37 protein-coding genes and 2 pseudogenes are annotated in these 45,893 nt (G+C 68.1%); 24 read left to right on the top strand and 15 right to left on the bottom strand.

The window, feature by feature from the left end; translation table 11 throughout:
• Positions 1 to 348: aspartyl protease family protein (locus HUV06_RS01535; RefSeq protein ID WP_254600820.1), on the bottom strand; the 348-nt coding region annotated here is incomplete at its 3' end.
• Positions 349 to 479: 131 nt separating this feature from the next.
• On the opposite strand from HUV06_RS01535, the gene HUV06_RS01530 reads away from it, so the two are divergent.
• The 3 genes and pseudogenes from HUV06_RS01530 to HUV06_RS16165 form a co-directional block, all read left to right on the top strand.
• On the top strand, positions 480 to 2,279 hold the full coding sequence (locus HUV06_RS01530) for an ABC transporter ATP-binding protein (RefSeq protein WP_174299506.1): 1,800 nt from the start codon (positions 480 to 482) through the stop codon (positions 2,277 to 2,279).
• Positions 2,280 to 2,393: 114 nt separating this feature from the next.
• Entirely contained in the window at positions 2,394 to 3,272 is an 879-nt protein-coding gene (locus tag HUV06_RS01525; protein ID WP_174299505.1) for a 3-hydroxybutyryl-CoA dehydrogenase, read from the top strand.
• 185 nt (positions 3,273 to 3,457) lie between these two features.
• Positions 3,458 to 3,648, top strand: a pseudogene (locus tag HUV06_RS16165) (transposase); the annotation flags it as partial.
• Here HUV06_RS16165 and HUV06_RS01515 read toward each other — a convergent pair.
• A complete protein-coding gene (locus tag HUV06_RS01515) occupies positions 3,642 to 3,827 on the bottom strand; it encodes a phage integrase N-terminal SAM-like domain-containing protein (protein ID WP_174299503.1) in 186 nt (61 codons plus the stop codon). The pseudogene HUV06_RS16165 and the gene HUV06_RS01515 overlap by 7 nt on opposite strands.
• Positions 3,828 to 4,419: 592 nt before the next feature.
• Here HUV06_RS01515 and HUV06_RS16410 point away from each other — a divergent pair.
• Positions 4,420 to 4,554 carry a hypothetical protein gene (locus tag HUV06_RS16410; RefSeq protein WP_256429985.1) on the top strand — a complete coding sequence of 45 codons (135 nt, stop codon included), beginning with the start codon at positions 4,420 to 4,422 and terminating at the stop codon, positions 4,552 to 4,554.
• Between the two features lie 136 nt (positions 4,555 to 4,690).
• Here the strand turns inward: HUV06_RS16410 and HUV06_RS15935 are convergent, their stop codons facing one another.
• On the bottom strand, positions 4,691 to 4,891 hold the full coding sequence (locus HUV06_RS15935) for a VOC family protein (RefSeq protein WP_217433585.1): 201 nt from the start codon (positions 4,889 to 4,891) through the stop codon (positions 4,691 to 4,693).
• Between the two features lie 435 nt (positions 4,892 to 5,326).
• Here HUV06_RS15935 and HUV06_RS01505 point away from each other — a divergent pair, with 435 nt between their 5' ends.
• The 3 genes from HUV06_RS01505 to HUV06_RS01495 all read left to right on the top strand — a co-directional run bounded on the left by HUV06_RS01505 (position 5,327) and on the right by HUV06_RS01495 (position 7,907).
• Positions 5,327 to 6,430 carry a sensor histidine kinase gene (locus HUV06_RS01505; RefSeq protein WP_254600819.1) on the top strand — a complete coding sequence of 368 codons (1,104 nt, stop codon included), beginning with the start codon at positions 5,327 to 5,329 and terminating at the stop codon, positions 6,428 to 6,430.
• Positions 6,427 to 7,032: a response regulator transcription factor gene (locus tag HUV06_RS01500; protein WP_174299501.1), complete on the top strand. Its 606-nt coding sequence runs from the start codon at positions 6,427 to 6,429 to the stop codon at positions 7,030 to 7,032. The genes HUV06_RS01505 and HUV06_RS01500 overlap by 4 nt, the downstream gene beginning before the upstream one ends.
• A 119-nt stretch (positions 7,033 to 7,151) precedes the next feature.
• Positions 7,152 to 7,907: a VC0807 family protein gene (locus HUV06_RS01495; RefSeq protein WP_174299500.1), complete on the top strand. Its 756-nt coding sequence runs from the start codon at positions 7,152 to 7,154 to the stop codon at positions 7,905 to 7,907.
• A gap of 271 nt (positions 7,908 to 8,178) precedes the next feature.
• Here HUV06_RS01495 and HUV06_RS01490 read toward each other — a convergent pair whose 3' ends face one another.
• From HUV06_RS01490 to HUV06_RS01475, 4 genes are all read right to left on the bottom strand, one after another.
• Entirely contained in the window at positions 8,179 to 10,296 is a 2,118-nt protein-coding gene (locus tag HUV06_RS01490; RefSeq protein WP_174299499.1) for a TonB-dependent receptor, read from the bottom strand.
• 96 nt (positions 10,297 to 10,392) lie between these two features.
• Complete coding sequence (locus HUV06_RS01485; RefSeq protein WP_174299498.1) at positions 10,393 to 13,638, bottom strand: sialidase family protein; 3,246 nt, start codon at positions 13,636 to 13,638, stop codon at positions 10,393 to 10,395.
• Positions 13,635 to 16,661: a hypothetical protein gene (locus tag HUV06_RS01480; protein WP_174299497.1), complete on the bottom strand. Its 3,027-nt coding sequence runs from the start codon at positions 16,659 to 16,661 to the stop codon at positions 13,635 to 13,637. The genes HUV06_RS01485 and HUV06_RS01480 overlap by 4 nt, the downstream gene beginning before the upstream one ends.
• A 565-nt stretch (positions 16,662 to 17,226) precedes the next feature.
• Complete coding sequence (locus tag HUV06_RS01475; RefSeq protein ID WP_174299496.1) at positions 17,227 to 19,428, bottom strand: lytic transglycosylase domain-containing protein; 2,202 nt, start codon at positions 19,426 to 19,428, stop codon at positions 17,227 to 17,229.
• 167 nt (positions 19,429 to 19,595) lie between these two features.
• On the opposite strand from HUV06_RS01475, the gene dapA reads away from it, so the two are divergent.
• Positions 19,596 to 20,483 carry a 4-hydroxy-tetrahydrodipicolinate synthase gene (gene dapA, locus HUV06_RS01470; RefSeq protein WP_174299495.1) on the top strand — a complete coding sequence of 296 codons (888 nt, stop codon included), beginning with the start codon at positions 19,596 to 19,598 and terminating at the stop codon, positions 20,481 to 20,483.
• The gene (gene smpB, locus HUV06_RS01465) at positions 20,480 to 20,953 is read left to right on the top strand and encodes an SsrA-binding protein SmpB (RefSeq protein ID WP_174299494.1); all 474 of its coding nucleotides are present in this window, start codon (positions 20,480 to 20,482) and stop codon (positions 20,951 to 20,953) included. Before dapA ends, smpB begins: the two co-directional genes overlap by 4 nt.
• Before the next feature lie 144 nt (positions 20,954 to 21,097).
• Here smpB and HUV06_RS01460 read toward each other — a convergent pair whose 3' ends face one another.
• The gene (locus HUV06_RS01460; protein ID WP_174299493.1) at positions 21,098 to 22,987 is read right to left on the bottom strand and encodes an ABC-F family ATP-binding cassette domain-containing protein; all 1,890 of its coding nucleotides are present in this window, start codon (positions 22,985 to 22,987) and stop codon (positions 21,098 to 21,100) included.
• 225 nt (positions 22,988 to 23,212) lie between these two features.
• On the opposite strand from HUV06_RS01460, the gene ndk reads away from it, so the two are divergent.
• The gene (gene ndk, locus HUV06_RS01455) at positions 23,213 to 23,632 is read left to right on the top strand and encodes a nucleoside-diphosphate kinase (protein WP_174299492.1); all 420 of its coding nucleotides are present in this window, start codon (positions 23,213 to 23,215) and stop codon (positions 23,630 to 23,632) included.
• Positions 23,633 to 23,673: 41 nt separating this feature from the next.
• On the opposite strand, the gene HUV06_RS01450 is transcribed toward ndk, so the two are convergent.
• Complete coding sequence (locus tag HUV06_RS01450) at positions 23,674 to 24,183, bottom strand: GcrA family cell cycle regulator (RefSeq protein ID WP_174299491.1); 510 nt, start codon at positions 24,181 to 24,183, stop codon at positions 23,674 to 23,676.
• A gap of 246 nt (positions 24,184 to 24,429) precedes the next feature.
• On the opposite strand from HUV06_RS01450, the gene HUV06_RS01445 reads away from it, so the two are divergent.
• Positions 24,430 to 25,245 carry an ABC transporter permease gene (locus HUV06_RS01445; protein ID WP_371810943.1) on the top strand — a complete coding sequence of 272 codons (816 nt, stop codon included), beginning with the start codon at positions 24,430 to 24,432 and terminating at the stop codon, positions 25,243 to 25,245.
• 34 nt (positions 25,246 to 25,279) lie between these two features.
• Here HUV06_RS01445 and aroC read toward each other — a convergent pair whose 3' ends face one another.
• Positions 25,280 to 26,371 carry a chorismate synthase gene (aroC, locus tag HUV06_RS01440; protein WP_174299489.1) on the bottom strand — a complete coding sequence of 364 codons (1,092 nt, stop codon included), beginning with the start codon at positions 26,369 to 26,371 and terminating at the stop codon, positions 25,280 to 25,282.
• A gap of 59 nt (positions 26,372 to 26,430) precedes the next feature.
• Here aroC and pdxH point away from each other — a divergent pair, with 59 nt between their 5' ends.
• Both pdxH and HUV06_RS01430 read left to right on the top strand, forming a co-directional pair.
• Complete coding sequence (gene pdxH / locus HUV06_RS01435; RefSeq protein WP_174299488.1) at positions 26,431 to 27,051, top strand: pyridoxamine 5'-phosphate oxidase; 621 nt, start codon at positions 26,431 to 26,433, stop codon at positions 27,049 to 27,051.
• Positions 27,052 to 27,116: 65 nt separating this feature from the next.
• Complete coding sequence (locus HUV06_RS01430; protein ID WP_254600818.1) at positions 27,117 to 28,550, top strand: bifunctional aminoglycoside phosphotransferase/ATP-binding protein; 1,434 nt, start codon at positions 27,117 to 27,119, stop codon at positions 28,548 to 28,550.
• On the opposite strand, the gene HUV06_RS01425 is transcribed toward HUV06_RS01430, so the two are convergent.
• From HUV06_RS01425 to HUV06_RS16155, 4 genes and pseudogenes are all read right to left on the bottom strand, one after another.
• Positions 28,543 to 29,439 carry an MBL fold metallo-hydrolase gene (locus HUV06_RS01425; RefSeq protein ID WP_174299486.1) on the bottom strand — a complete coding sequence of 299 codons (897 nt, stop codon included), beginning with the start codon at positions 29,437 to 29,439 and terminating at the stop codon, positions 28,543 to 28,545. The two genes, HUV06_RS01430 and HUV06_RS01425, sit on opposite strands and share 8 nt — an antisense overlap.
• A gap of 171 nt (positions 29,440 to 29,610) precedes the next feature.
• Positions 29,611 to 30,492 carry an SDR family oxidoreductase gene (locus tag HUV06_RS01420; RefSeq protein ID WP_174299485.1) on the bottom strand — a complete coding sequence of 294 codons (882 nt, stop codon included), beginning with the start codon at positions 30,490 to 30,492 and terminating at the stop codon, positions 29,611 to 29,613.
• 72 nt (positions 30,493 to 30,564) lie between these two features.
• Positions 30,565 to 31,494, bottom strand: coding sequence for a penicillin acylase family protein (locus HUV06_RS16160; RefSeq protein ID WP_254600822.1), 930 nt, complete (start codon positions 31,492 to 31,494; stop codon positions 30,565 to 30,567).
• Positions 31,495 to 31,520: 26 nt separating this feature from the next.
• Positions 31,521 to 32,783, bottom strand: a pseudogene (locus HUV06_RS16155) (penicillin acylase family protein).
• A 173-nt stretch (positions 32,784 to 32,956) separates the two neighbouring features.
• On the opposite strand from HUV06_RS16155, the gene HUV06_RS01410 reads away from it, so the two are divergent.
• From HUV06_RS01410 to lpdA, 10 genes are all read left to right on the top strand, one after another.
• Positions 32,957 to 34,225: an amidohydrolase family protein gene (locus HUV06_RS01410; protein WP_174299484.1), complete on the top strand. Its 1,269-nt coding sequence runs from the start codon at positions 32,957 to 32,959 to the stop codon at positions 34,223 to 34,225.
• A gap of 132 nt (positions 34,226 to 34,357) precedes the next feature.
• A complete protein-coding gene (gene sucD / locus HUV06_RS01405) occupies positions 34,358 to 35,233 on the top strand; it encodes a succinate--CoA ligase subunit alpha (protein WP_174299483.1) in 876 nt (291 codons plus the stop codon).
• A 118-nt stretch (positions 35,234 to 35,351) separates the two neighbouring features.
• A complete protein-coding gene (locus HUV06_RS01400; RefSeq protein ID WP_174299482.1) occupies positions 35,352 to 38,321 on the top strand; it encodes a 2-oxoglutarate dehydrogenase E1 component in 2,970 nt (989 codons plus the stop codon).
• A gap of 176 nt (positions 38,322 to 38,497) precedes the next feature.
• On the top strand, positions 38,498 to 40,171 hold the full coding sequence (gene odhB / locus HUV06_RS01395; protein WP_174299481.1) for a 2-oxoglutarate dehydrogenase complex dihydrolipoyllysine-residue succinyltransferase: 1,674 nt from the start codon (positions 38,498 to 38,500) through the stop codon (positions 40,169 to 40,171).
• Positions 40,172 to 40,199: 28 nt separating this feature from the next.
• Entirely contained in the window at positions 40,200 to 40,640 is a 441-nt protein-coding gene (locus HUV06_RS01390; protein WP_174299480.1) for a protein tyrosine phosphatase family protein, read from the top strand.
• A 25-nt stretch (positions 40,641 to 40,665) separates the two neighbouring features.
• Complete coding sequence (locus HUV06_RS01385) at positions 40,666 to 40,884, top strand: hypothetical protein (protein WP_174299479.1); 219 nt, start codon at positions 40,666 to 40,668, stop codon at positions 40,882 to 40,884.
• 122 nt (positions 40,885 to 41,006) lie between these two features.
• Positions 41,007 to 41,345 carry a hypothetical protein gene (locus HUV06_RS01380; RefSeq protein WP_174299478.1) on the top strand — a complete coding sequence of 113 codons (339 nt, stop codon included), beginning with the start codon at positions 41,007 to 41,009 and terminating at the stop codon, positions 41,343 to 41,345.
• Between the two features lie 87 nt (positions 41,346 to 41,432).
• Positions 41,433 to 41,696 carry an AbrB/MazE/SpoVT family DNA-binding domain-containing protein gene (locus tag HUV06_RS01375; RefSeq protein WP_217433584.1) on the top strand — a complete coding sequence of 88 codons (264 nt, stop codon included), beginning with the start codon at positions 41,433 to 41,435 and terminating at the stop codon, positions 41,694 to 41,696.
• Positions 41,696 to 42,172 (top strand): type II toxin-antitoxin system VapC family toxin, encoded by a 477-nt coding sequence (locus HUV06_RS01370; protein ID WP_174299476.1) that lies wholly within the window; start codon positions 41,696 to 41,698, stop codon positions 42,170 to 42,172. The genes HUV06_RS01375 and HUV06_RS01370 overlap by 1 nt, the downstream gene beginning before the upstream one ends.
• On the top strand, positions 42,169 to 43,566 hold the full coding sequence (gene lpdA, locus HUV06_RS01365; protein ID WP_174299475.1) for a dihydrolipoyl dehydrogenase: 1,398 nt from the start codon (positions 42,169 to 42,171) through the stop codon (positions 43,564 to 43,566). The genes HUV06_RS01370 and lpdA overlap by 4 nt, the downstream gene beginning before the upstream one ends.
• Positions 43,567 to 43,597: 31 nt before the next feature.
• Here the strand turns inward: lpdA and HUV06_RS01360 are convergent, their stop codons facing one another.
• Positions 43,598 to 44,248: a TetR/AcrR family transcriptional regulator gene (locus HUV06_RS01360; protein WP_174299474.1), complete on the bottom strand. Its 651-nt coding sequence runs from the start codon at positions 44,246 to 44,248 to the stop codon at positions 43,598 to 43,600.
• Positions 44,249 to 44,362: 114 nt separating this feature from the next.
• On the opposite strand from HUV06_RS01360, the gene HUV06_RS01355 reads away from it, so the two are divergent.
• A complete protein-coding gene (locus tag HUV06_RS01355; RefSeq protein WP_174299473.1) occupies positions 44,363 to 45,865 on the top strand; it encodes an efflux transporter outer membrane subunit in 1,503 nt (500 codons plus the stop codon).
• Positions 45,866 to 45,893: the final 28 nt, after the last annotated feature.

Raw genomic sequence — 45,893 nt, 5'->3', positions numbered from 1 at the left:
GCTGCGAGTGAGGGCGACGAAACTGGCGCCGGTGTCGATCAGGAACCGGATTGGGCGACCGTTCACCTGCGCGTCGGCCCAGTAGTGCCCATCGGGCGCCTTCGTGACCTGGGCGTCGTTGGGGGCGCGGCTCGCATCCGCGCTGCTGATGTCGGGCGCCGCCTTCCCCGTGATCGCCGGCGCGGCAGCTGAGGCGGGGGCCGCAGCTGCAACCGGCTGAGACGCGTCGGGTGCAGGCTCGGAGACCACGCGCGCTGTCGCCGACGCATCAGCCATCTTCAGCAGCTGCTGGGCCATGCCGAGGGCGACGGCCACGGCGACGACCAGGACGAGCGCGTGCCTGAACATCGGGTACTCTGCCTGCGAGCCGCTTCTCGGCCCTTGTCGTCGATAGTCTATCGCGCTTTGCAACCGGTGAATCGCCGCGAAAAAACCTCTACGCCTCGCGAGAGCTCTCCTGCCGGCCTATCTGGCGGCGGATGGACGAGGTGGACGACGAGACCGGAGTGCACGGGCGGACCGCGCGTCCCCTGCCAACCGGCAAGGTGCTCGGCTTCGTCTTCGACCAGTGGATGCGCCGACCCGGCCGCTTCGCCGCCATAACCGCGCTCATGCTCGCCGGCACCCTGTGCGACCTCGCCATCCCCTGGGCGGCGGGCGCCCTGGTGGAGGCGGCCTCCCGCCCAAGTCATGTGGCGGCCGACGCCTGGCGGCAGTGGATCCTGCTGTCGGGGCTCTATTTCAGCTATTACATCCTGCGCAACCAGGCCTTCGGCCTGACCAACAGCTTTTCGGCCCGCGCCATGGAGGCGCTCACCAACACGGCCTTCGCCCGGGTGCAGGCATTTTCCTCCGACTGGCATGCCGACACCTTCTCCGGCGCCACGGTACGGCGGGTGAGCCGGGCCATGTGGGGCTATGACGTGGTCACCGACAGCATCTTCTTTGTGCTGGGTCCAGGCTTCGTGGTGCTGTTCGGCCTGGCGGTGAGCATGGCGCTTCGCTGGCCACTGGCGGGGCTGTTCTGCGGCGTGCTGTTCGTGGTCTTCATCGGCTACAACCTGGGGGTCACCTCTCGCGTCATCCGCCCCGTGAACCTCGTCTCCAACGCGCTCGACACCCGCATCGGGGCACATCTCGCCGATGCCATCGGCGGCAATCCGGTGGTCAAGGCCTTCGGGGCGGAGGCGCGGGAGACCGCCCACTTCTCGCGGGTGACCGCGGAGTGGCGGGCGGCCACCATCCGCACCTGGAACGCCTTCAACTGGGCGGGGCTCGGCCAGAACCTGCTGATGTGGGTGCTGCAGGGCGGGCTCACCGGCATGATCGTCTGGGCCTGGGCGCATCACCGGGCCAGCGCCGGGGACGTGGCCTTCGCCCTGACCTCCTTCACGCTGATGAGCGGCTATCTGCGCAACTTTTCCGAGACGCTGCGCAACCTGCAGAAAGGTCTGGACGACGTGCTCGACGTCGCCGCCTACATGCAGACCGAGCCGCAAGTGGCCGACGTCGCCGGCGCGCCCGAGTACAGGGCGCCGGTGCGCGGCGCGCGCGGCGGGATCGTCTTCGACCGCGTGACCTTCCGCTACAAGGGCCAGACCCGCTCCATCTTCGACCGCTTCTCACTCGACATCGCACCGGGCGAACGAGTCGCCTTGGTGGGTCCGACCGGGTCCGGCAAGTCGACCTTCGTCAAGCTGATCCAGCGCCTCTACGACCTGGACGGCGGCCGCATCCTGATCGACGGGACCGACATCGCCGCGGTCACCCAGGGCTCGGTCCGCCGCGCCGTCGCGCTCGTTCCCCAGGATCCGGCCCTGTTCCATCGCAGCCTGTCTGAGAACATCTCCTATGGACGTCCCGACGCCACCCAGGACGAGATCGTGGCGGCCGCGAGGCGCGCCCGTGCCCACGACTTCATCGCCCGTCTGCCCAGAGGTTACGACACGCTGGTCGGCGAGCGCGGGGTGAAGCTTTCCGGCGGCGAGCGCCAGCGGGTGGCGATCGCCCGCGCCTTCCTGGCCGACGCGCCCATCCTGGTGCTGGACGAGGCGACCTCCTCGCTTGACGTAGAGACGGAACGCCAGGTGCAGGCGGCGAGCGAGGCGCTGATGGCCGGACGCACAACCATCGTCATCGCCCACCGGCTCTCCACCATCCGCGAGGCCGACCGCATCCTGGTGTTCGAGGATGGCCGGATCGTGGAGGAGGGCGGTCATGGAGAGCTTGTGGCGCAAGGCGGCGCCTACGCCCGGCTGCATCAATTGACCCAAGCGTAAACGTGGCGCCCCTACGGTGCTTGTGTGCATCGCAGCAACATCTTATCCATTGACGGTGACCGATATTCTCAGCGCCGGCCGAACTCGGCTTCCTGCCGCGCGCAAGGCGAATCGATGAGCGAGATCAAGACGGTCGGCGTGGTTGGCGCGGGCCAGATGGGCACAGGCATCAGCCACGTCTGCGCTTTGGCGGGCTACGATGTCCGGCTGCACGACCTGGACGCCGCCCGCAGCCAGACCGCCCTGGAGCTCGTGCACGCCAAGCTGGACCGTCAGGCGGCGAAGGGTGCGGTTGATCCCGGCGCCGTCGCCTCCACCCTCTCGCGCATCCAAAGCAACGCCACCCTTGAGGAGGTCGGCGCTGTCGACCTTCTGATCGAGGCCACCACAGAGAACGAGGAGGTGAAGAAGGCGGCCTTCCGCAGCCTCACTCCGCACCTCGCGCCCCAGACCATCCTGGCCTCGAACACATCCTCTATCTCGATCACCCGGCTGGCCTCGGTCACCGACCGGCCCGAGCGGTTCATCGGGCTGCACTTCATGTATCCCGCCCCGCTGATGAAGCTGGTGGAGATCATCCGCGGTATCGCCACCGATGCGCCGACCTACGAAGCCGCTGTCGCCTTCGCCCGCAGCCTCGGCAAGACCACCGCCAACGCCGAGGACTTTCCGGCCTTCATCGTCAACCGCGTCCTGGCCCCGATGATCAACGAAGCGGTCTACACCCTCTACGAGGGCGTGGGCACCGTGGACGCCATCGATACAGCCATGCGCCTGGGCGCCAACCATCCCATGGGCCCGCTTGAGCTGGGCGACTTCATCGGATTGGACACGGTGCTTGCCATCATGAACGTGCTGTACGACGGCCTAGCCGACAGCAAGTACCGGCCCTGTCCCCTGCTGGTGAAATATGTCGAGGCCGGCTGGCTCGGCAAGAAGACTGGGCGAGGCTTCTATGACTACAGAGGGGAGACCCCGGTCCCCACGCGTTGAGGGCGTCGAACTGGCAAGCGCGTCTTCCCACAGGCCATCCGGACAAAGTCGATACAGCCAACGTGACGGCGTTCAACCCTCGGGAGGTCGGGCGGCCTTTATCAACCGCCTATGAGCCGATCCGGAAGAAGTTGGATGGTCAGAATCGGTTGCGATTGCTTGGCCGCCTGAGCCGAAGAGCGCCCATTTGGAAGCCTGAGCACCGTCGTGCAGCGGATCGTCGAGGCTTCCGATATCCCAGCGACCTGACCGATGTGGCATGGGCGCTGGTGGAGGCGCTGATCCCCCCGGCGAGGCTGAGTGGTCGCCCGCGGAAGGTGAATGTTCGAGAGGTCTTGAACGCGATCTTCTACGTCCCTCTATGGGATGTCAGTGGGCTAAGAAGAACCGAAGGCCCACCATGGCGCCGTTGACGCTGCCCGGCGCCAGACCGCTTTCCACCAGGTGCAGGCGAAAGGTCCGCACATCCTCGACCGTCAACTCCGAGGGCGTCTTGTTGCAGTACCGGCAGCAGGTGCGGACCGATCGGATGTAGACCTGCTGCTTCCCCCTCACTGAGGTTGCGCACGGTTATATCTTCAAGCATTCTGCGGCGTAGCGGGTGCATAACCTCTTCCGTTATCGCTCGTCTCCTGTTTTGGAGAGGACGTGGCCCATCCACGTTCTTCTTCAGAGAGGAGGCTCCCGCTCCCCATCTAAACTGGCGCAATACTAACGGTTTAGTACATGGGTGCACCACGTCTGCTTCCCAACGCAAATCCTGGGGCCGAGAGGATGGGCTCCCGGCAGGAGATGCCTGATCGCCGGCAACCCCGCCGGGGCTGTCGATCGCGATCGTCCGGCGGTTCGAGCGCGAGCGTCACTCCGAGACTGAGGGGGTTTCTGCGCCGGTCGCGCCTGCAGACGCTGCGCCAGGCGAGCGGCCCGAGCGTCGGCTGGAAGCGGCAGGAAGAGGTCCTCAGAGCGGGCCGTTCGGATCAGATCCACCAACACACCTGCAAGCCGATCCTGTTCCGGGAGCGCGGGCGCCAGCATGCTGATCCGTACGATGTGGACGATCAACTCCCTGAGCAGCGGCGCAACCTCCAGCACGGCGGGCTCCTCGGAGACGAGGGCGCTTCTTGGTGGAGCGACGTAGATCGTGCGCATGGCGACCTCGCCTTGCATTTCAATGCTGTGCTCCACGCCGGCCGGAAGCCAGATCGCCTTCGTCGCAGGCGCCAGCCAGACCATGGCGCGGGTCGCCACATGCATGACCCCTGAACAGGCGAAGACCGGCTGACGCCGAGGCTGGCGGTGTCGAGCTATGACGGCGCCGCCTTTCAAGGTGATGGCTAGGGAACGGATGTCGACGCCGTCACCGATTTACGTCAATCGAAGACGCCCGGCCCGTACTGCATGGCCCCGACTAGATAACCTTACGGGTCCTCAAAATAGATGAGCTCCCCCACGCCTTCGATCTGATAGGGCTGCATGACGATCTTTCCGCCGCCGGCTTCCGCGGCCGCGATGGTCGCCTTCAGGTCGTCCACGCCAATGCTAGCCTCGTACCCTGCCATCCGCACGCCTGGGACAAGTTCCCGCCGCTCCTGCAGCACCGAGCAGTCCGGACCCGGCATTTTTCATCTGGTAGAAGTTTGGCGGCCCCCAGGGATTGAAGCGCCAGCCGAACACGCCCTCGTAGAAGCGTTTCGCGTGCTGCACGTCGTCTGCGTTGATGGCGAAGTGTTGGAACGTGGCGGCCATGTCGTATTCCCTGGCGCTGACAGGCCGTACCGAAGCTGCTTCTGACGCGCTTACGCGACAACGCCGAAATGTTTCCATCACGCGCCAATGATCGCAAGAATGACGAAGCCGGCTGGGGCCGCCGCAGCAGAGGGACAAGTGCACCTGGAGCGCGCTGCCCATCCTGAGCAGAGTGTGGCGGCCCATGAGCAGCGGCAGGTGACGTCTGTCACTTGTCGGATCAGCTGGAACAGCCATCCTTGCGCAGCAGCGGAGGAGGCCGGTGTGCGGCACGCGTATTGAAGCTGGTGGGGAGAGACCCTGCGAACTTGAGGAAGGTCGCTCCCCCGGAGCGACGTCCGTCGCCGCCCAAGCTGGCCGGTCGGCTGGTCTGGCTGGCTTACCTCGCCCTCTATTTCACGCCATGGCTGTTCCGGCCGCCCCGCCCACCAGAGCTAGCCGCCGGGCTCGTCGGCACGACGATATTTCTAGCCATCTACGCCGACGGGCTACGGACGCGACGCTCGCCGATGCTTCACGCCCTGGCGTCAGCAGGCGTTGGCTTTGCGCTCAGTCCCTTCGGCGGCGCCTGGAGCGTTTTCAACGTCTACGGCGCCTCGTTCGCCGCCAGGATGAGGCCCAGGCGTCGCGCGACCGTGATGCTGGTCGGCCTGCAACTGGCGCTCGCGGCGTTCGGGCTGGCGACCCATCAGCCCTGGCCGGCCTGGGTATCGGGCATCTTCTTCGGTGCTCTGATCGGCTTCGGCGTGCTCTGGCAGAGCGAGCTGGAGGAGAAGAACCGCCAGCTCGAGCAGGCGCAGGGCGAGGTGCGCGCCCTGGCCACTGCGGCCGAGCGGGAACGGATCGCCCGGGATTTACACGATCTGCTCGGCCATACCCTGACCTTGGTCGCCGTCAAGGCCGACCTCGCCCAGCGGCTTTGCGACCGTGACCTGGACGCGGCGCGACGCGAGATGCAGGAGCTCGCCGCCATCGCCCGAGACGCCTTGGTCGAGGTGCGTACCGCCGTGGTCGGCATGAAGGGCGCGAGCCTCGCCGCCGAGGTCGAGCGGGCGCAGCGCGCCCTGTCTGCCGCGGGCGTGCAGGTGCAGGTGCAGGTGCGCAACCAGGTCGTGGACGGCGATCCGCAGCGGGAGGCCGTCATCACCATGGCCTTGCGGGAGGCCGTGACCAATGTGATCCGCCATGCCCATGCCAGGGTCTGCACGATCGGCGTGGAGTCCACGCCGGACGGAGAGATGAAGCTGAGTGTCACCGATGATGGACGCGGCGGCGCGGTGGCGGAGGGATTCGGGCTGTCTGGCATGAGGATCCGCCTGGAGGCCGCAGGCGGCAGTCTCAGGGTGGAGAGCGGCCGCGAGGGCCTCCAGCTGACCGCGAGCCTGCCGGCAGGCGCAGGCCGGCGGGCATGATCCGCGTCGTCATTGCCGAAGACCAAGCCCTGGTGCTCGGTGCGCTTGCCGCGCTGCTGGACCTGGAGGACGATCTGGACGTGGTCGGCCGCGCGCCAGATGGCCAGCGGGCGCTGGAGCTCGTCCTGGCCCTGCAGCCCGACATCCTGGTCTCGGACGTCGAGATGCCTGAGCTGAGCGGCATTGAGGTCGCAGCGCGGCTGCAGGCGCAGCGCTCACCCACACGAGTCCTGATCGTCACCACTTTCGGACGGGCGGGCTATCTTCGCCGCGCGCTGGACGCAGGCGTGCGCGGATATCTACTGAAGGATGCGCCCAGCGCCGAGCTGGCCGCTGCCGTGCGCACGGTCGTCGCCGGCGGCAAGGCCATCTCGCCCCACCTGGCGGAAGCTGTCTGGGACACCCCGGCCGACCCGCTGAGCGAGCGCGAGCGGGCGATCCTGAGGCTGGCGGAGGAGGGCCGCTCCAACCGCGCAATCGCCTTAGCGCTCGGCCTGTCGGTGGGCACCGTCCGCAACTACCTCTCCGAAGCCGCCCAGAAGCTGGGGGCGGCCAACAGGATCGAGGCAGGCCGCATTGCCCGCTCCAACGGCTGGCTCTGATCGCTCCACACGAGCCCAACGAGGCCGGTGACTTTCGTCACCTTTTGGAGATGACGGCGGACACTGACGGCCAGCTCTGATCGCGCTCAAGCTCCTGTCATCGAGAGAAGGAGACGATCATGACGGACTTGGTGGTGGAGCAGGGCGCGCGCCTGAACGAACAGAGCGAGGCTGCCGCCCTCGGCAAACCGCTGGATCAGGTCCTTGGCTATATGCGCAAGAACGGGGTCAAGCTTGGGACCGAAGTCCTGGTCAACTTCGTCCTGCCCTATGTCATCTATGACCAGGCCAAGCCCACACTGGGCGACGTCAATGCGCTGATCGCCTCCTCGGGACCGCCGGTCGTCTGGAGCCTTGTGGAGTTCGCCCGTCGCCGCAGGGTCGACGCCCTGTCAATGCTGGTTCTCGGCGGCATCGTGCTGTCGGTGCTGGCCGTCTTCGGCGGCGGTTCGGTGCATCTGCTGCAACTGCGCGAGAAGCTCGTCACGGTGCTGATCGGCATGGTCTTCCTCGGCTCGGCGGCCATCGGACGACCGCTGGTCTATCAGCTCGCCCGCGCTCGCATGATGCGGAGCAGGTCATCGGAACTGGCCGCTTTCGAGGGGCTCCGCGACAACGCGTTCTTCCGCCGATCCATGACGCTGATGACCCTGGTGTGGGGCTTCGGCCTGGTGGGCGAGGCGGCGCTCTCCTGCACCTTGGTCTATACGATCAGCGTTCGCGAGTACCTGGTCGTTGGGCCGATCATGGGCAACGCCACCATGGGCGCGCTCGGGCTCTGGACCTTCTGGTACAGCCGACGCCAGCGGCGGCTGGGGCAGGCCCGACGCGAAGCGCTTGCAGCCACGACTTCGCACCCAAGCCTTCGACTGTAGATCGCAGGAACAACGTTCATCCCGATCTCCGAATTCGGCTCAGAACGGAAGAAGGCCGCTCGACGATGGCACGCGCTACGAGCGCGACGACGTCGCGGGGTTGGTGTGGATCGATTTCTGGCGACCGACCAACATGGCGGGACCGCTCGAACACATGCCGCTCGCGCTGTGCGATCCGACCAGCGTCAACGCGGACGACCGCAACGGAATGACGGGCACCGCGCCGCACGGGGGGGAGTCCTATGATCTTTCGCACCGGTTTAACCCCCGGTTAGAGCTTGCAGATGACGCGGACCCAAGCCGTTCGCGCGTTTAACAGGTAGAACGACTCGCTGCCGAATTCGCTCGATGTCACCGGCGGACGCCGGTTGGTCAGGTTCTCGCCTTCCAGGGCGATGCCGTAGCGGCCGAAGCGATAGCCCAGCGTCGCCGCCACGGTCGCATAGCCGCCGACGGGGGCTGTGTTCTCCTCGTCGAGGTAGCGCCGGCCGATGTAGTTGACCACCACCGCGCCGTTCAGCCCCCGGGGGGGCGTGTAGAGCAGCCCGCCGGAGGCGAGGATGTGCGGCGAGAGGGGAAGCTGGTTACCGCCGACATCGACCGACAGGCCCGAGTCCGGATCGGCGAACAGGTACTGGGTGAACTTGGCGTCGTGGTAGGCGAAGTTGCCCGCCAGCGAGAGGTCCCGGACCACCTCCCAGCGCGTCTCAAGCTCCACGCCGCGCAGGCGCTCGCCGGCGGCGTTGGCCAGGTCGCCGGAGGGCGTCGCCACCACCAGGTTGCTGAAATCGAGCTGGAATAGTTCGGCTTGGTAGGTCAGCCGGCCGGCATCCACCGCGCCCTTCAGCCCGGCCTCGTAGCTCTTCGCGGTTTCCGGCATCAGGATGGTCGGGGTGTAGTCCGGCCCGAAGTCGAGCGCCGACGGCTTGAAGGCGTTACGGAAGTCGGCATAGGCGACCAGCTCGTCCGGGCCGTCGCGCCAGGCGCGATAGCTGGCGCCGACGGTTTCGGTCGGCCGCACGACCGTGCGGCTCGCGGTCTGGCTGTCGAGTTCAGGCGGCGGGGTGTTGAAGTCGCTGGAGATCTTGTGCTCGTAGGTCTCGTTGAGACGCAGGCCCGCGGTGACGTCCCACCGGACGCCCGGCTTCCAGTCGAGCTGGGCGTACTGCCCGGCGAACACCCGGTCATCGTTGAGGTTGCCGATCTCGTTGACGGCGATCTGCGAGGTGACGGGCGGCAGGACCGAGCCGTCTAGGGGCACGGTGTAGCCGCTGTTGCCGTTGCGCGTCGTCTGCTGGCCATGGCCGTAGAGCAGGTCGGCGCCCACAGTCAGGACGCTCGGACCGAAGGTATTGGTTAGGTGGGTGTCCACGTAGTCGTCGTCGATATGGCGGTCCTGGTCCTGGCTGTCCGCGGCGCCGCTAAGTTCGGGGTGCAGGAAGGCGCGGACGTCCTTGATGTCGGAATGAGCGATCGACACGAGCGTGCTCCAGTCGCCGAGCGCCGTGGGCCGCTCGTAGCCGACCTGACCGTGGTACTCGTTCTGGTTGATGCGCGCGTCGGCGGGGTTGAAGTTGGCGTTGATCGGCGTCAGGCCGGTCAGGCCCGCGCCGGAGCGGATGACCGGGCTCGGGGGCGTGTCGCGCACGAAGGTGAGGTCGGCGTCGAGGGTCAGCTTGCCGCCGCCAAGGTCAAGCGCGCCGCGGTAGAACGCCTTGCCGTTGGCGACGGCCTCCCGCTTGTCGGCGAAACCCAGGCTCTGGCCGTCGATCGCCAGGGACTGCTTGAGATCGCCGATCTGGGGCAGGACCAGCGACGCCGACCCCCGCGCCGAGTCGTATTCGCCGTAGTCGAGGTCGATCTCGTCGGCCGCCTCGCCGGCGGGATAGTGAATCTGCTGTACCACGCCGACGAAGGAGGTGGCGCCGAACATCACCGGCGCCGAGCCCTTCAGCACCTCGACGCGCTGGACATCGTTCATGTCGAGCGTGGTGATCATCGGGTTGAAGGCGCCGCCCCAGGGCACGCCGTCGACCACCAGCAGGAAGGCGTCGAACTCGTGCAGGCCCCAGAACGACGGCACCGCGCTGGAGGGGCCGGAGTCGCCGCCTGCGGGCGCCTCCACGCCCGGAACGAGGCTGAGCGCGGAGGCCAGGGTCCGGGCGTCGCGGAACCTCAGCTCCGATCCATCGACGACGGAAATGTCAGCGGGGATCTGATCGACAGGTTCGGGGGTGCGGGTAGCGGTGACCACCACGGTGGAGAGCCGCGTCGCCGGAGCCTGGGACGCCTCGCCCGACCCGTCGGATGACTGGGCCATGGCGACGCCGTGGGCCAGCAGGCAAGACACCAGAAATCCACTCGACACGTGGACCTTGCGAACAGTCATTCAGGTCTTCCCCTCTCAGCCTTATTTCGTCGATCCAGATGGGCGAGGCCGTCGCCCGCCTGCCGTCGCGCTTCCCTCGGCGGCACGTTGAAGTTGCTACGGCAGGTCCTGCCCCGGATCAGGCGCCTCGACGTTGAGCTTATCTGCGGGCGGCACGCTCACGGGCGTTCGGCCCTGGCGGACGAGAGAGACGTTCAGCGCGGCCAGCGGACCGGACTTGAAGGCGCTCCAGCGGCTCCAGGCGGCGTCGAGCTGGCCCAGGGCGTCGTCCACCACCTGGGTCTGGCCGGAGGTGGGCGCAGCGTCGGCGGCTTCCAAGTCGGACTCCACGCTGGCGAGCCGGCCGTCTATGTCGTCGAAGGCCGGTTCATTTGGTGCGGGCGGCTGGCGCAGGCCGCTGGCGATGGCGCGGACCTGGTCCGGCAGCAGGGCGGCGCGGTCGTCGCGGGCGGTGCGCCCGGAGGTCGGCTCGGACGTAGCCGCAGCCACAGCCGCAGCCGGGAACAACACATCCAGCCGCGCCTTCACCGCCCTGGTCTCGCCATAGCCCTTGCGCGCCCGCGCCAGACCGGCGCCGATGCGCTGAGACAGCGCCAGCGACGCCTGCAGGTCGGCGGCGGAGACGCTCACCCGCGGGTCCGCCCGTACGGTGAGCGTGGCGGAGAAAGTCTGGCCGTCGGCGCGCAGCACGACCTGGTACGGGCCGGGCGTCACGTAGGGGCCGAGCGGCGCCACGGGCGTGTCGCGGCCCCAGACCGCAGCGATGGAATACTCCTGTTTGATCGCCTCAGGCCTTGGATAGCGCAGGTTCCAGACGAAGCGGTGCAGGCCGGGAGTGGCCGGGAGCGGCTCGGGCGGTCGGGTCCAGCCCATGGCGAAGTAACGCTCTGCGGCCGGCGGTTTGGGCCGGTCGTCGCTGGCGAAGCGGGCGACCCTGTGGCCTTCGGCGTCGCGGACCTCGAGCACCACTGGCATCTTGGGCGCGGAGCCCAGCCAGTAGTCGATCACCGCGCCTGCCGGCGGGTTCTCACCGAGCGGGGTCTCCGGGGGCGGCGGGGTGTCCTTGTTCTCGTCGGCGCGCACGCGTAGCGCCGGCGCGGGGCTGAACAGGTGCGCAGGCGCCGCCTCGATCGCGGGCGTGAGCTGGCGCAGGACGCTGAGGTCGTCCAGCGTCCAGAGGGCTCGGCCCTGGGTGGCGGCGATCAGGTCGCCGTCGTGGACCAGCAGGTCTCGCACCCAGGCGGTCGGCAGGTTCTGCTGCAGCGGGCCCCAGTGGTCGCCGTCGTCGAACGAGACGTACACGCCCGCATCCGTCCCGCCGTAGAGCAGGCCGGGGCGTATCGGGTCGGCGCGCACCACGCTGGCGACGTGGTCCGCCGGCAGGCCGGTGGTGATCGGCGTCCAAGTGTGGCCGTAATCGCGGGTGCGCAGCACGTGGGGTTGGAAGTCATCCAGCCGCTGGTCGTCCACCACCGCGTAGGCGACGCCGTCCTGGAGAGCGGAGACGTCGAGCGTGGCGACCTTGGCCCAGAGTGGCATCAAGGGCGGGGTGACGTCGCGCCACGTCGCGCCACCGTCGCGCGTCAGCTGGATCAGGCCGTCATCGGCCCCGACCCAGATTTCGCCTTCGTGCCGAGGGGAGGGCTCGACTGCCGAGATGGCGCCGTAGCCGCAGGACTTGGCGGCCTGGAGCGACACGTCGCCGTCGCAGCCGGCGGCGCCCGCCATCTTGCCGGTGAGATCGAGGCTGATCGTGGCCCAGCTCCGCCCCTGGTCGGTGGAGCGGAACAGCACCTGCGCGCCGAGATAGATCGAAGGCGTTCCCGTCCGCGAGGCGACCAGGGGCGTGACCCACAGGTAGTGGTAGCGGCTGAGCGTCGGCCGCTTGCCGTAGCTCGAGACCGGCCAGGGGGAGATGTTCTGCACCTGTCCCGTGCGGCCGTCCCACTTGCTGACCCGCCCGCCCAGGCCTGAGCCGTAGACGATCAGCGGGTCGGCGGGGTCGGGGATGTCGTAGTCCCGCTCGTCGCCGCCGACCGGATGCCAGTCCCTGAAGCTCAAGGCGCCGTAGTCGCTCCGGCTGGCGATACCCACGGTGCCGCTGTCCTGCTGTCCGGAATAGATCCAATAGGGAAAGCGGTCGTCGGCCGCCAGGTGGTAGAACTGGCCCGTCGGCTGGTTGTACCAACTGCTCCAGCTCCGGCCGCCGTTCACGCTGACCACAGCACCCTGGTCGCTGCCGGTGATGAGGTGGTCCGGGTGGCGCGGGTTGATCCAGATGTGGTGGTAGTCGTCGCCGCCTGGCGCGCCCTTGATGATCTCGCAGCGCGCGCCGCCCTGGTCGCAGCGGCGGATCGACTGGCCCACGGTGTAGACGGTGTCCGGATCGTCCGGCGCCACGGCCAGGCGGCTGGCGTACCAGCTGGTGAAGGCGGCCTCGTCGTTGACGCGGCTCCAACGCGCCCCGCCGTCGTCTGAGCGGTACAGGCCGCCGGACTTGGGGGAGTCCACCGCCGCATAGACCCGCGGTCCCGCCGCCGTGCGGGTGACGGCCAGGCCGATGCGCCCGAGCGTCCCGCCGGGCCAGCCGCCGCCCTGCAGCCGGGTCCAGCTCGCGCCCCCGTCCAGCGACTTGTAGATCGCGCTGCCCGGACCGGACACGGGCGTGAAATAGCTCTGCCAGGGATACTGGCGCGCTTCCCAGGCGGAGGCGAACAGCACCCGCGGGTCAGCCGGATCGGCGGCGATGTCCACCACGCCGGTCCAGTCGTCGAGCTTCAGCACGTGCGCCCAGGTCCGGCCCCCGTCGGTGGAGCGGTAGACGCCGCGGTCCTGACTGGGGCCGAAGAAGTGGCCCTGGGCGCCGACCAGCAGCGTGTTTGGATCGTGCGGATCGACCCAGATCTTGCCGATGTAGCGGGTGTCGTGCAGCCCGAGGTCGCTCCAGGTGGCGCCCCCGTCGCCGGATCGATAGACGCCGAGGCCTGCGGCCACGTCGTAGCGGGGCTCCGGCTGGCCGGTGCCGATGTAGATCACCCGCGGGTCCGAGGGCGCGACCGCCACCGCGCCCACCGAGGCTGCGGGACCGTGCTCGAACAGCGCGCCCCAGGTCCGCCCGGCGTCCGTGGTGCGCCAAAGGCCACCGCCCGCGGCGGCGAGATAGAAGGTGTCCGGCTGGTCGGCCACACCCTCCACCATGGTGGCCCAGCCGCCGCGGAAGGGGCCGAGCTGGCGCCAGTGCAGGTCGCCGTAGGGCGCAGCATCGGGCGTTGCGTGGACGGTGGCTGCGCCGAGCAGCAGGCCGATGACGGCGGCCGGTGCGGCGCGCTTGAAGGCGCTCATGGCGCGCCCAGCGCGTGGAGCTGCTGCTGGGCGAGCTTAAACGCCGCCTGGGCCTGGTCGAAGCCGCTGACGTCGTCGGGGGTGGGCGCGCCGTCCGCTCCGTCCACGGCGATCTCCAGCTTCACGAGGCGTGCAGAGATGTCGCTGAGCCCCGTAAGCGACGCGGGAGGGTGGCCCATCGAGTTGGCTGGATCCTGCACCGGCAGGTCGGCCACGGCATCCACCCGCGCCACCGCCTGCTCCAGGGCGGCTTTGCGAGCGGCGTCGGCGGTCTGGGCCTGCGCCGTCAAGCTCTTCTTGAGGGCCGCCGCCTTGGCGAGGGTGGCTTGGACCTGCGCCTGCGCTTGCTCGATGCGGCGGGCGAGGGCGAACTCGGCCTGGAAGGCCGCCGGATCGAGCTTCAATCTCGGATCGGGGCGGACCTCCAGCGGCTGGCGCAGGCTGCGGCCGCCCACCGTCAGCTCCACGGTATAGAGGCCTGGAGGCGCCCACACGCCAGAGGCGCTTTCCGCCTCCGCGTCGTCCCCGGCTGGCGCCGGGGGCGCGGCGTAGTGCAGGTCCCAGACGAAGCGGTGCTGGCCGGGGGCGGCGGACGGCGGGGCCGCCCTGGTCAGCCATTCAGGCGCGGCATCGATCTTGGAAAGGTCGAGAGGGGGCGCCGGATCGCTGCTGCTGAAGCGGTTCACCACCGCGCCTTGCGCGTCTTGGATGGTGATCTGGACCGGCGTGGAGGCCGGCTGGTCCAGCGTGTAGTCGATGTAGGCGCCCGGAGGCGGGTTCGGCGCCATGGGCTCGTCCTTGGGCATGGGCGTGCCGGTGAACGGCGGCTCGTGCAGGCGGACGGCGGGGGCGGGGGCGAACAGGCGCATCCCGGCGGGCGCGCCAGCGCCGGCGGCCAGAGCGCGCAAGGGCGTCATGTCGTCCATGATGTAGAAGCCGCGCCCGTGGGTGGCGATCACCAGGTCGTCACCGTGGACGGTGATGTCGCGGACCGACGTGCGCGGCAGGTCCCGCTGCAGCGGCTGCCAGTCTGCGCCATCGTCGAAGGAAACGAAGGCGCCCCGCTCCGTCCCCGCATAGAGCAGCCCGCGCCGGGCAGTGTCCTCCCGGATGACGTTCACCGAGTTCGGTGAGCCGTCGTTCGGGAGCCCGACGGTGATCGGCGTCCAGCTCCGGCCGCCGTCGCGGGTGCAGTAGAGGTAGGGCGCCGGGTCGTCCAGCCGATGCCGGTCCACCGCGATGTAGGCGACCTGGGGATCGAAGTGCGACGGCTCCACGGTCCCGACCTTGGACCAGGGGGCAAGGGCGGCCGGGGTAACGTCGTCCCAATGGCCGCCGCCGTCGCGGGCGCGCCAGACCAGGCCGTCGTCTGTGCCGGCCCAGATCAGGCCATCCTTCAGGGGCGATGTGGCGATGTCGTAGACCACGCCCCGCCGGGGACCGGTTTCGGAGGTGTCGGCGGCGGTGGGTGCGTCCAGGGTGGCGGGGACGGCGAGGGTCTTGCGGGTCAGGTCGGGGCTGATGGGCGTCCAGTGCTGGCCGCCGTCGGCGGTGCGGAAGATGCGCTGGTTGCCGAAGTAGAGGCTGTGGTCGCGGCGGCCGAACACCAGCGGCAGGGTCCAGGTGCCGCGGTAGTTGTCCGGGAAGGCCAGCGTCGGGTCGATGCTGCGGCTCTGGCCCGAGCGCAGGTCGAGCTTGTCCACCCGCCCGCCGTAGACGGTGTCCGGATCGTCCGGGTCGGGGGCGATCTCGTCGCTCTCGCCCCCGGCCGTGATCTCGCGGAAGTGGGTCATGTTGACGCCGTCGTCCTGGCCGTCGGTGCGGCTCGGAACGCCCGCGGCGCCGGAGTCCTGCTGGGCGCCATAGACGCGGTAGGGGAAGCGGTTGTCGGTGGCGACGTGGTAGAACTGGCCGGTGGGCTGGTTGAACCAGGAGCTCCAGGTGACGCCGCCGTTCAGCGTCACCAGCGTCCCCTGATCGACGCCCAGGATACGGCGGTCGGGGTTCGCGGGATCGATCCACAGGCTGTGGAAGTCGTCGCCCGTGGGGTCGCCCTTGATGGGCAGGAAGTGGGCGCCGCCGTCGTCGGAGCGCAGGATGATGGTGTCGCAGACCCAGACCCGATCGGCGTTCTTCGGGTCCGCGGTGATCCCGCCGAAGTACCAGCCGCGCTGCCAGATGCGCTTGTCGCCGCTGAGCTTGGTCCAGTTCGCCCCCGCATCGTCGGAGCGGTAGAGCCCGCCGTCCTCCACCGCGTCGACCAGGGCGAAGACGCGGTTCGGCCGCGCCGGCGTGGTGGCGAGGCCGATGTGGCCAGGCTTGTCCGGCAGACCGCGTCCGGCCAGCGAAGTCCAGCTCCGCCCCCCGTCGACGGACTTGTAGACGCCGCCGCCTGGGCCGCTCGATGGCGGATAGACGTTCCAGGGCGGCCGCCGCGTCCGCCAGAGCGAGGCGTAGACCACGTCTGGGTCGCCGGGCTGATAGGCCATGTCGATGGCCCCGGTGTCGGCGTCCTTGAACAGGGTCCGGGTCCAGGTGCGGCCGCCGTCGGCGGAGCGGAACACGCCGCGCTCGGCGTTGGGGCCGTAGGGGTGGCCGAGCGCCGCGACCAGCAGCACGTCGGGATTGTGGGAATCCACCAGAATCTTGCCGATCTGCTGGGTGTCCTTCAGCCCGATGGAGGCCCACGTGGCGCCGCCGTCAATGGACTTGAACATCCCTGAGCCCTGGGCGATGTCGGAGCGCATGTCGGCCTCGCCCGTGCCGACGTAGATCACCTGCGGCGCGGAGGGCGCGACGGCCAGGGCGCCGATGGAGCCCACCGGCTCGGCGTCGAAGATGGGGCGCCAGGTGCGGCCGGCGTCGTCGGTGCGCCAGACCCCGCCGTTCACCGCGCCGAAGTAGAAGCGCTTGGCGTCATCCGGCGCGCCCGCGACCGCCAGCACCCGCCCGCCTCGGAACGGCCCGATGGAGCGCCAGTGCAGATCCTGGAACATCAAAGGATTGACGGCGGCTCGGCCCACGCCGGCTCCTCCCGCCGAGGCGAGTAGGAGGGCGGCGAGCCTTACGAGAGATGGCCGTCCTGACATCGCAAACTCCGACCTTCGCAGGTTTAGGTTGGCCTCATAGTTGAGTCGACATGCAACAGGAGGCTGCGCCGTCCCGTCGGTAACGCCCACCGTCAGCCCCGGCGTCATGATCCGCCCTCAATGCACACTGGGATTTGACCATGTCCAGGATCACGCGAAGACCCGGCTGCGGCTTCTAAGCGCGGCGGCGTTGGCGCTGTGCCTCGTGCCGAAGCGCAATTCACCTCCGGTGCGGTCGGCGGTGACCCGTCCCGGGTGCCGGAGGCGTCAACTCCTGAGAGGACGAAGCTATCACAAGCAGGACGACGAACGAGTTTCCGTCTCAGGTGCGCGAGCGCGCGGTGCGGCTTGCGGCCGTCGAAGGAGGCCGGCATCAAACTTGACGTCCGCCTAAAGTGGCGTCGCGCGCAGCAGCAGTGCGGCTTCGGCGCTCAACGGCTTCGACATGCCGCCGGTCTTGCCGTCGGGCCAGACCACGCGGCGTTGCGCGAAAGCGATCCTACCGCGCCACCGTCGCCCTGCTGACGGCTTGGCCGTACTGGGCTGGGGCGGCGTAGGCGCCGGGCGCGGTGACGGAGGGAACCCAGCCGCCGCGCTTCAAGTCCGTCGCGATGGTGAGCGGCGCCGTGCCGCCGGCCAGACGTGCGCGGTAGACCTGCACGTTCTCCATGACCCGCATGACGTAGTCGCGGGTCTCCGAGAACGGGATGCACTCGATGAAATCTGCGGGGTCGGAATGGCCGCCCCGAGGATCGCCGCACGAGGCGATCCACTGCGGCGGCCGGCCCGGCCCGGCGTTGTAGGCCGCTGTCGCCAGTACGTAGGATCCATCGAAATCCGTGGTGAGCTGGCCCAGGAAGGCGGCGCCCAGCCTCATGTTGTAATCGGGATCGTCCAGACGGGATGCTGAATACTCGACGCCCTGACGACGGGCGACAGCGGCGGCGGTAGCGGGCATTAGCTGCATCATGCCTCGCGCGCCGACATAGGAGCGGGCCAACGGATCAAAACTCGATTCCTGGCGGGTGATGGCGAAGACGAAGGCGGGCTCCGCCAAGCCGTAACCCAGCGGCGCGGTGCGGATCGGATAGCCGCGCTGGGGCAGATACAGCCCCCGCATGGCCCCCGAGCGCACCACGCGCATGGACAGCGACTGGTCGGCATACATGCGGGTCAGGTCGACCAGCAGGGCCAGCTCCGCCGGGCTGGTGATGTCCTCCTCCGCCGCCATGGCGAAGCTGGTCAGCAACTGGTGGTCGCCGGCGTCCCCAAGCATCCGCGCTGCCTGGACGACGCTTCGGCTCTCGAAGCGGGTCTGGTCGGCGGCGGTGGGGACGGGGTCGCTCCCGAGCTCGAAACGGGCTTGGCCAATCTTGGCGGCGGAGAGCTGGCCGTAGAAGGCGGTGTAGTACTTGGCCCCTTCGCCCCAGAACAGGTTGGCGTCCATGGCGTCGCCCTTGATGAAGGCGGTGCGCCCTCGCCAGTAGTAGGCGCGGCTCATGGTGATCGGCGTGGTGGCGCCGGACTGCAGCCGGGCAAAATGCTTGTCGGCCAAGTCGGCGTTGTTCAGCTTGGTGAGCGCGATCCAGCCGGCGAAGAACTGCGCCTCGTTGGCGTCCTGGCCGGGCTGCAGGCCGTTGTCATTCGCCGCTGTGTAGGCGCCGCGGTAGTCCAGGCTCTGCAGGGCGGAAAACATCAGGGCGCGGCGTTCCGCCCAGATCGCCTTGGTGGCTTCGGGCTGCTCAGGCGTGGAAGTGGGGAAGTTCCGCACCAGGCCGGCGGCGATGGATTCCAGGTTGTGCTTGCGGTAGTAGCGCGCCCGGTCGAAGGCCAGCCCGGGGTTGTTCTGCAGACTGGCGGGGACCAAGCCCAGCAGCATGGGCGCGTCCGACCGCTCCGAGTGAAAGGCGATCCGGGCCTGGGCCAGCGCACGCTGATCCAGCGCGACCATCTCCATCAGCTGGCGAGCGGCGGAGCTGTCGCCGCTGTAGAGCAACATCTCCAACCGGGCGGCATGGTCGTCCTGGGTCAGGTAGATGCCGAAGCGAGCCAGCATCCGGCCCTGAAGCTCGGCGTCGAAGGCGCGGTTGCGCCAGAAGTGCTTCACCAGGGCGGAGGCGTCGGCCGTGCGGCCCTGCGCTTGGTAGGCTGCTACAAGTGCGATGGCGCCCTGCGCCGTCTCGGGATCGCGACCCTGGAAGATGGAGATGACCTGAGCGGGCGGGATCGAGGCCGTCTCCAGCGCCTTCTCCAGCGCCGCGCGCAGGCGCGCCGGGCGGGGCCAGCCCTCCAGATCGTGCATGGCGTTCACTAGAGTGAAGTAGTCGAGTTCCGGTCCGTCCGAATCGACCATGGCCCAGGTCACCAGCCGCTTGGCGGTGGCGTTGGTCATCTGGGCCTGCAGTCCCTGAGCGGTGGTCACGTCACCCCGTCGCGCCGCCAGCAGGGCCTGGCGCAGCAGGGCGGCGTCTGACGGCTGCAGCGAGCTGGACAGGGTCGTATAAGGGACCGCCGCAACGATGGGGGCAGGGGGCTGGACGGGTTGGGTGGCCGGCGCGTCCATGGACTGGCCGAAGGCGCCGCCGCAGGCCGCAGTCAGCAGCGTGCCGAGCAGAGCCTTTCGGCCGAGCCTCGCCGCCAGGGGGCTGGCGGCGAGCGGGGTCGTGGCCACAGGGTTGAGATCGCGGGGGGACGCCGACATGCGCTCTCCTGGTACTGAGCCGCTAGACCAGTCCTGCGCGAGACCGCTGTTGCGGGCAAGCGCTTAGGACCGATATTCTGGGCGTGGTGTTGTCACACCATTAATCATGTGCGCCAGCGTCGGCCTTGGCGACCGGTTGACGTCGCAAGTGCAGGAATCCGGCACCTATGCCCCAGCCATTGTTCAAGGGCGTCGTCACCGCCCTGGTCACCCCGTTCCGGGACGGGGCGGTGGACGAGGACGCCTTCGTGCGCCTGGTGGAGCGCCAGGTCGCCGCCGGCGTGCATGGCGTCGCCCCGGTCGGCACCACGGGGGAAAAGTCGACCCTGACCCATGACGAACACCGCCGCGTGGTGGAGCTGTGCGTGGCCACCGCCGCCGGACGCACGCCCGTGATCGTCGGCTGCGGCTCCAACGCGACGGCCGAGGCGATCGAGCTGGTGCGTCATGCCAAGACGGTGGGCGCGGACGCCGCCTTGGTGGTCACGCCCTACTACAACCGGCCGAGCCAGGAGGGCCTCTACGCCCACTACGCCGCCCTGAACGAGGCTGTGCAGCTGCCTCTGATCGTCTACAACGTGCCGAGCCGCACGGCCGGAGACATCTCCAACGACACCCTGGCCCGGCTGGCCAGGCTGCCCAACATCGTGGGGGTGAAGGACGCTACCGGCGATCTGGCGCGCGCGAGCCTGATGCGGCTGATGTGCGGGGAGGACTTCGTCATGTTCTCCGGCGACGATCCCAGCGCGCTCGGCTACATGGCCCATGGCGGACACGGCTGCATCTCGGTCACTTCCAACGTGGCGCCTGAGGCGTGCGTCGCCTTCATGGAGGCGGCCATGGCGGGCGACTTCGCCGCGGCCCTGCGGTGGCAGGACCGCCTGGTGAAGCTGCACAAGGCGCTGTTTGCCGACGCCTCGCCGTCGCCGACCAAGTTCGCGCTGTCTGAACTCGGGTTCTGCACACCGGATGTACGTCTGCCGATCACGCCCTGCGCTGAAGCGGCGCGCCCACTGGTCCGCGACGCCATGCGGCAGGCGGGGGTCGGCTCATGACCAAGCCGCCGCCCTCCACCCAAAAGCTGATCGCGGAAAACCGCCGCGCGCGCTACGACTACTTCATTGAGGAGACGCTGGAGGCGGGTCTGTCGCTCACAGGCTCCGAGGTGAAGTCGCTCCGTCTGGGCCGCGCCAACGTGGCGGAGTCCTACGCCGCGGTCGAGGGGCGCGAGCTGATCCTGGTCAACGCCTACATCCCTGAATACGCCGCCGCCTCGCGATTCAACCACGAGCCGCGCCGGCCGCGGAAACTGCTGATGCACAGGCGCCAGATCGACCGCCTGCTGGGTTCGGTGAACCGGGAGGGGCGGACCCTGATCCCCATGCGGCTGTACTGGAACGACAAGGGGTTGGCCAAGCTGGAGCTGGCGGTCGCCAAGGGGAAGAAGAACCACGACAAGCGTGAGGCGGAGGCCGACCGCGACTGGCAGCGCGACAAGGCGCGGCTGATGCGGGAGAGAGGCTGAGGCCGCAGCGGGACCAAAATCCTGGCCCTTCGACAAGCTCAGGAGGATTCCTAATGGAGATTTTCGCGGCGGCAGGGGTCGAGGGACGCGGCGCTCAGTAGCCCTCATCCTGAGCTTGTCGAAGGACGAGGGCAGTCCCGCGACCTAAACCGCCGCTTCCGCCTTCGCCGCTTCGTAGGCCTCCGCCGCCTCCATCCACGCCATCTCAGCCACCGCGAGCTGGTCGGCCGTCTCCACCCGGGCCTTGCCGAGCGCCACCGCGCGCCCTGGATCGCGCGCGAACAGCGCGGGATCCGATAGCGCCACGTCCAGCTTGGCGATCATGCCCGTCAGCGTGTCCATCCGCTTCTCCGCCGCCTCCATGGTCCGCTTCAGCGGCGCGACCTGCGCGCGGGCGCTGGCCGAGGCCTTGCGGGCGTCCTTCGCCGAGTCGGCGGGTGGGGCGGAGCCGGCCTGCTCTCGCGACACCGTCTTCGCCCGGTCAAGCACCAGCTTGACGTAGGCCTCCATGTCGCCTTCGAACGGGGTGATCGTCCCGTCCGCCGCCAGCCATAGCCGGTCCGCCACCAGCTCCATCAGGGAGCGGTCGTGGGTGATCAGCAGCACCGCGCCTTCGTAGCCGTTCAGCGCCTCCATCAGGGCGCGCCGGCTGTCGATGTCCAGGTGGTTGGTGGGTTCGTCCAGGATCAGCAGGTGCGGCGCCTGCATGGCTACGAGGTGCAGCAGCAGTCGTGCGCGCTCGCCGCCGGAGAGGTTTTCCGCGGTGGTCTCCATCTTTTCCGAGGTGATGCCGAACTGGGCGAGCTTCGAGCGCCGGCGAGGCTCGGTGTCTTCAGGGAGCGCGCGCCGGATCATGTCCAGCGGCGTGTCGGCCGGATCCATGGCCTCGATCTGGTGCTGGTTGAACCAGCCGACGCGCATCCTCGGTTGGTGCGCCAGCTCGCCGGCCATGGGTGTCAGGGCCTCGGCCAGCAGCTTGGCGAAAGTCGACTTGCCCGCGCCGTTCACGCCAAGCAGACCGATGCGATCGTCGACGTCGAGACGCAGCGTCAGGTTCCGCAGGATCGCCCGGCCGTCATAGCCGACGGCGGCTTTCTCCAGCCGCACCAGCGGCGGACTCAGCGGGCGTTCGGGGGAGGGCAGGGTAAAAGCGGCCGCCTCGCTCTCCACCGAGACGGTGATGGCCTGCATCTTGGCCAGCCGCTTCATGCGCGACTGGGCCTGCGCCGCCTTGGTGGCCTTGGCGCGGAAGCGGTCGACGAAGGCCTGAAGCTTGGCGCGCTCGGCGTCCTGCTTGGCGGCCTGGGCGCCGGCAAGGCGCTGCTTCTCCGCCCGCATCCGCTCGAAGTCGTCATAGCCGCCGGCGTAGAGGTCGAGCTTGCCCTCGCGGATGTGCAAGATGTGGTCGACGGAGTTGTTCAGCAGCTCGCGGTCGTGGCTGATCACCACGGCTGTGCGCGGGTAACGCTTCAGCCGCTGCTCCAGCCACAGCGCGCCTTCCAGATCGAGATAGTTGGTAGGCTCGTCGAGCAGCAGCAGGTCGGGCTCGGCGAACAGCGCGCTGGCCAGCGCCACGCGCATGCGCCAGCCGCCGGAGAACTCCGCCATCTGGCGGGCGAGGTCGGCATGGGAGAAGCCGAGCCCGCTCAGGATTTCCGCTGCGCGGGAGGGCGCGGCCTCGGCGCCGATGTCGATCAGGCGGCCGTGGATCTCGCCGAGCCGCTCGGGCGCGGCGGTGTCGAGCTCGGCCAACAGGGTGGCGCGCTCAACGTCTGCGGCGAGCACCGTGTCGAGCAGGCGAACGGCGGTGGCGGCGTGCTCCTGGGCGACGGTGGCGATGCGCCCGGATCGAGGGCCGGCGATCTCGCCGGTGAGCGGCGGCAGCTCGCCCAGGATCAGCTTGAACAGCGTGGACTTGCCCACGCCGTTGCGGCCGACCAGCCCCACCTTGGCGCCATCCGGCACCCGCACGCTGGCGTCGGTGAAGAAGCGGCGGCCCCAGGCGTTGAAGGAGAGGTCGGTGATCTGCAGCATGGGGCCGGGGTGCGCCTCGTCCTTCGACCAGCTCAGGAATGAGGCGACAGCGAGGGGGAGGGCTGGGCAGGGAGGCTCGGGCAGGGCTTGAGGTCCGACCGAGCCGCTCCTCCTAGCGCCTCATCCCGAGCTTGTCGAAGGATCAACGCCTAGTGCGGTTGGCGTATTGGGATCGCATCGCTATAAGCCCGCGACCTCCTCCTTCCCAAAAGAAACTACACAGCCATGACCGAACGCACCTTCTCGATCCTCAAGCCCGACGCCACTGAGCGCAACCTGACCGGCGCCATCAACGCGGTGATCGAGAAGGCTGGCCTGCGCATCGTCGCCCAGAAGCGCATCAAGATGAGCCGCGCCGACGCCGAACAATTCTACGGCGTCCACAAGGAGCGACCCTTTTTCGGCGAGCTGGTGGAGACCATGACCTCCGCCCCCGTGGTGGTGCAGGTGCTGGAAGGCGACGGCGCCATAGCCAAGTACCGCGAGATCATGGGGGCCACCAATCCAGCACAGGCCGCCGATGGCACCATCCGCAAGCTCTACGCCAAGTCGATCGGTGAGAACTCCGTCCACGGTTCTGACGCTCCGGAAACCGCCAAGGCCGAGATAGCCCAGTTCTTCCCCGACGCCGAGATCGTCGGCTGAAGGCAGCCTAGCTCCTCCCCTCCTGGGGAGGAGCCATCCAGTCACATGTATCGCCGCAGTGAGCGCACCAGCTCCGATGACTCGCTGCGCTTGCCCGAGACCTTGCGCGGAGCGGCCTGATACGCCACCCGGGCGTGCTGGACGCAGTAAGGTCCTTCGTTCGAAGCGCGGCCGCAGAAGCTGAAACTATCGCTCGACGGATCTCCGATCGGCCACTTGCACATGTGCGAGCCGAGCGTCAGCACGGTTGCGGAGCCGGTTTCCTCGCACGCGGATACGGCCGGCGGCGGTGGAATTGTAATCGTGGGCTCTGGCCGCCGGACCGCCGCCGGCTGGACGGCAGCAGCAGGCCGCGCAGGCCGGCTAGCTTTGAAGGCAGGACGTTGAGGCTGTGAAGGCGCCGCGCGTCCTGACAGCCCAAGACGGTGCACCTTGCCAATGACCGCGTTGCGGGTCAGGCCATCGCCAAGCTGTTTGGCGATCTGGCTGGCGCTGAACCCGTCCAGCCAGAGCTTCTTGAGAACCTCGACCCGCTCCTCGGTCCAGCCCATGTCCCACCTCCGCGATCCGGGTCGCGGCGCGACCCCACATCTTGCGTCCGTTGGTGAGCTTGACGCCCGCCAACACAAGATATCGTACCTGGCTACTCCGTGCCCACAATAGCTTGATTTTCACCTTTCCACAGAAACTAAATGTTGATTCACGCGCGACTCGGCCTGGGCATCAGAACAGCTGCGTGTCAGGTTGCGGGAGGACGTGCTGCGGCGCACATAGCCCGCATGAACGCTCAGACGCCGATCACGCGAATTACGCACGCGATCACGCCACAGCAGCCGCGTGACTATCACGGAGTAAATTGGGAGGGGCTAAGCACCCTTTATCGCCGTGAAGTGCTGCGTTTCTGGAAGGTGGCGTTCCAGACGCTGCTCTCGCCCGTCGTCATCACCCTGCTTTATATGATGGTGTTCGTCGTTGCGATGCGCGGCGCCCGGCCGGCCGTCGACGGCGTGTCCTTCGCCCAGTTCGTAGGACCGGGGTTGATCATGATGTCGATCCTGAACAACGCCTTCGCCAATTCCTCATCCTCGCTCGTTCAAGCCAAGCTGATGGGCACGGCCGTGGATTTCCTCACTCCGCCGCTGTCGCCTGCGGAGCTGTCGGTCGGCTTTACGGCGGGCGCCGTGACCCGGGGTCTGTTGGTGGGTCTGGTCACCACGATCACCGTGTGGCCATTCTCGCGCTTCGGGATCGTCCATCCCTGGGCCATCCTCTACTTCAGTGTGATGTCGTCAATCGTGCTGGCGCTGGTGGGCGTCGTCACGGGTCTCTGGGCGGAAAAGTTCGATCATCTGGCTTCGGTGACCAATTTCATCGTCACACCAATGACCTTTCTGTCGGGCACCTTCTACAGGGTCACCAACCTGCCAGCGCCGTTCGGCGCGCTTTCGAAGTTCAACCCGTTCTTCTACATGATCGATGGTTTTCGCTACGGCTTCATCGGCAGGTCGGACGGATCGGTGCTGGTGGGCGTCTTCTACACCCTCGGTCTGGCGATTGTACTCGCCGTGGCCGTGCTGCAGATCTTTCGTACCGGCTGGAGGCTGAAAAGCTGAGCCTGCGCCCGCCGCAGGAGGGAGTGGGGCGGTCTTAGCGCCCCGTCTGACCTCGATGGCGAAGTTTTGCGTCGGCAAGCACGCACGCCATCATCGCCTCGGCCACAGGCGCGGCGCGCAGCCCAACGCAGGGGTCGTGGCGGCCCGTAGTGCGCACCTCTATCTCCGCGCCCGCCTCATCTAGGGACCGACGGGGTGCAAGGATGGAGGATGTCGGCTTCAGCGCGATGCGGGCGACGATCGGCTGGCCAGTGGAAATGCCCCCCAACACGCCTCCAGCGTGATTCGAGCCGAAGACCGGCCCTTCCGCCCCCCGGCGCATCTCATCGGCGTTCTGCTCGCCCGAGAGGACTGCAGCAGCGAACCCGTCCCCGATCTCCACTCCTTTGACCGCATTGATCGACATGAGGGCGCCAGCAAGTTCCGCATCGAGCTTGCCGTAGACCGGTGCGCCCCAGCCAGGAGGCGCGCCTTCGGCGTGCACCTCCACCACCGCGCCGACAGATGATCCGGCTTTTCGCACGGCGTCCAGGTAGTCCTCCCACATCGAAGCGATCTGCGCGTCGGGGCACCAGAAGGGGTTGCGCAGCGTCTCGGCCCAGTCCCAACGCTCGGGGTCGATACGGTGTGGACCGACCTGCACTAGGGCGGCACGGATCACGACCGCCACGCCTAGAACCTTGCGAGCGACTGCCCCCGCGGCCACCCGCATGGCGGTCTCCCGCGCTGAGGCCCGGCCACCGCCGCGAGGGTCGCGGACGCCGTATTTGGCCGCGTAGGTGAAGTCTGCGTGGCCCGGCCGGAACTGCTGGGCGATGGCGCCATAGTCCCTCGATCGCTGGTCCACGTTCTCGATCATCATGGAGATCGGAGTGCCCGTCGTGACCGGACCGCTCGTGGTGTGGTCTTCGAATACACCGGACAGGATCCGCACCGTGTCAGGCTCCCGGCGCTGAGTGACGAAGCGGGAGGAGCCGGGCTTGCGCAGGTCAAGCCAGCGTTGCACGTCATCTTCGGTGAGCGGCAGACCCGGCGGGCAGCCGTCCACCACGCAGCCGATCGCCGGTCCGTGGCTCTCGCCCCAGGTGGTGACGCGGAACAGGTGCCCGAAGCTGTTGTGCGACATGGCCGGGGCTTCTATCGAACCCCTGAGCGGGCCACAAACGGCCGCTGCGGAGACGACCCATGGATCCGGCCGAGGAGGTGGACGAAGGTCTGTTCGAAGGCGATGACCCGCTGGGATTGTTCGATCGCTGGCTGAGGGCGGCCGAGGCCAGCGAGCCCAATGATCCAAACGGCATGGCGGTGGCTACGGTCGATGACCGCGGCCTGCCAGACGTCCGCATGGTTCTCCTGAAGGACTGGGACGCGCGGGGCTTCGTCTTCTACACCAACGTGCAGAGCGACAAGGGCCGCCAGCTCGAGGCCGATCCCAAGGCGGCGCTGTTGTTCCACTGGAAGTCGCTGCGCCGCCAGGTGCGCATACGCGGAACTGTGGAAGCGGTTACCGAGGCGGAGAGCGACGCCTATTATGCCAGCCGTCCCCGCGGGAGCCAGGTGGGCGCCTGGGCGTCGGATCAATCGCGCCCCTTGCCGTCACGGGCGGAGCTGGAAGCGCGGGTGCAGGCCGTCGACGACGAGTATGGCGGCGAGACGCCTCCGCGACCTCCCTTCTGGCGAGGCTACCGGGTCCAGCCCCTGAGCTTCGAGTTCTGGCGTGACCGTCGCTCCCGCCTCCACGACCGCATGGTCTTCCGCCGCGAGGGCCTGAGCGCGTCCTGGACGACCCTGCGCCTGTACCCGTGAGCGGGCGAGACGAGCTGGAGGCATGGCTGGAAGCCGGCGCAGGCTCCGGCGAACGGGCGCGGCATGTGCACGAAACCCCTATCGCCAAGGTCTATGTGTTCGCGGACCGGGTGCTGAAGCTGAAGAAGCCGGTGGACTTCGGCTTCCTGGACTTCACCACGGTTGAGAAGCGGGCCTGGGCCACGCGCCGCGAGCTGGCCTTCAATCGCAGGACCGCTCCAGACGTCTATAGGACCGTCCACTCTGTAGTACGGGGCGGCAACGGTGCGTTTCGTCTCGCTTCAGCAACGAAAAACTCGGCTGCGATGATCGACTGCGTCCTGGAAATGCGGCCGTTCAGTTCCGACAACATCCTGGCAAGTCGTCCCGAGCAGGTCGACGGACCCTTGGGAGAGCGGCTGGGCCGCGAGATCGCAGGCTTTCAGGCTACGGCGCCGCTGACGTCGAGGGGTGGCGCGGCCGCCCTGGACTACGTGCTTGGCTCGAACGCCGAGCAGCTCCGATCGCTTGCGTCGAAGTTGGGCCACGAGCAGGTGGAGCGGCTTATCAACGACACCGGAGACGCCTTCCGACGCCTGACGCCGCTGCTGAACCGTCGGCGGGACGACGGCTTTGCCCGGCGCTGCCACGGCGACCTGCACCTCGGCAACATCGTGGTGGAGGACGGGCGTCCGATCCTGTTTGACTGCATCGAATTCAACGACGTGCTGAGCGAGATCGACGTCGGTTACGACCTCGCCTTCGTACTCATGGACTTGGCCCACCGGGGACGCGGCGAGGCGGCCAACCGGGTGTTGAACGGCTGGCTTGACGAGGCCGGGCGCAGCTTTGGAACGGAGCGGCTGGATGGCTTGGCGGCCATGCCGCTGTTCCAGTCTGTGCGTGCGTCGGTGCGGGCGCACGTGTCCGGCCACGGCGGTGATGCCGAACAGGGCCGGGGCTATCTCCGCGCGGCGCAGGATCATCTCAGCGCGAGCAGGCCTGTCCTCTCGGCAGTGGGTGGCCTGTCGGGGTCCGGCAAGTCGATCCTGAGCCGGGAGCTTGGGCCACGCCTGGGACTTTCACCGGGGGCCGTGGTGCTGCGCAGCGACGAGGTCCGTAAGCGTCTCTTCGGCAAGGCGCCCACCGAGCGCCTCCCCGAGTCGGCCTATTCGGCCGACGCCAGCGCGGAGGTCTACCGCCTCATGGTGGAAGAGGCCGGCGCGGCGCTTCAAGCCGGGGTAAGCGTGGTGCTCGACGCCGTTTTCCTGAGGCCGCAGGAACGCCAGCAGGCCCAGGCGCTCGCCTTGCGCCTGCAAACGCCGTTCCATGGCCTGTGGATGGAGGCTCCAGCCGACGTCCTGCGAGAGCGGCTGAAGGCGCGCTTGGGCGACGCCTCGGACGCGAATGAGGCGGTGCTGGACCGCCAGCTCCAAGTCGGAACCGGCGAGATCGGCTGGCGCAGGATCGATGCGACGCTGGAGCCGAGCCGCCGGCTCGCCGCCACAGGCCTCACCTGAACGGCTCGACCTGTCCGGGCAGGCTATAGATCGCGTCCATGGAGGGCTCGCCGTCTGCACGGACCACGCCGTTGCGCGCCATGTGGATCAGGTGCGCCAGCATGGAGCGACTCGCCGCGCCGTGTAGCCGTGGGTCCACGCCGATATACAGCCGCGGCGTCATCTCCGCGATCGTGCGAGGGCCGCGCCCAAGCTCGCGCACGATCTGCGCCTCCCGCTTCAGCCGGTGCTCGATATAGCCGGCGAGGAAGGGCGCTACGTCCCGGATCGGGGGGCCATGGGTGGGCCAGAGCGTCGCGAACCCTCTCGCCTGAACCTTGTCCAGGCTTCGATAATAGTCGCTCATGTCACCGTCGGGCGGGCTCACCACGGTCGTCGACCAGCCCATCACGTGATCCCCGCAGAACAGGGCGTTCTCCTCTTTCAGCCTGTAGGCGACGTGGTTCGAGGCGTGTCCCGGGGTAAGGATCGCCTCCAGCGTCCAGCCGTCGCCCTCGATCACCTCGCCGTCGGCGATCTCGATGTCGGGTCGGAAGCTCGCCTCGTCCGGCGCCTCGCCGCTGGTGGCTTCGGGCGCGGCGCGGCCGACGATGGTCGCACCGGTCAGCTCTTTCAAAGGGTGGGCGAGGGGGGAATGGTCTGCATGGGTGTGGGTCGTGAAGATGTGGCTGACAGGGCGTCCCGCAATGGCCGAGGTCAGCGCCGCAAGGTGAGTGTCCAGCAGGGGCCCCGGGTCGATCACCGCCAGCCGCTGCCCGCCGACCAGGAAGGTGGCGGTCCCGACGTAGGTGAAGGGGCCGGGATTGTCGGCCACGACGCGGGTGATGAGGGGCGACACCTGGTCGGGCCGGCCGTACTTGAAGTCCATCTCGCGCACATAGGGGATCATAGGTCTTCGGCCTGTCCTTTGCGTCGCGCTCGCGGTTCCGATGTAGGAGGCCCCGCGTTGGCCGTCGAGCTTCTGCTTTTCGTCTCGAAACGGGCCAGCGCGGCCGTAGCGGCCCTGCTGTGTATCGCGGCGGCGCACCTGGCGCTTCAGGCCGCTGGGCCGGCGGCGGCTTCAGCAAGCGAGGTCCGGGTCTCCATCCGCCCTTAGTTCCGCTGCAAGCACAGCTTCAAGACCTTTCCGATAGCTTGGATAGTCGGGCCGCCAGCACAGCGCAGCCTTGGCGCGGGCGTTCGACACGCGCTTGGACTCCGCCCAGAAGCGGCGCGCCAGGGGAGACAGGGCAGCGAGATCGAGCGGCGCCTCAGGCGGCGCGGGAATGCCGAGCAGCCGGGCGGCGTATGCCGTCACGTCGGCCGGCGCGGCCGGCTCGTCGTCGCACAGACTATATAGGCCGGCGCGTTCCGGCCGGACCAGGGCGAGCGAAAGCGCCTGGGCCAGATCGTCCACGTGGATGCGCGAGAACACCTGCCCAGGCTTGGTCCATCGTTTGGCCTCACCCCTGCGCAGACGGTCCAGGGTAGAGCGGCCGGGACCGTAGATGCCGGGCAGGCGGAAGATGAAAAGGGGCGAAGCCGTAGCCCTGGCGAGCTCGCTCCAACCCCGTTCAGCCACCAGTCGGCACTCCCCCTCCGGAGAGGCCGGGGTCGGCAGGGTGTCTTCCCGCACCCAGCCGCCGGCGCGGTCGCCATAGACGCCGGTGGTGGAGAGATAGCCAAGCCATCGGGAAGGGCCGCCGGCCATGAGGGGACTGAGCGCCGCCAGTCCCGGGCAGCCGCGTTCTCCAGGCGGTGCGGCGATCAGGAGGGCCTGCGCCCCGGCGAACGCGCGCCTGATGGCCGAGGGATCGGCGGGGTCAACGGCGTCCAGCCCTCGAAGCGCTATCTTCGCGCGGGTGGCGGGGTTGCGGGAGGTCGCGCTCACCGCCCAGCCGTCCAGCCGCCGCACAAGCGCGGCTCCCGTGAAGCCGTAGCCGAAGATCAGCAGCCGGTTCATGTGCTTGGTGCGCCCGTGGGCTCCGACAGGTCGCCTGTGTCCGCTGTTCCATCGAAGACTTCAAACCGGAGGTCAACGGGTGGTGTCCTGCGGCTCTGCAAGGCTTGGCCCGCCGGGATGGTAGCGGCGCGCAACGTGGCCGGTGAGGTCCTCGGGGTAGAAGTAGACAGGACGCAAATCGCCTGACCGGTAACGCTCCACCTGGTCGGTGAAGTGCGAAGAGCCGAGATGCCCGCTCTCTCCGCCGGCGGTGACAGCGACAGCGCGGACCTTGGGCCCGAATTCCACTGCGGCGACGAAGCTGTTTCCGCTGGAGCCATAGTAGCGCTTCGTGTCGGGATAGCGGTGCGCGCCGAACGAGGCCAGCGACCCCCACTGGGCCGAGGTGAACGGCACTGGCAGGCTGCGCTTGGCGTCGTCGAAGTGCGGGGCGATGGTGTCGTCAAGCCGCTGGTAGCGGTTGATCTCGCCCCACGGCGTGCGCCAGCGCCCGAAATCCTTCGTGAGCCGATCGGATGCCGTCGCCAGGGCGTGGAGCTTCTGATGCGGGCTCGTCCTGTTCGCCATCCAGTCGTAGACGGACATCTTGGCGGCCTTGGCCAGGGGTGCGCTGTCGGCCCAAAGGTCCTCGCCCCAGAAGACCGCCAGCGAGGTGGGCGCGGAGTCCGTCGCCCATCGGTCGTCCCAGGTTCGCAGGGTGGCGACCTGATCCCTTAGGCGGTTTTTCAGCGGCTCGGAGGCGGGCGCCTGGTCGTAAGCCTGCACGAGCAGCGGGATCAGCCTGGCGAAGGCGGGGAGGTGAGGATCGAAGGCCGCCTTGTTCAGGCTCTCCAGGGTCCAGCCGCGGCGGCCGGTCAGGAGCTCGGTGGCGTGCAGGCCGCGCGGGTTCTCGCCGGCCGTGTCCATGTAGCGGGGAAAGGCCTCACGCCTGGGGCTGAGGTCTCCGGCGGCGGAGTAGGGCCAGTCGTTGGTGTTCATGATCCAACCATTGGCCGGGTTCAGCAGGTGGGGCGTGTGCCCAAAGGCGGTCAGGCCCTGCCAGTCAGCGGCGGATCGGCCCCGTCCACGGGGGCCGTGTAGTCGAAGCGGTCGTCGCGGCGGGGGATGAACTGGGGCATGAGCAGGGCGATCTCGCCCCGGTCGTCGGCGAACACGGTGTTGTTGGAGGAGTTCGCGCGGTAGGTCTGGGCGATATTCAGGAAGCTCGCGTAATCGTGGGCCTTGGTCCGCAGGTAGGATTGGCTGAGCGCCGCCACGGGCCTGTCCATCAGGGCCAGCGCGATCCACTTGCCGCCGGCCTGGCGCACGATGGGGCCGTGGTGAGTGCGATAGACGGTGAAGGTGCGCGACGCCATCGTCCCGTCCGCCCGGCGATAGGGCAGGGTGATCGAGGCGGTCGATACCGGCAGCAGCTCGCGCCCGTAGCGGTATAAGAGGCGCCCGTCGCGGGGCACGATGGTCTCGGCGAACTTGTCAACCGCATCGGCGCCGGTGGAGGTGTGCATCCAGCCGATGTGCGGGTTGAAGCCCTGGTAGATGAAAAACTGGCCCCAGGTGGCCGCGCCATAGGCGTCCAGTCCCTCGTCGCTGCTCATCTGCAGCTCCGAGCGGAAGTAGAAGGACGTGTGGGGGTTGATCAGCAGCAGGGCGTGGCCGTCAGCTGTGTTTGACGGCGCGATAGCGATCCCGTTAGAGCCGCTGGGCTCCATGAAGCGCTTGGTGTTTTCGGCGTCCGCCAGCCGGGCTGCGGCTTCGGCACGGGCCGCCGCCTGCGGGCGGTCGTAGAAGACCTGCAGTTCGGGCAGGAAAGCTCGCTCGATGTCACCGCCGATGCTGCCCTCGGTGAAGCTCAGCGCCATCCAGGGTTCGAAGCGGGTGATCACCTTCGGCTTCACGTCAGGATGGTCCGCCAGATAGGCGTTCAGTCCGTCCGCCCAGGCGTCCGTGAGCGAGCGGATCCACAGCGGACTGGCGGCGTAGTCGGTCTTGAGCACGGCCGGGTCGACGAACAGCCTCTGGCGCAGGTCCGACCAGAGGGCGGACTCGCCTTCGGCTTCGGCCAGGCGGCCCAGCGCGTTCAGGTAGTTGGTCTCCACCCGGTTGAAGTCGTCTTCCGCCTAGGCGTAGATCATGCCGAAGACGGCGTCGGCGTCGGTGCGGCCGTGCACGTGGGCGATGCCCCAGTCATCCCGAGTGATGGTGACCCGCGCCGACTCGGCTCGCCACCGGGCGAGGTCGGCGGTGTCGGCGGCGCGCGCCGTGTTCGCGAACACGGCGGCGGCCGCCAGCATCGTCAGCACCCGCATGCTTAGCCCCGTCCCGCGTCGCCCTCGCGCGCAGCCTAGCAGCTCTTCACCCGCTTGCGCGATCTCACGAACTCCGCTCCCCTGCAGCGGAGCCGCACGGAACCGCCAGCATAACCCTGTCGCCTCAACCGGGTGCACCGTTCCGGCAGCGAACGGTCATGATCGCGGCGCTGCTCGCGTTCGGTTTCGCGCGCCCGGCGCTCGCCCAGGCGCCCACGTCGACCCTGCTCCGCCCCGGCCGTGTGTTCACCGCCGACGACGGCGTCGCCCATGCCGGCTGGGCGGTCCTGGTCACCGGTGAGACCATCGCCGCCGTCGGCCCCGCCGCCAGCCTGTCCGTGCCGCCCGGCGCAAGGGTCATCGACCTGCCCGGAGACACCCTGCTGCCCGGGCTGATGGACATCCACTCCCATCTGTTCCTGCATCCCTACAACGAGACGCCCTGGGACGATCAGGTGCTGAAGGAACCGCTCTCCTATCGCACGCTGCGCGCAGGCAGGCAGGCCACCGCCACCCTGATGGCCGGCTTCACCACCCTGCGCGACCTGGGCACCGAGGGCGCCGGCTCCGCAGACGTGGGGCTGAAGCGCGCCATCGAGGAGGGGATCGTCACAGGTCCGCGCCTGTTCGTCTCAACCCGCGCCATCGTGGCCACGGGCGCCTACGGCCCCGCACGCAAGACCTACGCGGAAGGCTGGGACCTGCCGCAAGGCGCGCAAGAGGCTTCGGGCGAGGCCGAGATCGTCAAGGCGGTGCGCGAGCAGATCGCGCTCGGCGCCGACTGGGTGAAGCTCTATGCCGACTACCGCGTGGGCCCGGGCGGCGCCACCGAGCCGACCTTCAGCGAGGCCGAGATGAAGGCCGCCACCGACGCCGCCCACTCCGAGGGCCACTCCGCCGCCGTCCACGCCGCCAGCGACGAAGGCATGCGCCGCGCGGCCGAAGCAGGTGTGGACACCATCGAGCACGGCTACGGCGGCACGGAGCCGACCTTCCGCCTGATGGCGGCCAAGGGGATCGCATACAACCCTACCCTGGAGGCGGTGGACGCCACTTCCGCCTACTTCCAGCACTACCTCCCGGGCGGTCCGCCCACCAAGTCCATGCAGGCGGCCGAGCGCGCCTTTCGCCTGGCGCTGAAGACGGCCGTGGTGATCGGCTGCGGCTCGGACGTGGGCGTGTTCCCCCACGGGGAGAACTGGCGCGAGCTGGAGCTGATGGTGCGCGACGGCATGACGCCGAGCCAAGCCTTGCTGGCCGCCACCGCGACGGATGCTAAGATCCTGCACGAGGCGGACAAGGTGGGGCGCATCCATCCGGGCCTGCTGGCCGACCTGGTGGCGGTGAAGGGCGATCCGACGGTGGACATCAAGGCTGTGCGCGACGTGGCGCTGGTGATGAAGGGCGGAGTGGTGGTGCGACCGTAGTTTCTCCTCCCCGCGCAGCGGAGGAGGAGATAGGGAGCCGAACAGGGTTCCCCCGGTCATATTCCTGCGCTAATCCCACCGCGCCCGAGGACGCGCCTTGCCGCGCCTGCGAACGAGAGGCCGATCCCGCCCGTGTCCATCCTGATCGACAGTTCCACCAAGGTCATCTGCCAGGGCATCACCGGGGCGCAGGGCACCTTCCATACCGAGCAGGCTATCGCCTACGGCACCAAGATGGCCGGCGGCGTCACCCCCGGCAAAGGCGGCCAGACCCATGTCGGCCTGCCGGTCTATGACACCGTGCTGGAAGCGAAGACCAAGACCGGCGCGGACGCCAGCGTCATCTACGTGCCGCCGCCGTTCGCCGCCGATTCGATCCTTGAGGCCATAGACGCCGAGATCTCGTTGATCATCTGCATCACCGAGGGCATCCCGGTAGAGGACATGATCAAGGTGAAGCGCAGCCTGTCAGGGTCCAAGTCGCGCCTGATCGGGCCGAACTGCCCGGGGGTCCTGACCCCCAACCAGTGCAAGATCGGCATCATGCCGGGCTCCATCTTCCTGGACGGGTCGGTGGGCGTGGTCTCGCGTTCCGGCACCCTGACCTACGAGGCGGTGTTCCAGACCACCAGTGCGGGGCTCGGCCAGACCACCGCCGTCGGCATCGGCGGCGATCCGGTGAAGGGCACCGAATTCATCGACGTGCTGGAGATGTTCCTGGCCGACGAGGCCACCAAGTCGATCATCATGATCGGCGAGATCGGCGGTTCGGCCGAGGAGGACGCCGCAGAGTTCATCAAGGCTTCCAAGGTCAAGAAGCCCATGGTCGGCTTCATCGCCGGCGTCACTGCGCCTCCCGGCCGGCGGATGGGCCATGCCGGCGCCATCATTTCCGGCGGCAAGGGTGGAGCGGAGCACAAGACGGCGGCCATGGAGGCGGCGGGCATCAAGGTCTCGCCCTCGCCCGCCAAACTCGGTGAGACGCTGCTGGAGCTGTTGAAGGGCTGATTATTGCAGTTCACGGTTCCGTTACGGGCCGAGGGCGACCATATAGCTAATCGCGTGATCCGCGTTCGCCGCCTGTTCGGCGACACCCTGGCCGGATCGGGCGCAAGGGTGAGAGTCCATGGCTGACGATGCAGGTCTTCGGAACACCGTTCGCACCGCCGAGGTGCTGAGCGAAACCTCCTTCCTGTACGGCGCCAACGCCGCCTTCGTCGAAGACCTCTACGAGCGCTACGCCAAGGACCCCGACGCGGTCGAACCGTCCTGGCGCGCCTATTTCCAGAGCCTGCGCGAGGCGAAGCCCGCCATTGAGGCCGGAGCCGCGGAGCCTAGCTGGACCAAGGCGGCGACGCCCGTGCAGCGGCCGGAGTGGCTGTCGGCCATCGACGGCCTGTGGCCGGTCATCGAGGCCAAGGTCTCCAAGGCCATAGCCGAGAAGACGCCGCCGGCGTCGCCCGTAGACGTGCGTGCGGCCACGCTCGATTCGGTGCGCGCGATCATGATGATCCGCGCTTTCCGCACCCGCGGCCACCTGCAGGCCAACCTCGACCCCCTGGGCCTGGAGCCCAAGGTGCAGAGCGCCGAACTCGACCCGGCCAGCTATGGCTTCGCCGAGCGCGACTACGACCGGCCGATCTTCCTGGATTATGTTCTGGGGCTAGAGACCTCCACGATCCGTGAGATCCTGTCGATCCTGCGGCGCACCTACTGCGGCGCTGTGGGCGTGCAGTACATGCATATCTCCGATCCCACCGAGAAGGCGTGGATACAGGAGCGGATAGAGGGCAAGGACAAGGAGATCACCTTCACGCCCGACGGCAAGAAGGCGATCCTGAAGAAGCTGATCGAGGGCGAGGGCTTCGAGCGTTTCCTGCACAAGCGTTTCCCCGGCACCAAGCGCTTCGGCCTGGATGGGGCGGAGTCCATGGTTCCGGCCCTGGAGCAGATCATCAAGCGCGGCGGGGCGCTGGGCGTCGACGAGATCGTCATCGGCATGCCCCACCGGGGGCGGCTGAACGTGCTGGCCGCGGTGATGGGCAAGCCGTACCGCGTGATCTTCCACGAGTTCCAGGGCGGCACTTCGCTCCCCTCCGACATCGAGGGCTCGGGCGACGTCAAGTACCACCTGGGCGCCTCCAGCGACCGGGAGTTCGACGGCAACAGCGTGCACCTGTCGCTGACCGCCAATCCCAGCCACCTGGAGATCGTGAATCCCGTGGTGATCGGGAAGGCGCGCGCCAAGCAGACCATCGACAGTCGGGAGGACGAGACCGCCGACCGCGGCAAGGTCATGCCGTTGCTGCTGCATGGCGACGCCGCCTTCGCCGGCCAGGGCGTGATCGCCGAGTGCTTCATGCTGATGGGGCTGAAGGGCTACAACACCGGCGGCACGGTGCACTTCATCGTCAACAACCAGATCGGCTTCACCACCAGCCCGCGGAACAGCCGCTCCTCGCCGTATCCCTCTGACACCGCGTTGATGGTCCAGTCGCCGATCCTGCACGTGAATGGCGACGACCCGGAAGCGGTCGTATTCGCCGCCAAGGTCGCCACCGAGTACCGCCAGAAGTTCGGCAAGGACACGGTGATCGACATGTTCTGCTATCGCCGCTTCGGCCATAACGAGGGCGACGACCCGACCTTCACCCAGCCGCTGATGTACGCCCGGATCAAGGACACGCCGTCGGTCCGCGAGATCTACGGCAAGCGGCTGGTGTCCGAGGGCGTCGCCACCCAGGGCGAAGTGGACGGCTGGTTGAGCGAGTTCGACCGTTTCCTCGACGAGGAATTCGAGGCAGGCAAGAACTTCCACGCCAACAAGGCCGACTGGATGGACGGGGTCTGGTCCGGCCTGAAGGTCGAACCCGGCCAGGAGCTGGCGCGCGGCGAGACCGGCGTGCCGGAAGCCCGGCTGAAGGACCTCGGCCACCTGATCACCGCGATGCCCGAACGGCTCGACGTCCACAAGACGCTCCGCCGGGTGATCGACGCACGCCGCACGGCGCTCGACACCGGCGAGAACATCGACTGGGCGCTGGCCGAGCACCTGGCCTTCGCGTCGCTGCTGGACGAGGGCTTTCCGGTGCGCCTGTCCGGCCAGGACAGCCAGCGGGGCACCTTCTCCCAGCGCCACTCCGCGGTGATCGACCAGGCGACGGAGGAGCGCTATGTGCCCCTCAACAACCTGCGGCCGGGCCAGAGCTTCTTCGAGGTGATCGACTCGGCCCTGTCGGAAGAGGCGGTGCTGGGCTTCGAATACGGCTACAGCCTGGCCGACCCCAATACCCTGGTGATGTGGGAGGCCCAGTTCGGCGACTTCGCCAATGGCGCCCAGGTGGTGGTCGACCAGTTCATCTCGTCGGGCGAGCGCAAGTGGCTGCGGATGAGCGGCCTGACCATGCTGCTGCCCCACGGATACGAAGGGCAGGGGCCTGAGCACTCCTCGGCTCGCCTTGAGCGCTACCTTCAGATGTGCGCCGAGGAAAACCTGCAGGTCGCCAACTGCTCCACCCCTGCCAACTACTTCCACATCCTGCGCCGGCAGGTGCATCGCAGCTTCAGGAAGCCGCTGATCCTGATGACGCCGAAGTCGCTCCTCCGTCACAAGAAGGCAGTTTCGACGATGGCGGACCTGGCGGAGGGCTCCACCTTTCACCGGGTGCTGCACGACACCGCCCAGCGGCACCCTGAGGCCGCCGGCGTCACCCTGAAGCCGGACGCCGACGTCCGTCGGGTGATCCTGTGCTCGGGCAAAGTCTATTACGACCTGACCGACGCACGGGCGAAGAAGGGCGTGGACGACGTCTACATCCTGCGCCTGGAGCAGTTCTATCCCTGGCCCATGCAGACGCTTCGCCGCGAACTGGCCCGCTTCGCCAATGCGGAGCTGGTCTGGTGCCAGGAGGAGCCCAAGAACATGGGCGGTTGGACCTTCGTCGATCCCTGGGTCGAGCTGACCCTGACCAAGGTCGAGGTAAGGGCCAAGCGCGCCCGCTATGTCGGCCGCCCCGCTTCGGCCTCCACCGCAGCGGGCCAGATGAGCCGCCACCAGAAAGAACTGCAGACCTTCCTGGACGAGGCGTTCGCCTGAGCCATGTCCATTGCATCCGCTCATCCCGCCGAATGCCGGGCCCTCGATTGTAGGTCACTACAATTTGGGCATGAGCCCTCTCCTTCGAATAAACCCTCGCACCCTATGATCTGGCTCCCGCCATTCGCCGGGATGAGCGGAGGTTCCGGGCGCCCTAATCAGGACTGTTTGACATCATGAGCGACATCCTCGCGCCGACCCTCGGCGAGTCCGTCAGCGAAGCTACCGTCGCGCGCTGGACCAAGAAGCCCGGCGACGCGGTGAAGAAGGACGAGGTGCTGGTCGAGCTCGAGACCGACAAGGTCAGCCTTGAAGTCGCCGCTCCCGCCGATGGCGTACTGGGCGAGATCGCAGCGGAGGAGGGGGCCACCGTCACCGCCGGCCAGAAGCTAGGGGCGGTGGAAGAGAACGGCGCGGCCAAACCGGCGCCGGCCAAGGGCGCCGCGAAGCCGGCGACGGGCGCCAACGCCAACGCCAAGCCTGTCACCCCGACCATGGCGGCGCCGAGCGCGGAGGAGCAGCCGGAGCCAACGCCTGGCAAGCCTGCGGAGCAGGCGCTTGCGCCCGTGACCGACACGTCGGCGCCTGGCCAGACGGGCGGCAAGCCCGCTCCGACCAAGGACGGCTCAGGGGCGGGCGTCGAGGTGACGGTCCCGACCATGGGCGAGTCGGTGACGGAGGGCACCGTCGGGACCTGGACCAGGAAGGTCGGTGACAAGATCGCCCGCGACGAGGTGCTGGTCGAGATCGAGACCGACAAGGTCGCCGTGGAGATCGCCTCCCCCGCCGACGGCGTGCTGTCGGAAATCACCGCCGAGGCCGGCTCCACCGTCACGCCCAACCAAGTGATCGCGCGCATCGGCGGCGCCTCCAACATCGGCGCCCAGCAGTCCTCCGGCGCCGGCGACGATACCCCGGCCAACGAACCGCCGGCGGCCCAGAAGGGGCCGCAGCCCGCCAACCTCTCGCCCTCGGTCCAGCGGATCGTGTCGGAGAACCGGCTTGACCCCGGCGCCATCCAGGGCACCGGCCCGGACGGCCGCATCACCAAGGGCGACGCGCTGGAAGCCGCCCACGCGCCGCAGGTGCGCGCGCCTGAACCCGCGCCAGCGCCTCAGCCGGTCGTCGTCGCGGCTCTGCGGACGACCGGCGAGCGCGAGGAGCGCGTTCGCATGACGCGCCTGCGCCAGACCATCGCGCGCCGGCTGAAGGACGCCCAGAACGCCGCGGCCATGCTGACGACCTTCAACGAGGTCGACATGACCAACGTCATGGCGCTGAGGAACCAGTACAAGGACAGCTTCGAGAAGAAGCACGGCGTGAAGCTCGGCTTCATGAGCTTCTTCACCCGCGCCTGCATCGCCGCCCTGAAGGAGGTGCCCGACGTCAACGCCGAGATCGACGGGCAGGACGTGATCTACAAGAACCACTACGACATCGGCGTGGCGGTCGGCACCGACAAGGGCCTGGTGGTGCCCGTGGTCCGCGATGCCGACGAACTCTCCCTGGCCGGCATCGAGAAGGCGATCGGCGCGCTCGGCAAGAAGGCCCGCGACGGCAAGCTGGCCATCGAGGACATGCAGGGCGGCACCTTCACCATCACCAACGGCGGGGTCTACGGCTCGCTGATGTCCACCCCGATCCTGAACGCGCCCCAGTCCGGCGTGCTCGGCATGCACAACATCGTCCAGCGCCCGATGGCGGTGAACGGCCAGGTGCTGATCCGCCCGATGATGTATCTGGCGCTCAGCTACGACCACCGCATCGTCGACGGCAAGGGCGCGGTGACCTTCCTGGTGGCGGTGAAGAACGCCATCGAGGACCCTCAGCGCATGCTGCTGGACGTGTGAGGCCGGCAGGCAAGTCGGTAGGGCGTCTGTGGCCAATCCTGAACACATCTATAACTGGCGCCGTTTGAATGAGCGTCTTACCACCTCTGGCCAGCCCACGGAGAGTCAGCTTAGCGAGCTTCAGGCTCTCGGCGTAAGTCATGTCGTAAACCTTGGGCTGCACAGCCACGAAAAGGCCTTGCCCGACGAGGCGGGGAGCGTCACCCGCCTGGGCATGAGCTATGTGCATATTCCGGTCGATTTTCAGAACCCGACGGACGCCGACTTTCAACAGTTCTCTTCTATCTTGGCTGAACTCCAAGACGCCACTGTCCATGTGCATTGCATCGCGAACTTCAGGGTCTCTGCGTTTTTCTATCGCTATCGTCGGGACGTGCTTGGGCTCGATGAGCGGGAGGCGCGCAGTGACATGACGGAGATCTGGGAGCCCACCGGAGTCTGGGCCAGTTTCGTCCAACTGCCTGGATGATACGCGGCGGAGCGTTGACACGAACTTGGCCGAGTTCCAGGCCCATCATACGATGCTCGACCCCGGAGACGGCAATCAGCGCATCCACAAGTATTTGCTGGCCACCACCCTGCACGCGTCCGGCGACAAGATATTCTGTTTTGGCGGCAACCAGACGAAGCTGCACCAGATATTACTTTCGGAAGCGGCGGCACGGGCGATGGCGTCGGTGCATTACCGCTGGGCCAAGGGGTATCCGCAGTGAGGACGGCTTGCGCAGCGCTTCGGGCCGCAGCCGCCCTGCTGGCGTCGATGGTTGCAGGCGCATCGGCCAAGCCCGGTCCCGCGGACGGGTTCGAGGCGTTTTGGACGCAGTTCCGTCTGGCCGTGCTGCAGCAGGACATGGGAAAGCTTCAGGGCCTGACCCGTTTCCCGCTGCAGGTCGGGTTCGAGGCCGACCAGGAACATTTCAAGACGATCTCGCGATCCGCCTTTCCCACCTACATGAAGATGGAACTGACGTGTCAGTCGCCCGAAGCCGGCTCGAACCTCGACATGATCAGAAGCAAGGTGCAGCCCACGGGCAGGTTCGACTTCCACGACGCCCATCGCGCCACGATCGGCACGTTCTCCTTCAGCAAGGACAATGGCGGCTGGCGGCTCACCTTGCTGAACCTCGGCGACATCGGCGAGTATCGGTCGCTGATGAAGGGCCGCTGTTCCTGACGCCTGTCGACCGGAGGACGGTCGCCCCGTGGCAGACGAGTTGACGCGCCGCCGTCGGAAACATATCTACACGCCGTAGCTACGGAAATGGTCATGTCCGCAACGGCCAAGCTCTTCACCCATGGCGGCAGCCAGGCGGTGCGCCTGCCCAAGGCGTTCCGGTTCGAGGGGACCGAGGTCTCGGTGCGCAAGGAGGGCGACGCGGTGATCCTGGAGCCGATGAAGGTGCAGCAGGAGAGCTGGGAGGCGTTCTGGGCGCGTATCGATGCGCTGGGTGACGGCGAGGATTTCCCCGACGCCCCGCCAGATCCGCCGTCCGGCCTCGACGACCCCATCATCTTCGACGAATGATGCTCAGCCTCGACACCAGCACCGCGATCGACATCATGAAGATGCGGAGCGGGCGAGACACCCGGGCCCGGTTCGCCGCCGCCCTAGACGCGGGCGAGCGCATTTGCGTCAGCAGCGTCGTTGTCCACGAACTCATGGTGGGATCGCTGAAGAGCGCGCGTCCGTCCGAGCATATGCAGCGCGTGGATAACCTTCTGACCCGCTTGGACATCGTCGACTTCTCCGCCGACGACGCCATCTCGGCGGCTCGCCTGAGGGCCGAGCTCGAAGGCGCCGGTCGCTCGATCGGAGCTCTCGATACCCTGATCGCCGGCCAGGCGCTTGCGCGGGACTGGACGATCGTCACCAAGGATCTGAAGCACTTCCTGCGCGTGGAAGGCCTACCCATTATCGACTGGACCAGGTCCGACCAGCCGCTCGACAGACCCGACGTGTTGGCCCAGATGCTGGCTTCACGTCTCAAGGAAGACAAATGACCCAGTACGACGTCGTCATCATCGGGGGCGGTCCCGGCGGCTACAACGCCGCTATTCGCGCTGGCCAGTTGGGGCTGAAGGTCGCTTGCGTGGAGCGGAGGAAGACGCTCGGCGGCACCTGCCTGAACGTGGGCTGCATCCCGTCCAAGGCGCTGCTGAACGCCTCGGAGATGTTCTATGAGGCCAGGACCGGCTTCGCCAGCCTGGGCATCAAGGTCAACCCCGAGCTCGACCTTCCGCAGATGCACAAGCAGAAGGACGAGAGCGTCACGGCGCTCACCAAGGGCGTGGAATTCCTGTTCCGCAAGAACAAGGCCGACTGGATCAAGGGCGAGGCCCGCCTCGCCGGCCCTGGCAAGGTCATCGTCAGGAGCGAGGACGGCGCCGAGCAGACGCTGGAGGCCAAGAACATCGTCATCGCAACGGGCTCCGAACCCTCGCGCGTGCCGGGAGTGGAGGTCGACCAGGAACGTATCGTCGACTCCACCGGCGCGCTCGCGATCCCGCAGGTGCCGGGCAGGCTGATCGTCATCGGCGGCGGCATCATCGGGCTGGAGCTCGGCTCGGTGTGGCGTCGGCTGGGCGCGGAGGTCGAGGTGGTGGAGTTCCTGGACCGCATCATCCCCGGCGCCGACGCCGAGATCGCCTCAGCCTTCCAGCGCACCCTGACCAAGCAGGGGCTCAAGTTCCGGCTCGGCATGAAGGTCACAGGCGCCCAGACCTCCGACGCGGGCGTGAAGCTCACCGTGGAGCCCAGGGCCGGCGGCGCGGCCGAGACGCTGGAGGCGGACGTGGTGCTGGTGGCGGTGGGGCGGCGACCCTACACGGGCGAGCTCGGACTGGAGAGCGTGGGGATCAAGCCGGACGGGCGCGGCTTCATCGACACCGACCACTACAAGACCTCCGCGCCGGGCGTCTGGGCCATCGGCGACGTCACACACGGTCCTGCGCTCGCCCACAAGGCCGAGGACGAGGCGGTGGCCTGCATCGAGCTGATCGCCGGCAAGGCGGGGCACGTGAACTACGACGTGATCCCTGCAGTGATCTACACCGCCCCCGAAGTCGCCTGGGTCGGCAAGACCGAGGAGGAGTTGAAGGGTGCGGGCGTAAAGTACAAGGCCGGCAAGTTCCCCTTCGCCGCCAATTCCCGCGCCAAGGTCAACCACGAGACGGACGGCTTCGTGAAGGTGCTGGCCGACGCCCAGACCGACCGCATCCTCGGCGTCCACATGATCGGGCCGGAGGTCGGCGAGATGATCGGGGAATACTGTGTGGCCATGGAGTTCGGGGCCGCGTCCGAAGACGTCGCCCGCACCAGCCACCCCCATCCCACCCGCTCCGAAGCGCTTCGCCAGGCGGCCATGGGCGTGGAAGGCTGGACCATGCAGGCGTGAGGGCGACGCCGCCCGATGCTGTTCTACACGCCTAGCTTGTCGTCGAGCTCGCAGCGCCCGCCGGCCCGTAGGCCGCCAGGATCACCTCGATGGCGGCCTCCACGTTGTCGGCCACCATCTGCTCGTCCGGCTCGTCCACGACGTTCATCAGGCGCTGGCGGTAGAGCACGCTCATGCACATGTCGCAGAACTGGTCCACCATCCGCATCGGGTCGCCCTGGCGCAGCCGGCCAGCCGCCATCTGCCCGGTGACGTAGGCGGCCATGCGCACCCGGCCGCGCTTGGGACCCGCCTCGTACAGCACGCGTCCAAGCTCAGGAAAGCGTGTGGACTCGGCGATGACGACGCGGGTCAGCACGACGACCTGCTCCCCGAGCACGAGCTGGGTGTAGCGTCGTCCGACCTCGCGCAGCACGGCCACCACGTCGTCGCCGCTGGCCTCCAGGCCGTCGAACAAGGCGACCTGCTTCAGGTCGCATTCGTTCTGGATGACGGCGGCGAACAGCTCGTGCTTGGACGGAAAGTAGTTGTAGAGCGTGCCCTTGGAACCACCGACCCGGCTGGCGATGGCCGACATGGAAGCGGCCGCAAACCCGTCCTCCATGAAGACCTGGCGCGCCACCTCCAGGATCGCCTGGCGGCGGGTGTCACGAGCCAGGCTTCTTGCACAGCCGTCGTCCATGTTCCGATCAATCCGCCCGGTCGGGTCTTGACGCACTGCAACAGAGGGGTATTCCCCTGGCCTGACCGTACCGTACGGTAGAAAAGCGAGATTGTCGAGTTGACGATGCGCATCATGGCGGCTCGACCTGGATCGCCCGCGACGCCCGCAACGGGGCGTGTGCGGCGTCCGGGGAGACGGAACAGGCTGGGCGCAGGGCTGTCGCTGGTGGTGGTGGCGGCGCTTTGCGGCTGCGCGCCGGCGCTCGGTCCCAGGCCGCAGCTGTCGCAGGCGGCAGGCTACGCCACCGCCCGGAGCTTCGCCGCGCCGGCCACGACCTGGCCCAGCGACCGCTGGTGGGAGGCCTATGGCGACCCGCAGCTCGACGCGCTCGAGGCCGAGGCGCTGCAGGGCGCGCCCAACCTCAAGCTGGCGGAGGCGCGGGTGCGCTCCGCCCAGTCCACGGTGGAGACCACCCGTGCGGCCCTGCTGCCCCAGATCAGCGGGGAGGGCGGCATCCAGACCACCAAGCAGAGCCTGAACGAGGGCTATCCGGCCATCTTCCAGCAGTTCCTGCCGGCGGGCTACCATACCCAGAGCCGGATCGCGGCGGACCTCGACTGGCAGCTCGACTTCTTTGGCCGCAACCACGCGGCTCTGGCCGCCGCCACCTCCACGGCGCAGGCGTTGCAGGCGGATGCGGCCGCGGCGCGGCTGCAGCTGACCGTCGCCGTGGCCAGCGCCTACGCCGACCTGGTGCGGCTCTACGCCGACCGGGCCGAGCTGGTGGACGCCCTGCAGGTGCGCCGCCAGACCCTGCAGCTGGTCGCCCAGCGGCTGCAGAACGGTCTGGAGACCCGGGGCGAGCTGAGCCAGCAGGCCGAGTTCGTGCCCGCCGCCCAGGGCGACCTCGACCTGATCGACCGCCAGATCCTGGTCAGCCGCCACCAGATCGCCGCGCTGGTCGGCGCCGGGCCGGATCGGGGGCTGCAGATCGCCGCGCCCAAGCTGTCGCAGCTGCGCGCCTTCGGCCTTCCCGCGCACCTGGCGGTGGACCTGGTCGGGCGCCGGCCCGACATCGTGGCCGCAAGGCTGCGAGCGGACGCCGCGGCCAAGGAGATCAAGGTCGCCCGGGCGGACTTCTACCCTAACGTGGACCTCACCGCGGTCTATGGGGTGCAGTCGCTCGGCATCAACACCCTGTTCCGCTACAGCTCGGTGATCGGGGCCATCGGCCCCGCCATCCGGCTGCCGATCTTCTCGGAAGGGCGGCTCGAAGGGGCCTATCGCGGCGCGCGGGCGGAGTACGACGCCGCCGCCGCCAGCTACGACCAGACCCTGGCCAATGCGCTGCGCGACGTGGCTGACGCTCTCTCCGCCCAGCGCGCCCTGGCCGACCAGCTGAAGGATGCAGAGGCCCAGCTGGTCTCCGCCAACGACGCCGATCGGATCGCCAACCTACGATACCAGGGCGGCCTGTCGCCCTATCTTAACGTCCTGACCGCGGAGAACGGGGCGCTCGCCGCCCGGCGCAACGTGGCCGGCTTGCAGGCGCAGGGCCTGTCTCTCGATGTGGCGCTGGTGCAGGCGCTCGGCGGCGGTTTCGCCGATCCGAGCCCGCGCCTGGCGGCCCGCTGACTCCAAGGACCAAGCCCATGGCCGACGA

This window comes from Caulobacter sp. S45 (genome assembly GCF_903642205.1).
Taxonomy (GTDB): domain Bacteria; phylum Pseudomonadota; class Alphaproteobacteria; order Caulobacterales; family Caulobacteraceae; genus CAHJWH01.
The sequence above is the reverse complement of the archived record's forward strand: the minus strand, read 5'-3'. Positions and strand labels throughout refer to the sequence as shown.

Coding starts and splice junctions, on each gene's coding strand:
- HUV06_RS01530 (WP_174299506.1), top strand. CDS start 480: ATGGACGAGGTGGACGACGAGACCGGAGTGCACGGGCGGACCGCGCGT.
- HUV06_RS01525 (WP_174299505.1), top strand. CDS start 2,394: ATGAGCGAGATCAAGACGGTCGGCGTGGTTGGCGCGGGCCAGATGGGC.
- HUV06_RS16410 (WP_256429985.1), top strand. CDS start 4,420: ATGGCGACCTCGCCTTGCATTTCAATGCTGTGCTCCACGCCGGCCGGA.
- HUV06_RS15935 (WP_217433585.1), bottom strand. CDS start 4,891: ATGCCGGGTCCGGACTGCTCGGTGCTGCAGGAGCGGCGGGAACTTGTC.
- HUV06_RS01500 (WP_174299501.1), top strand. CDS start 6,427: ATGATCCGCGTCGTCATTGCCGAAGACCAAGCCCTGGTGCTCGGTGCG.
- HUV06_RS01495 (WP_174299500.1), top strand. CDS start 7,152: ATGACGGACTTGGTGGTGGAGCAGGGCGCGCGCCTGAACGAACAGAGC.
- HUV06_RS01490 (WP_174299499.1), bottom strand. CDS start 10,296: ATGACTGTTCGCAAGGTCCACGTGTCGAGTGGATTTCTGGTGTCTTGC.
- HUV06_RS01485 (WP_174299498.1), bottom strand. CDS start 13,638: ATGAGCGCCTTCAAGCGCGCCGCACCGGCCGCCGTCATCGGCCTGCTG.
- HUV06_RS01475 (WP_174299496.1), bottom strand. CDS start 19,428: ATGTCGGCGTCCCCCCGCGATCTCAACCCTGTGGCCACGACCCCGCTC.
- dapA (WP_174299495.1), top strand. CDS start 19,596: ATGCCCCAGCCATTGTTCAAGGGCGTCGTCACCGCCCTGGTCACCCCG.
- smpB (WP_174299494.1), top strand. CDS start 20,480: ATGACCAAGCCGCCGCCCTCCACCCAAAAGCTGATCGCGGAAAACCGC.
- HUV06_RS01460 (WP_174299493.1), bottom strand. CDS start 22,987: ATGCTGCAGATCACCGACCTCTCCTTCAACGCCTGGGGCCGCCGCTTC.
- ndk (WP_174299492.1), top strand. CDS start 23,213: ATGACCGAACGCACCTTCTCGATCCTCAAGCCCGACGCCACTGAGCGC.
- HUV06_RS01450 (WP_174299491.1), bottom strand. CDS start 24,183: ATGGGCTGGACCGAGGAGCGGGTCGAGGTTCTCAAGAAGCTCTGGCTG.
- aroC (WP_174299489.1), bottom strand. CDS start 26,371: ATGTCGCACAACAGCTTCGGGCACCTGTTCCGCGTCACCACCTGGGGC.
- pdxH (WP_174299488.1), top strand. CDS start 26,431: ATGGATCCGGCCGAGGAGGTGGACGAAGGTCTGTTCGAAGGCGATGAC.
- HUV06_RS01425 (WP_174299486.1), bottom strand. CDS start 29,439: ATGATCCCCTATGTGCGCGAGATGGACTTCAAGTACGGCCGGCCCGAC.
- HUV06_RS01420 (WP_174299485.1), bottom strand. CDS start 30,492: ATGAACCGGCTGCTGATCTTCGGCTACGGCTTCACGGGAGCCGCGCTT.
- HUV06_RS01410 (WP_174299484.1), top strand. CDS start 32,957: ATGATCGCGGCGCTGCTCGCGTTCGGTTTCGCGCGCCCGGCGCTCGCC.
- HUV06_RS01400 (WP_174299482.1), top strand. CDS start 35,352: ATGGCTGACGATGCAGGTCTTCGGAACACCGTTCGCACCGCCGAGGTG.
- odhB (WP_174299481.1), top strand. CDS start 38,498: ATGAGCGACATCCTCGCGCCGACCCTCGGCGAGTCCGTCAGCGAAGCT.
- HUV06_RS01375 (WP_217433584.1), top strand. CDS start 41,433: ATGGTCATGTCCGCAACGGCCAAGCTCTTCACCCATGGCGGCAGCCAG.
- HUV06_RS01370 (WP_174299476.1), top strand. CDS start 41,696: ATGCTCAGCCTCGACACCAGCACCGCGATCGACATCATGAAGATGCGG.
- lpdA (WP_174299475.1), top strand. CDS start 42,169: ATGACCCAGTACGACGTCGTCATCATCGGGGGCGGTCCCGGCGGCTAC.
- HUV06_RS01360 (WP_174299474.1), bottom strand. CDS start 44,248: ATGGACGACGGCTGTGCAAGAAGCCTGGCTCGTGACACCCGCCGCCAG.
- HUV06_RS01355 (WP_174299473.1), top strand. CDS start 44,363: ATGGCGGCTCGACCTGGATCGCCCGCGACGCCCGCAACGGGGCGTGTG.